A 57671-nucleotide genomic window follows, 5' to 3' on the forward strand; every position below is an offset into this window, starting at 1 on the left:
ATGATAGGGCGTGGTCAGCATTTTTGGAAATAACGGCATTCCCGCCATCTGTGCGATCAGCACGACCACAGTCGCCAGCATGGCTGCGATATAAAGAGTATAAACTACCTTTGTATTCTGCAGAAGGAGCTGAGGGCCTGCGTTGATTCCATGGATGCTCATCGCCGTAATAAAATAGGCCATAGCGCCATTTCCCGGAATTCCCAACGCGATCATAGGGGTCATGGCCCCGCCGATCACCGCATTATTGGCAACTTCCGGGGCCATAACACCTCCGATTGCGCCCTTTCCCCACTGTTCCTTGTCTTTCGCCGCATTTTTTTCATTGGCGTAGGCCAGCACGCTGGCCGTTGCGGCTCCCAGCCCGGGCATAAAACCGATCACAGCCCCCAGGCCAAAGCAGCGCCCGATGAGAGGCAGATGTTCCTTAATATCTTTGGCAGGCCACCTAAACCGGTCCACTTTAATATTGACCGCCTCTTTTTTCTTAGTATCCCTGGCATATTCCATTAAAATGATCCTGGCCGCGAAAAGTCCCATCAGCAGATTGACCATGTTCATTCCGTTCAGCAGATACATATTTCCAAATGTGAACCGTGTTACTCCCCCTACCGGGTCAGTTCCCACACATCCCAGCAGAAGGGCCAGCCCCATGGAGATAAATCCCTTTACCAAATCGTCCTTAGATAAGGCGATGACCAGGGTAATGGCGCAGAAGCAAAGGGAAAAATATTCCCACGGCCCCAGTTTAACCGCCCATTTGGCAATCACCGGACATAAAAACATGGCCAGGATTAAGGACGGCATGGTGCCGATAAAATTGCTGACTACCGCCGCGCTGAGGGCGCGGACCGGATCCCCTCTTTTCGTAAACTCGTATCCGTCCCAGCAGGTGGGAATGGACGAACTGGTTCCCGGGATTCCAAGCAAAATGGAACCGATGCAGCTTCCCGAGGTGCTGCCGATATAAATTGCCATCAAAAGTCCCAGAGCCAGGCCGGGATCCATTTTATAGGTCAGCGGAAGCAGAACCACGGTCAGCATTCCGCCTCCAAGGCCCGGAATCGCTCCCAACACCATTCCAGCCACTCCGCCCAGCAATATGTAAACCAGTCCGACGGGCGACGCCACATTTTTAAAGGCGCTGATCATTGTTTCAGCCATTGTTTCCTCCTTTCATCCTCTACAGCCTGAATTTTCCTGCCGGCAGATTCACTTCCAGCAGTTTCACATACAGCAGATACATGATGACAGCCACGGCCGCCACATAGAGCACTTTCTTCCAAACGGCCACTCCGCTTCCCTTAGAAAACAGGAAACAGGTCAGAAATACGGTCATCGGAACCGCAACCTTATATCCCAGCCAATACAGCGCTCCGTAATTCAACAGGTAAATCCCGAACAATAGCCAAAAACGTTTCCACTGCTCCAGAGATAAATAGGCTTTATAAGGCGTCCTGTTCTTGCGCACGATCAGCACCAGGCTGAAAATACCGATAATAAAACAGGACACATAGGGGAACAGCCGGGGGCCCGGATCTCCCACAATGTTGGTCTGTTTAATCCCGGTGGTATAGTATGCGAAAACCAGAGAGAGCGCCAGCATGATAAATCCCAGGATTCTGTCTTTATTCACTTCTTTCTGCATCATTTCCCCCATTTCTCCGGCCTTTATCTGACCGCATCATACATATCAAATACTTCGTCATACATCTTAATGCTGTCCTCATGGTTCAGCACTTCCAACTGGTTATTGGTAGTTTCTGCCCGGTCCGCAAATTCCTGGTCTTCCGGCAGTTTGAGTAAAAGGTCATTTAATTTTTGAACCACATCCGGGCTCATTCCCTTGGATGCGATGATAAACTGGCCTCCCGTAACAATTTTATCTCCCAGCCCGATATCCGTAAAAGACGGGACATCGGGATAATCCGCTTCCCGTTCCTTAGAAATAAATGCCAGCGGTATCAGGTCACCGGTTCCTTTATAGCCGTCCAGCGTATTGTAAGAGGCGATGAAAATGTCCGCCATGCCGCCCAAAACATTGGTCACCTGTTCACTGCTGGATGCCTGCAAAAGTTTTACATCCAAATCCAGCCCTTTACAGAGAATCGCCGTATAAGCTTCGCTGAGGGAACCGGATGATATAACGACCCTCACTTTACCTGGATTTTCATGGGCGTAATTCACAAATTCATCAAATGTTTTAAACGGCGCGTCTTTAGAACACACAATGGCGTTGGAATGGGCCCCGGTTATCACCCGGTTTACGATTGTAAACTGCCCCTCGTCCCTCACATCGTATTCATATTGTCCGTTCTGATACAGGTTCACGCCCTGACTTCCCACCATTGCGATATGATAATCCGGATTATCGGATGTTCTTATGCTTTCCAGCATAACCGCCCCGCTGCCGGTGGGCTCGTTCTGGATCACCACAGTGCCGCCGGCGGCCTTTTCCAGATAATCCCCCACGATCCTGGCTGCCGTATCCGTGGCTCCTCCGGCGCTTCCCGGCACATGAAGGGTTATATTCTCTTCCGGCCATTTGATCTCAGGGCCGGTTCCCTCTGTCTGGCTCTCTTTCGCTTCTGCTCCCTGATCTTTAGAAGCGGCAGTTTCTTCCTTTTTCTCCGCTGCCGCAGCAGTCGTTGACGCCGGTTCCTTTGCCGCCGAATTAGCCGCCTCAGCGCTGCATCCCGCCAGCGCCAGCCCCATAACCATAACTGTCCCCACAATTACTGCCAATCTCTTTTTCATAGTTTTTGTACTCCTTTATGTATTTTTATGTAACTTATTTTAACTGAATCCCCAATTCAATCTCATACCACTTATACTGTTCCGGGAAACAAAATCTGCTGTCAGCCCCCACTTTGTCCAGTTCCTGCCGGACTTTCTGCTCCGCTTCCTGAAAACTCATTTTCCATTTGTTTTCCACCTTTTCATGATGGTGGGGCAGCACAATGGCTGCGCCGAATTCAGCGCATTCCCGCGCATATTCCTCAGGGCTGTTAAACGCGGTCTGGCGGATCAGAATGTTAGGGCAAAATTCCCTGCCAATCCTGTAAATTTCCCGGTTCACCGCGTATCCGCTGACCATCATGATCCTCAAATTGTTGGACAAAGTCATTAAAATGTGATAGCTTTCCAGCCATCCAAACTGATCCGGTACTCCATGTCCATCGATTCCGAAATTCCGCATCGTCGTGCCAAGAGTGCTCTCCGGCCTGCCTCTTACCGGGTCCAATAGGCGGGTATGCTTCGCCCTGTAAAACTGAAACTTCACATTGCCGAAATCATAGTTTTCCCCATTGCCCACCGGGTAGAGATTGGCAAAGGAAAGATTGAAAAAACGGGCCAGCGGCATAGCTGACTGTTCTCCGATCATCAATTTGGGCTGAAATTTTTCAGACAGATATCCAATGTCCGACGTGTGGTCAAAATGAGTGTGGGTGCAGAGTATGTAATCCGCCCTTTCAAACTGTTCCGCCGAAAATTCAGGGAATTTGTGAACGGTGATATCCGGATCGGTAATGATGTGTTCCCCTCCCGGCAGGATCATTTCATAACAGGCTTCATAGATCCAGCGAATTGATAGTTTAGACATGGTTCCTCCTTTTTTAGTTGGTAATTTTTACTGCTATTTTTTAAATTTTTATAACAGTACCGTTGTTTTGTACAAAATGTATTATATTTACCAGCTTTTTTCAATCACTTTGACGCAGTTGGTCTTTTTTCAGACGTAGTTGGCTGAGTGGAGGGTGAATAATCTTCTGGCTTCCTATCCAGCTTGCCGGGAAATGGAATACCAGGAAATGGGATATCCGTGTGAATTTGCAGACAAGTGCAGATGTAAAAGATAAAATGGAATTGCACAGCTAAAATCAAGCGCCGGCCCCCATTTAATCAGCAGAAAACACAGAGCAGTTGAAACCGGGAATCAGGCTAATGTACGAATGGCTGAACAAAGCCTGATTCCCGGTAAGGATAATATCTGATTCTATGGCACAGGCATCACAATTTTCAGCACAAAATAGTGGTTGTCATCCACCTCCGCTGAATAACTCCCGTGGTATTTATCCAGCGCATATCCAATGCTGAGTATCCCGATTCCATGGAGTTTATCGTCTATTTTGCTTGAAACCAGCCTCTCCCCGTCCATGACCAGATCATTTTCAAAATAATTCATAAAACGGAATACCAGATATCCCTGGACGGTCCCGGCCTTGATATAGATCCTTCTTTTGTCCTCGTCCCTTACCTGAATGGACGCTTCAATGGCATTGTCCACGGCATTGGACACAATGGCGCAGAGATCAATTTCTTTGATAAAACCGGACTGTCTCAAATCCATGTTCACATTCATGCGGATTCCCTGTTCCTGAGCCCATTGCAGCTTTTCAGCCATCAGGCCGTCAATCACCCTATTTCCGGTTTCCGCGGCCAGAGTGGTCTCTTCTAACTCCTTCTGCATCTGTTTGATATAGGATTTTACCTGTGTGTTGTCATCCGCCATTTTTTGAATGGCCAGCAAATGGTTCTTCATGTCATGCTGCAGACAGCGGAGTTTTGTTTCTATTTTTTCCCGTTCCATCAGGGCCTGATAGCGGTAATTCTGGAGGGACAGCATCACCTCCAGCTCCCGCCGCTTTCCCTCGGTCTTGGAAAAACGCTCCATCACAACCACCGCTGCCAGCACCAGCACCACCAGGGCATAGTAATAAATGCTCATTTCCGACAGGGCATGGAACGTGTTCTGGTAATCATACCGGAACTTCATGGACTGTTTCATATAGATGATCACCAGGGAAATGAACAGGTAGATGCCGATAAAAAATGTATTGTTCTTTCTCTCCGAATTGAACTCACATTCCTTCCGCACAAGGCGCAGCATCAGGTAAAGAACTATAAATTGAACCAGATGGACAAAAATCACGTTAACAACGGAATTTGAAAAAACCGGCGTCTCTTCCGTCCTGAATTCAATAAAAGGTGACGCCATAAAAATATTGGTGAAATTGGTATAAATAATGGTGAGCAGCAGAACCAGATACAGTTTCTTTGCGATCTTTCCCTCCTTCAGCAGTACTAAATACAAAAAGGTGATGACACACCGGATCGCGAATCTGGCAGCCACGGTTTCGACCTGGAGATAAGGCCACATATGTTCCGGCCAAACGGTGACTATCATCCCCAGCAGCACAAAAAAACCGGCGCATTTTTGGATAGCTCCGGTCTTTTGGTCTTTCATAGGCCAGAAAAAATAGACCACGGAAAACATATCGTTAAACATTCTGAGCACAATCTTAACTACATCATGAGCCATCTATACAGTCCCCCCCAGATATTCCGCCATTCCCTTCAAAAACTCCTTTTTCCGGTTCCTGCTGACAGGGATCTGTTCCCCATTATGAAGTGTTAAACTTTCGGCCGATACGGAGGCCACATATCTGAAAGAAACTAAAAACGCCACATGGCACCGTCCAAATCCCCAGCCCTTCAGTTCTTCTTCCAGGCCGGAAATCTTTCCATGAAAACTTAACGCGCGGTCTTTCAGATGTAAAATCACTTTATGGTTCTGAACTTCTATATAATAAATGGACGCGGATCTGACCCGGTACACCTTCTGCCCTTCCCTGATGAGAAGCTCCTTCCCCCTGGCTTCTTTCAGTTTCTTTATGGCAGCGGTCACTTCAATTCTGAAATCCTCATACTGAACCGGCTTGGTCAGAAAGCTGAAGGCCCGCACCCGGTATCCTTCTATGGCGTACTGGGCCATGGAAGTGATAAAAATAATGCATACATCCTTTTTCTGCTCCCGGATTTTCTTCGCCGTCTCAATCCCGTCTAACTCTCCCATCTTTATGTCTAACAGCAGGATATCCAGCTTTTCAGGATAGTTTTCCAAAAGCTCCTCCCCGCTGTTAAAAACGAAAATCTGCGCCTCTTCCCCTAATGAGGCGCAGAGTGTATCTATATAGCCGTTCAGGACTTCTGCGGCATCCTTTTCATCTTCACAAACAGCAAAACGAATCCTCATTTCACCTTACCCCCTTTAGGGTTTATTTTAACGAAATTTTAACGGTTAAGCAACTGTTAATCGGAAGGACAAAAGATGGACGACGGAGCATGGTACAGGTTTGGATACTGCAATTAAACTGTTAATCTAATCCTTTTTGTGGTATGATACAAATAGTGAGTATCTGTTATTTGAGAGGAGGCGATTACGTGATTCAGAAGAAAAAATTGCCAATTGGTAATGATGAGTTCCGTGAGGTCCGGGAACTGGATTATTACTATGTAGATAAATCCCTGATGATTAAGGATTTCCTGGAAATGGGTGACAAGGTGGCTTTGATTGCCCGTCCGCGCCGGTTTGGAAAGTCCCTTAATATAACGATGCTGAAAGAATTTTTTGATATTATGGCTGACAGCCGGCGGCTGTTTGAAGGTCTTGCTATTATGGAAACCCCCTATGCAGCGCGGATTAATTCCCTGCCAGTCATATATTTTACTTTTAAAAACTGCAGGGGCGCAACCGTGGAGGAGCTGATTTTTACTTTAAAGCGGGAGCTGCTGCGGGAGTATTTACGATATGCTGATGTTGTGGCAAAGCTGCCTGCAGAATCATTTGACAGAGAGAATTTTTTTGATATTTTAGATACATTAAAAGATAAGAAATCTTCCTATATTTATCTGACAAACTGCCTGGTTGATTTAACGCGCACGGTAGAAGCCTGTTTTAGAGAAAAACCAATCCTCCTCATTGACGAATATGACCAGCCAATCATGAGCAGTTACGAATACGGCTATCACGATGAACTGGGGGCATTTTTCTCTACTTTTTACGGTGCAGCTATGAAGGGAAACCCATTCTTGAAGCAGGCACTGCTCACAGGTATTCAGCGAGTGGCAAAAGAGAGTATTTTTTCTCAGTTGAACAATCCACAGATTTATACTGTAATTGATCGTGAGTATGCACCATATTTTGGAATGACGCCATTGGAGGTGGATCAGCTCTTACAAGAATATGGATTGGAGCTAACCGATGAAGTACAGAAGATGTATAATGGCTATCAGATTGGCGGATTTGAAATGTACAATCCATGGTCCATTCTGAATTATGCAAAAAGGGGCTGCCTGGGAAACTATTGGGTAAGGACATCTTCGAACTTTCTTGTGCGCAAAGCTCTGTCACATGCAGATAAAAACTTTTGGGACCGGTTTGACGAACTGGCCGCGGGGAAGTCAACTACAGTCTGGCTGACATTGGATACTTCTTTTGTGGAGCGTGAGAGCAACTACAGCCTGTGGGGGCTTTTGGCTAATGCCGGATATATTACCATCGTTAAACGGATTGATTTTAATTCAGCAGTTGTACGCATACCGAATGAAGAGGTAATGGCAGAATTTCAGATGTTGGTTACAGAGATAGCAGGAATTGATGGGCAGGACTTGAGACAGATGCTGTCCTGCCTGCTGCAGGGAAAGATGGACACATTCTTTTCTTTGTATAAAGATATCGTTATTTCCTGCACCAGTTATATGGATGCCAGAGAGAACGCTTATCATATGCTGTTTTTGGGAATGTGTATAACACTCCGTGGTAATTACGAAGTGACCAGTAACCTTGAAGCCGGGTATGGCCGCAGCGATATCACTCTGCGTGCATTAATTCCGAAAAAGCCGAATATAATCGTTGAATTTAAACAGGGTCCGGATATTGAAAATTTGGCAGAACAGGCTTTAGAGCAGATTATTGAGCAGAAATACTACTGTGGATTGAAAGGAACAACAATCTGCGTCGGCCTGGCCCATGATAAGAAAAAGTGTCAGCTTACGTATAAGAAACTTGATCTTTAAAATAATTCATCTTCCCATAAATGCAGGAAATGCGAACACATTTTTAATGTGAACACATTTTAAATGTGCCCGCATTTCCTGCATCGACAACTTTTATATGCATTTCATGTAATTTACCTCAGGAATCAGTTCTATCAATCCACACAATCATTTCTCCAATTTCCAAACATCCCTGTTATACTCCTCAATCGTCCTGTCGGAAGAGAAGAATCCCGCCTTGCTGATATTAACCATCATTTTCCCAGCCCACTCCATCCGGTTTTCATAATCCCGGAAAGCAGTTTCCTTGGCTTCACAGTAGGCGTCGAAATCCGGGAATGTCATAAACCAGTCTTTTGTGAGCAGTTCATGATAGAGATTTTCCAGATTCTCCTTGCAGCCAACGGCCATCATTTCCTCTCCTACGATGAAGTCCACAGCTTCTTTAATCGCCGGATTCTTGTCATAATAATCCTTGGAGCAGTAAGTTTCCGCTTTATACCGTTCAATTACCGTCTCGCTGGAATCTCCGAAAATGTAGATATTATCATCTCCCACCAAACGATGGATTTCCATATTGGCTCCATCTTCCGTTCCCAGCGTCACCGCGCCGTTCAGCATGAATTTCATATTGCCTGTGCCGCTGGCTTCTTTGGAGGCCAGGGAAATCTGCTCCGAGATATCACAGGCCGGAATCAGTTTTTCCGCCAGGGTGACATTGTAATTGCTGACCATAACCACATTCAGATATGGTTTCACTTCCGGGTCCTGGTCGATGATCTGCTGTAAGCAGAGAATCATATGGATAATGTCTTTGGCAACCGTATAAGCAGGCGCCGCCTTAGCGCCAAATATGGCGGTAATCGGTGTTTTCGGCTTTTTCCCCGCCTTGATCTCCAGATATTTGTGCACCAGATACAGAGCGTTCATCTGCTGTCTCTTGTATTCATGAAGGCGTTTGATCTGGATGTCAAAAATGGAGGCAGGGTTGAGTTCCAGGTTTTGGGTCTGTTTCAGATATTCTGCCAGTTCCGCTTTCTTTCCGTCTTTTATCTCCAGAAGCCTGGTGAGAACCTGTTTGTTTTCCTTCAGTTCTTCGCTGCCCAATTTTTCCAGCTCTAAAGCATCCTTTTTATATCCGTCCCCGATCAGGGAGGTGATCAGTTCCGTTAATTCCGGGTTGCAGTGCATCAGCCATCTTCGGAAGGTGATTCCATTGGTTTTATTATTGAATTTCTCAGGATAAATGGCATAGAAATTATTCAGTTCCGTCTCTTTTAATATATCCGTATGAAGGGCGGCAACTCCATTTACGCTGAAACCGTAGTGGATATCAATATGGGCCATGTGAACCCGCTCGCTTTTATCAATGATATATACGGACGGATCATCGAATTTCCTGCGGACTTTATCGTCCAGTACTTCCATGATGGGAATCAGCTGGGGCACGGTTTCTTTGAAATAATCCATGGGCCATTTTTCCAGTGCCTCCGCCAGAATGGTGTGGTTGGTATATGCGCAGGTCTTGCTGACGATCTCAATGGCGTCGTCCATCTCCATTCCGTGTTCAGTGGTGAGGAGGCGGATCAATTCCGGAATGATCATGGTTGGATGGGTGTCGTTGATCTGGATCACGGCATAATCCGGCAGGTCGTAAAGATCAGATCCCTTGGCCCGGGCTTCGTCGAGAATCAGCCTGGCTCCATTGCTGACCATGAAATACTGCTGGTAAATGCGGAGGACCTGACCGGCCCTGTCGCTGTCGTCGGGATAGAGGAACAGGGTCAGATTCTTTTCGATATCCGTTTTGTCGAATTCGATGCCATTTTCCACCAGGGATTCATCCACTGTCTCCACATCGAACAAATGGAGCTTGTTGGTGCGGTTGTTATAGCCGGTCACTTCGATGTCGTACATTCTGGATGTGAGGGTGAAATTTTTATATGGAATCCGATAGGCAACATCTGTTTTCGTCAGCCAGGATGTATTGGTGATCCATGGATTGGGCTGTTCATCCTGCTTGTTGTCCTTAAAATACTGTTTGAACAGGCCGAAATGGTAATTCAGGCCCACACCGTCCCCATTGAGGCCCAAAGTCGCGATGGAATCCAGAAAGCAGGCGGCCAGACGGCCCAGGCCCCCGTTTCCAAGGGACGGCTCCGGCTCCACTTCCTCTACGGCGCTCAGGGATTTTCCATGGGCGGCCAGAAGTGATTTCACATCATCGTAAATTCCAAGATTGATCATGTTGTTGGAAAGCAGTTTTCCGATGAGGAATTCGGCAGAAATGTAGTAAAGCTTTTTCTTACCCGCATTGGTTTCTTTTTTTCCTGCCATATTCTGTACGATGGTGAGAAGTCCTGTGTACAGTTCTTCATTGGTGCAGGATTCCAGTTCTTTGCCGCAAATGTCTTTGAGCATCTTTTCTAATTCATTTCTATTCATAGTGTGATCTTCCTTTCATGATTGGAGCGGTTTGTGGCTGTCTGTCAGACAACGGCCTTGGCTGTTATTATAGATTACATTTTGTACTTTTATCTGTATTTTAAAATAATCACTCCATTTTTTCTTGCATAATCATGTTTTATTATTGTACAATACTATCAATTAATAGAAAGGCAGGAATGGACATGAAGATACCGGAACGGGAACATTACAGAGACTATCATGAGGTAAAGGAACACGCTGGGAAAGAGTTTCCTTTTAATATCTATCCCTGCTCCATTCCCCTGGACTTTCCCCAGGTGGGGGTGCACTGGCATGAGGAACTGGAAATCATTGCGGTGAAAAAGGGATGCGCCGCAATCACCGTGGATACGGTGTTCTATGAGGTTTGGGAGGGGGAGGCCATTGTGGTATTTCCGGGCCAGCTCCATGGAATCGGACAAAAGAACGCTCAAACGGTGGAGTATGAAAATATTATATTTCTCCCCCACATGCTTGAATCGGGAAACCAGGACCTCTGCACACAGGAATTTCTGATGCCGCTGATGGAAGAAACAGCCTGCCGCCCTCTCCATATAAAAAGGGATTTGACCGGATATAAGAAATTTTCAGAATTCATCAGCCAATTGGACGATCTGGGCAGGGACCGGCCTTTTGGATACCAACTGGCTGTAAAAGGGCTTTTGTTCCAGTTTTTATATCTGATATTCAGGGGAAATTATTGGAAACCGGCGGAAAAACCTAAGAAATCCCGGGAACGTATGAAACAGCTTTTGGGATATATCGAAGACCATTACGGAGAAAAGATCACCATAGAAGACGCGGCGGCCATGTGCTATTACAGCAATTCTCATTTCATGAAATACTTTAAACAGTATATGGGGATGCCTTTCACAGAATATCTAAATGACTACCGTATGATCCAGGCCGGACGCCTGCTTTTGGCATCGGAAGAACCGGTGACGGCGGTAGCGCAGAAATGCGGATTTGATAATATCTCTTATTTTAACAGGCTGTTCCGGCAGAAATATCAGACGGCGCCGGGGAAATACCGTAAAAATAATGGGGGGAGGTAGAAAAAATGCAGCGGAGGGCGGCAGAAGGACTTGCCCGGGCTTTGTTCCAGGCCCTGTCCCCTCATATAGCCTCCCATATTCCGGATTCGGACATAAGAAATTGTAAGCGTGCAGAATTTTTCTAAAAGCCTTCGGGAAAGACCGCAACTCACTTCGTTCAAACAAGCGGCTCTTTCCCTCAGAACGAAAAATCCTACGCGCTAACAGTTTCTAATGTCCTGCATAGTCATATGGGAGGCTATATGAGGGGACAGGGCCTGGAACAAAGCCCGGGCAAGTCCTTCTGCCGCCCTCCGCTGCACTTTTTCCCGCTACCCACGAAGTATTACCAATGGATTTTGTTTTTTAATTTCCTGGAACAGGCAGTCTTTGTCGTATACGGAACAGATCATTTCTTTTCCATTCCCTTTAATTACAATACGGTCCAGGGATGCGGCGCTGGAGGCGATTGGGTTGTGGGTTTGGCTGACTTCTGTAATATCTCTGATTTTGATTGAATCTTTGCCAAAACCAAAGGCAAGAGTAAGTACGCCGTCGTTGATTTCTACATAATTCCGGACAATAATCGGGAGAAAAACCACGTTAAAAACCAGGGCTCCGATCATTAAAGCAATGATGCTGTCACGGGAAAATAGAAGTTCGTAGAGCATTAACAGATTGCCTCCGATAAAGATCAGCCAGAACCAGGCTGCTATTTTACCTTTTAGTCTCATCTCTTACCTCCTGTCATAACTGCTGCTGTGGATTCTCCTGTTACCAGTTGGGCTTCAAATACGATCTGCTTATTTACACACCGTCCGTCCATCAGGTCAAACAGCAGTTCCACAGATTCCAGCGCCATTTGGTCGCAAGGCTGTTTCATGGTAGTGAGGGACGGGCAGTAATATTCTGCCATCTCGATCCCGTCAAATCCGGCTACGGAAATGTCTCCGGGGATCATTTTTCCCGCATCAGCCAGGGCCCGGCAGACGCCGAAAGCGGTGACGTCAGAAATGGCAAAAATCGCAGTGGCACCAGCTCCTGATTCCAAAAAGCGCTTGGCGGCGCTGTATCCGCCGGACATGGAATACGCGTCCGTTTCCGCATCCTGATGGATCACCAGCTCTTCGCGGTATGGAATATTGTGATCCGCCAAAGCTTTTTTATACCCGGCCAGCCTCATTTTGCCGACAGCAGTATCTTCTTTTCTGGCGGCAGCTATGGCGATCCGGCGGTGGCCCTGGCTGATTAAGTGGGAAACCATCTCATACGACGCGTTTACATCATCAATGGAAACAGAGGAATACAAAGTTTTATCGATATCCGGGTTCAGGCGGCAGGCGCACATGACAAACGGGGCTTTCAGACTTTTCAGCTTTTCTTCTTCATGATCCGCTTTCCCGCCTAAAAAGATCATGCCGCCGGGCTTTTTCTCCTTTTCCAGCCGGAGAGCCGCTGTCACCTCGTCTTCCTCCTCATCCACATGATGGATCAGAATGCTGTATTTATATCTCACGATCCTGTTTTCAAAAATTTTAATCATCCGGTTAAAAAATGGATTCGTAATCCCCTTCATCAAAACAACAATCATTTTCGATTCCACACGCTTTAAATTCCTGGCGCTGTTATTGGGGATGTAATTCTGTTCTTCGATCACCCGCATGATCTTTTTCTTGGTTTCCGCATTGATATCCGGGTGATTGTTGATGGCCCGGGACACGGTGCTGATTCCCACTCCGCAGAGTTTTGCCACTTCTTTGATTGTAATCTGATCCATGTTGAACCGCCTTCCCTGTTTTTCATTTGAAACCGCCGTCTTATGCGGCTACCTCAAATTATAACAGGCAGACAGTTCATACCGCAAGACCAATTAAGGACCGGTGAGCAGATTCCTCTCACGGTATAATTTCCACTGGTTTTCAAAGAAATAATCAGCTTCCGGGAGGGGCCGGACGGGCCGCCATCCGGCGCTGCATACGCCGTCCTGACAGACTATTTCCTGGATGATGCCGTCATGGGCCCCATGATCCGGCCTGCACCGGTACAGATCAGGAAACCGTTCATCCGGTTTCTCCCCTCTGCTGTCCGTATACAGCGCGGACCCTCTGCTGCCGGCCCCGCTTTTGGCATAATCCAGCATGGCGCTGAGATAAACTTTTTGGGATAAAAGCATGTCACGAAGCCGGTAAAACATGGGAAGCTGACGGACATCCGGTTTCCCGGCCAGTTTTAGAAAGTCCCCAAACTCCCTGTCTGCGGCCTCCAAAGCCTCGTTAAGCCCTTCTTTGCTCCTGATCATCCCGCCGGACGCGCTCATCCGTCTGGTTCCCCTGTTCCACAGTTCTGAGAGAGTGCAGGTCCCGGATGCCCGTTCCGGCAGTTCCATAAAACGGGCCGCTTCTTTTCTCAATTCCGCTTCCATTCCAAGCTCCGCCTCTTTTCTAAGCTCTGCTTCCCCCATTTCCGGGCAGCTTCCCCGCTGTTCTCCATGAAGTTTCCTGTAATGGATGCGCCCGGCAGCCCGCAGCGCCCCAACCTGTCCCGCATTTAAAGCAGTGCCTCCCGGCCGGGTCACCCCATGGCTTCCGCAGGCTTCCCCCACGGCAAACAGGCCCAGAATGTCCGTCTCCCAGAAAGCGTCCGTGGCGATTCCACCGTTATTGTGCTGGGCGCATACAGCGATTTCCAGCTTATCCCGGTATAAATCCACATGATGATCCCGGTAAAACCCGATTGCAGTCTCATTCATCTGTCTCAGCCTCTCAACCGGCGTTCCGAACAAGGCCCCGGCCTGTTTCAGATAATCATAGGCTTCTGGCAGCAGCTTTTCGAAAGGGATTTCCTGATCTTTCGTATTCCGTGTGAAATCCAGGAATACCCTTCTGCCTTTCAGTATGGTTTCCTGATATACCAATAAGTCAATCACTGACGAACCGCCGTAAATCTTGTTCACATCAAACGGCCACTGATAACCTTTCAGGAAGACCAGGGAAAGCATTTCCTCTGGTTTTTCAAAATAATCCGTTAAAAATTCCCTCTCATCATTTCCCTCCTGATCCGTGGACAGAAATGTGGGAAGCACCTGCATATAGGTTCCGCTGACATTCCACCTGGGATTTAAAGAGGCCATTCCAAACTGCCATTCCGTCAGGTTTTTCCCTTTCACCCCCGCTTCAAAAGCAAGGCCTCCCGCCCCCAGCTGGGAAACGGGATAGACGCTGTCATGGTACATGCCCGCCGGACCGCCGGTTGCCAGAATCAGGTTTTTACACCAGACCAGAACGTAAGACGCCTCTTTTGAAGAACTTTTATCCAGACACAATACGCCATACAAAATCCCGTCTTTCACCAGCAGGCGGACTGCCTGCATCTGATCCAGAATCCGAATGTCCTTTTCTTTTACCTGTTTTTCCAGGCATTCCGTCATGATCCTGGACGTGTATGGCCCGGCGCTGGCCGCACGCCGTCCCCGGTCGTGATCTGTTTTATATCCCATAAACTCATCATATTCCGTACAGGGAAAGGGAACCCCGGATTCCACCAGGCTGAAAAAACACCGGGGAGACAAGGACGCCTCACACAGAGCCTGGTCGCCGTCGACGCACCCGCCGGCAAACAGATCTTCAGCCATGGAGCGGACCGAATCGAAGTCCCGGCCTGCCAGGGACAGTTTATAGTAGGTCTGTTTATCCGATCCCGTGTTTCTGGACGTTCCGGCATTGATGTGTTCCGTGATCACCGCCAGGTCCGTTTCCCCGAATTGGTGCAGGCGGAGAGCTGCCTGAAATCCTGCTGCCCCGGATCCTATTACCACATGTTCGATTCTAAGTTCATGTACTCTCATATTTCCTCCGTTTTATGGATCTTACAGCCGTTTAATATGGAATCCTCCGTCCACATCCACATGATTGCCGGTGGTGTAGAGAACCCTGTCCGAGCAAAACAGGCTGACCATGTCCGCCACGTCTTCCGGCCGTCCCCAACGGGCGATGGGAAATACTCCGTCCTCAATCATCCGGTCGTATTTTTCCGTGACTACGCTGGTCATGTCTGTTGCGATCACACCGGGGCGCACTTCATTTACCACAATTCCCTCGGAGGCCAGGCGGTCGGCGAACAGTGTGGTCATCATGGATACCGCTGCCTTTGAAATGCAGTATTCGCCCCGGGATATGGATGAAACTTCCGCCGAGCAGGAACCCACATTTACGATATGGCCTTTATTGGCAAACACCTGCTCCTGGCCGATCATCTGCTTTGCCGCAAGCTGGGTTAAAAACAGGGTTCCTTTGGCGTTAATTCCCATCACCCGGTCAAAGCTCTCTTCCGTCATCTCCAACAGATCAGCTCTCTCCCTGGGGGCCACCCCTGCGTTGTTGACCAATATGTCGATTCTGCCGAAATGTTCCACCGTCTCTTTTACAACCCTTTCCCGGCTTTCCCTGTCATCGACGGACCCTCTCACATAATGCCAGTCAATTCCCAGACTGGTCAGATGCTCTAAGGCTTCCCGGTAGTTTTTCTGTTCCCCTGTAGCCATGACCACCACCTGGCAGCCGTCTAATCCAAGCTGTTTTGCTATGGCGTATCCGATTCCCCGGCTTCCGCCTGTTACGATTGCAGTCCTTTTCATGTTATTTTCTGTCCTCCATCCTGTTAATCTCCGATTTTCTGAACACGGTGGGAGAAAATCCCGTATTTTTCTTAAACTGTTTGGAAAAATAGGCAAAATCCGTATAACCGCATTTCTCCGCGATATCGGAAATGCTCTGGTTCGTCTCCATCAGGAGGGCCTTCGCATGGCTCATTCTCAGAGAAATCGTATAATCCATAGGGCTGTAACCCGTCTCATCTTTGAATACATGGGCGATATAATTCTTGTTTAAATACAGGGCCGCCGCCACGCTGTCCAGGGAAATGTCCTCCGTATAATGGTGTTCCAGATAGTTCATCACCCGGTAAGCAATCTCCGTGGACGAGTTCATTTTCTTCACCGACAGGGCCTTTTCGCACTCCCGGAAAATGGTGATGAACATTTTCCTGAGATCCGCTCCCACATACATGTCCCAATAAGGGCGTCTTCCCAGATATTCCCTCTCCATTTCCTGAACCAGACCGTAAATATCGTTCCAAACCGGCTCCTTGAATGTCAGCAGGTGGGAAAAATCTGCGGGACGGCGGATGAAAATGGATATGATTTCCGGATATTTCACCTCATTCCGGAAAAATGTCGGAGCGATTTGGATGATATAGCGCTCATATGGGTATTCCAGCACTTCAAGGGTGTGTTCCTCCAACGTGTTCAGCACGATCATGCCGCCCCGGGACACCTCATATTTCTTTTCTCCAACCTGATAAGAAATTCTCCCGGAAAGCAGAAACAGAATCTGATATGTATATTCATAATGATGCCTGAGCTGATAATTACATGAACTGTACCGATGTTCGATCCAGAAATCTTCCATAGCCTTTCCTCCGCAAAACCTGTTTCAAACTATTGTAACACAGATTCCCCCCATTTTCTTACAGCATGATGTTGAAAAATATGGTCGCCAGCAGTACATTTGCCAGTATAGCAAAGGGCTGCGCGGCTCCATAACCAGTTGTCGGTTCTTCCGACCCGGTGGAACTGATGGCTGCTCCAAGCCCTGGCGCAGAAGTACACCCTCCGGCAATGGCCCCGCTTAAAATGATCCAGTTTAAGCCGAATACCTTATGCCCGATGAAAAAGCTGGCCAGAACAGCCACAGCCTCAACGGCGATTGCCGATACCGCAATGGCAAGCCCGGAACCCATCAGGGAAGTCACCACCTCATATCCATAGCGCAGCCCTACCACCGCCATAAAAAAGGTCAGCCCCATCTGGTACATGATGCCCAGGGACTTGGAATCCATTCTGAAATTCACAGGCCCGATCTTTCCGATATAGCTTAAAATCAGGGCCGCAAGAAGCACTCCTCCAGCCGCTCCCAAAGAAAAACTGCCGAACCTGCCCAGGGGAATCGTAATGCTTCCCACAATGATGCCGATTACAGCCACCAGGGATATGACCATAAAATTAAGGGGCTGTTCTTTTCCGTTCCGGGACCCTTCCTCAACTGCTCCGATTTCATTTCTGTATGCCTCTTTCTCTTTCTCCATATCAATCCGGAACAGCTTTGGCAAAAGGGAAATCATCACCACGATCACCAGAACTCCCATGGGAAATGCCACCGTATACCCCAGGCTGACGGCAGACGACGCCTCTTCCTTATAGACAGCAGTCTGCTCCTCGCTGAGTTCTGCTGTATTCTCCTTTGTCAGAGCCCCGGCCGGGTCAATCTTTTGAAGCATCCGGTCCTTTTCCTCCGGCGAAGCTTCTTTATACAGCTTCCCGTAATCCACATTTCCCGCCGCATCCAGAGCGGTTCCGTAGCCCGGGGTGGTGGTCATAGCCCCAGCGTACATGCCGATGGTTTCAAACGGCGTGATGGCCGCGTTGGAAGAAAGCACGGTGCTGTAGAGCACACAGGCGGTAATCATGGATACAACTGGTATGGACACCCCTATGACAACGAATTTTATGCCGTATTTCTTGAAAATGGTTCCGATACTGTTTCCCACCTTCAATCCGATGGAAACCAAAAACAGCAGCAGAAAGAAGGTAAAAAACGCCTGCGCCACCACTCCTGTGGACAGGATTCTTTTCGCATTGGCATATCCTATGCCGCCTTCCTGAGCGGTGTGCGCCCACTTTGTAACGAAATACCCTATGAGAATCCCGGTAAAAATGCCGCCGGACACCCCCAGTGAAAAACTCTTTATTTTAATCTTTCCAATCATAAGCCCTGTTGCGATGGCTAAAAACATTAAGAAAAACTGGTTTGTGAAAATAGTATTGATAAATTTCAGCATTTGTTATCCCCCTGATCTGATTATACATGAAAAACCCGCTCTGCGTTGCCGTAAAGAATCTTCTGTTCCGTTTCTTCTGATAGATTCAGGCTCTCAACCGCCTTTAATGTCCGGTCGATATATCCTGGCCCCTTTTCAGGATCGAAAGGCATGTCGGAAGCGAACATGATATGGTCTTCTCCGAAGAAATCGATCCCGCACCGGATCGCTGAAGCCGAACCAAAAGAGGCGGTATCTGCATAGAATTTTCTGAACGTATCAATGGGTTCGCCCTTCATCCTTGTCTTTGTCAGTTTATCCTTTAATTCAGGCGCCGTCCTTCCCCCGTACATTTTAAGCCCATTTTCAATCCGGCCTTCCAGCATGGGGATCATGGCGCCCACATGGTGGGTCACAATCTTCAAATCCGGGAAATCTTCAAAAACACCTGCAAAAGCCAGCCTGCACATGGCAATCGTAGTCTGGTACGGCCATCCGATTAAAAACCACAGCTCATACTTGGAACACTCTTCCGCCGGAAATTCCGGGGTGGACTGGCCTCCCACCGGATGGATCAGAATGGGAAGTTCCAGTTTTTCACAAATCTCGTAGATCGGCCAGTATTTTTCCTGGTCAATGGCCTGGCCGTTCATGTGGGCGTAGATCTGAACGCCTTTTGCTCCCATGGATTTGCACCTTTTGATCTCTTCTACAGAGGCGGACACATTATTGAACGGGATTCCGGCGATAAATCCCTCGTAATACTCCGGGTATTTCTCTGTTATTTTCTTAATCTCGTCATTTCCAACCGCCGCGATTTTCGGAGATTTGTCCGGGCCCGCGAACAGCTCAACGGGCGGGGAAACAATATTGGGGATCTGCTTATACCCCGGGAACTGTTTCAGCACTTCCAGTCGGTAGTCCATGTCGGACATCGCCTGCATTTGTAACGCCCGGATGAACATATGGGACTTGTTCGGGGATTCGTTCATGGCCAGTTTGGCATATTTCTGCGGCATCAAGTGGCAGAATACATCGATTGATTTCATTTTGATACTCCTTCTCCTTCAGTTTGGCAAAGCCGGATAGAACCAGAGTGTGGTGCCGGCATCGCTTTCTGCTTTGATAATATCATTTCACGGATGGAGTTATCCTGTATAATCCTGTTGTAAATATGGAATATCTTGTTTTTTTACGGATGGGATTTGTGCAGGCAATGGGAGGATTGGCGGCATCAAAAAAGATGCCGCCCCGCAGTAAGCCTTGAGCAGCATCTATTTTAAATGACAATATATTAAATCTTGCACTCTTCTGCCATAATACAGCAGTTCTTCTTATAAAAAGCAATGCCATAATACCTAAGAGCCGAATAGCCGTCCCGGCTCAATTCGTTTCCGTAATGCTTTTCCTTCATCTGCTTCATGGCCGTTTGAGCTGCCATTTCCATATCATAGTAAGAATCCGCAGTTTTCAATTCAAAAATCATTACCGTCTTCCTGATATCCGGGCTTTTCAGCATGATATCATACCGTCCGTCTCCCGATTCCTGATTGGACGAGACAGCGTAACCTTCGATCCGATCCAAAAGGCCAAGAAGAAAACCGTGGTAAAAGGCTTCTTTATTATCATAAAAACTGATGGATTCTCTGAGGATCAATGTCAGCTCCTCCTGAAATACACCAATATCGGCAGATGCAATGCTGTCATAAAGCCTCTTCATATTTTTCTCTTTTAATTGATGTCTGAACCAATCCAGAATTTTTGTCTTGTATATATAAAGAACCTCAGCATTGGGAATTGCCATAGTCACATAGGGCGTACCACCCACCGCCTTGCGGCCGCACATCGTCAGATATCCGGTAAAGAACAGGAAGTTCCACAAATTATCTTCTGACTTTTCAATATCATCGTAGGTTATATCTTCATGAATTGGCTTTTCGATCGTTCCCCCGCCGATGAGCAGTTCCAGCTCTTCTTTTGTTGATAAATCCGCATGTTCCACCAAATTCCTGATAATCCGGTTGGAACTGGTGTTGGCCCAATGTGGCGACGGCCATGCATGAGCCGGGTCAACGTACATCGCTTCCATATGATTTATGACGCTCCAGGGATTATAAACCTGTTTGGTTCCAAATGTATAACCGTCATACCATTCTTTGAAAACTGCAATCCCTTTCTCATCGTCAATTCCATAAAACTCTGCCATTTGGTCCACTTCTGTCTGCAGAAATCCGAAATATTCATCGTAATTCGCGCTGAGAATCGAGTTCATTTTCAAATTATTAAGCCCGGTGAAAATGGATTCCCTAGTAATTCTCAAACATCCGGTAATGACCGCAAATTCCATAAATGGATTGGATTTCAGCCCTTCTTCGAAAAATGAACGGATGAAAATGGACATTTTATCATAATAGCCTGTAAAATACGCCTGTTCCAGAGGAACATCATATTCATCAATCAGAATGATAGCTTTTTTCCCGTAATACTGATTCAGGACTTCACTGAGAAATCTCAGCGCGGCCGTATAATCGCTGCGCTTTGCCTGGCCTCCCATAATTTGTATAAACCGGTCCTTCTGCGCCTCATCCAGCCTGGCACTGTCAAGCACAAACTTGTGCCTTCGGTATTCACCGGTTACCGCTTCAACAATCTTTGCGTAAGATGTTTCAAAATCTTCCTGCCCGGCCGATTTAAGCGAAAACGAAATCACCGGATAAGCTCTCATATGCGCCAGATACCCCTCTCCTGCCTCCATGATCTTCAGACCTGCAAAGAGTTCGTTATTAACTGCACCTGTCATTTCGAAGAAGCATTTGAGCATACTCATATTCAGGCTTTTTCCAAACCTGCGGGGCCGGGTAAACAGGTTCACTTCCCCCTTCTTATCGAGCAGTTCTTTTATTAACAACGTTTTATCCACATAGTAATAGCCGCTCATTCTCAATTTTTCAAAATCATCTACACCAATAGGCAGCGGTTTAAAAGCCATGTTAATTCCTCCATGCCGAAGCATTTTTTGCGCAAATACTGCGTTATGCAGGCAAGCGCTGAGAATTTCAGATTCCCAGCGCGATTCAAATCTGTGGCTCCGGCACAAATTTGGGTGTTGCCTGCCGTCCTGAATAAATATATAGAAATTATAACTTTTTCCTCAATGAATTACAAGGCTTAACCTTTCACCGCCCCGGCCACAACCCCTTCAATAATATATTTCTGGCAGAACAGGTAAAAAACAATGATCGGAATGATTGCCAGCACCAAGAGCGCCATCAGGGAACCATAATCCTTCGCCCCGTAAGACCCCATCAGATACTGCACCGCTACCGGGATCGTCTTATACGGCGTGGAAACGCCAATGACCAGATAAGGCAGCAGGTAGTCATTCCAGATCCACATGGCATTTAAAATCGCCACCGTAATGGCCGTAGGCTTTAAAATCGGCATGACGATCATAAAAAATGTCTCCAGCGGATTGCACCCGTCAATCATGGCCGCCTCTTCGATCTCGTAGGGGATGGCCTTGACGAATCCACAGAACATGAACACGGAAAGCCCCGCCCCGAATCCCAGGTACAAAACCACCATGCCCAGAGGATTGTTCAATCGCAGCATATCCGCCAGCTTTGACATGGTGAACATGATCATCTGGAACGGAACTACCATGGAAAACACGAATATATAATAGAGGGCGCTGGTTAACCTGGATTTCACCCTGGTAATATACCAGGCCGTCATGGAAGTGAATAGAATAATCGCTGCCACAGAAAATACCGTTATAAACGCCGACCACCCAAAAGCCGCGAAAAATCCTGTTTTTCTGATTCCCTCCGTATAATTCTCCATCCCCGCAAACATTTCACCGGACGGCCATGCGAAGGGGTTATCGCTGATATACAGCTTTCCTTTAAAGGAATTCATCAGGATAAAGAAAACCGGAACCAGAAATACCGCAACCAACGCGCACAGCACGATGAAAATAATCGGGTGCTCCATTTTTCTTTTACTCGTATTCATCAGCTCTCAACCTCCTTCTTTCTGGTAAATGCCAGTTGTGTCATGGCGATTCCCGCCACAATGATGAAAAATACCACCGCTTTCGCCTGGCCCACGCCTTCAAATCCTACTTTTCCATAAAACGTGTTGTAAATATCAAGGGCCAGCATGGCCGTCTTATTGGACGGTCCGCCTCCTGTCAAAGCCAGGTTCTGGTCAAACATCTTAAACGAGTTGGCAATGCTCAAAAACAGGCAGATGGTGATGGACGGCATGACCATGGGGATCGTTACCCTGGTGAGTGTCTGCAGCCCGCTGGCCCCGTCAATTTTAGCCGCCTCTAAAATGTCCGTCGACACATTCTGAAGGCCTGCGATATAGATAATCATAATATAGCCGATTAACTGCCAGTTCATGAGAATGACCATTCCCCAATATCCATAAGCCGGGTCCATCAGCATGGTAACGCCAATCTGGGATAACACCCCGTTTATCATGGACTGCCAGATATAACCCAGGACAATCCCACCGATCAGGTTCGGCATAAAAAATACGGTTCTGAAAATATTGGTCCCTCTGATTTTCTGTGTCAGCATCAGCGCCAGGATAAACCCGCATACGTTAATGGTAATGACCGCAACCACCGCGAATTTCACGGTAAACCACAGGGCATTTAAGAAATCCTGGTTGGTAAACGCTTTGATATAGTTGGAAAAGCCAACAAATGTGGCATTTGTGACCGTTGTGAAATCACAAAATGACAGATACAGCCCCATAACAAACGGTATGATAAACGCGATGAAAAATGCAGTTAATGTGGGCAGGACAAAAATTGCGAAATAGCGTTTCATAGTTTTACCCATAATTTTGCCTCCTTTTGGCCGGGATTAGTTAAATCCCATTTACTTCCCCGCAGCCTTTTCAACCTTCCACTGTTCAACCACAACGGCCTTCACCTCATCCCAGCTCATGGTCCCCTGCGCATATTCCAGAAGTGCACTTCCGAAATTATCCTTGAATGTCTGGCTCGGGAATGTGGTAAATACCCATGGAATATTGGTTTTTCCGCTGTCCATAGACGCTAACAAAAGCTGCGCCAGCGGATCGGTTGGTTTTTCCTCGTCGCCAAATGTAGAAAACGGCGCGATATTTCCCAGTTTATTTGTCATATAATCTTTGCCTGTTTCAGAGTTGACCAGCCAGTAAACGAAATCTAAAGATGCCTTCTGGCTGGCTTCGGATACCTGTTTATTGATGCAGAAATAGTTTTCCGTACCGGCGCAGAGCCCCTGGTTTTCTTCTCCCGGAAGTCCCATATAGACCGGCAGAACCCCGATATCTTCCGCCTTCACCACATTGCCGGACACATCGGCGATCTGGCCCCAGGCCCAGTTTCCGTTCTGCACCATGGCAGCCTGGCCTAAAGCGAATTCCGCCATGGAATCATTGACGCCTTTGCTTCCCAGCATTTTAGGGTCTGTGGTGGAATTGTTGATGTAGAGATCAAAGATATTTTTGAAGTTATCGCTGTATGTAAATTCGATTTCATCCAGATCATCCACATCTTTATCCTGATATTCCTGATAGATGGGGAGATTAGCCGTGTGTGTCTGCCATCTCCACTCTTCGCCCGGAAGCAGGGAGGTGGATGCGAACACGCCTTTTATGCCCAGTCCTTCTTTCTTAGACTGCATATCTTCCACCACCGCTTTTAACGTATCGAAGTTATTAATCTCGTCTGCGGATGTGACCACCGCTCCATCCATAGCGAAATATTTCTCCATAATGGCATTGTTATAAATGATTCCATATCCTTCTATGGCGAACGGAATTCCATAAACGCCGCCGTCTTCCCCTGTAATTGCCACGGATTTGTCAATCAGGGCCTTGTAAAAATCGCTGTCCTTTAAGTCCAGGCAGTAATCTTTCCAGGACTGATATCCAATCGGCCCGTTAATCTGGAACAGCGTGGGGGCGTCTGTCTTGGCAATCTCGGATTTCAAGGTGGATTCATAATTTCCTCCGGCCGCTGTCACGACTTTCACCTCAACTCCCGTTTCCTGGGTATAGACCTTTGCCAGCTCTTCCCATACATCCGTAACTTCCGGCTTAAAGTTCAGGTAATAAACCTTTCCCACACTGTCGTCCTTTTTGTTTCCTGACGCACAGCCGCTTAAAACCGCGGCCGCCATGGCTGCGCAAAGCATTCCTTTTACTGCATTCTTTCTCATAATTTTCTCCTCCCGGATTTTATTTTTATTGGAATTCACTTGATTCCGATATTTAGAATCGTTTCCGGAAACGTTACCGAAAACAGCATAAAACTATCAATAATATTTAAAACTTCCCTCACCGCAGATTATATCTGCCTGTCATTTCCGTGCTTCTTATCCATGTTTCCTATACGCGATCACAACCGCCTGACAGGGTTCCAGCGTAAACCGTCCCATCTCCGTCCTCAAAGCCGGACAGTTATTGATGAGCACCTCCATCTGATCTTCTCTGTCCCCGGTTTCTTCCAAAACCACCGTTCTCTCCCGGCTGTCGAAGTTCCCCAGAACCAGTATCTCCTGGGCCTCTCCCCGTCTGAAATAAGCCATGATGTCCGTCTCCTCTGTAAGAACCGGCTCTGTCCTTCCATAGACAATCGTTTCCTCATAAAGAGGGTTCTTTCTGAGCGCAATCAGCTCCCGATAAAGGGAATAAACGCTGTCCCGGCGATCCATCTGTTCTTTGGCGTTGATTTCTATGTAATCAGGATTGACAGTAATCCACGGCCTGCCTTTGGTAAACCCGGCATTTTCCCCGTCCGTCCACTGAAATGGGGTTCTGGCGTTGTCGCGGCTGTAATGGCTGATGATTTTCAGCGCTTCACTTTCGCTGTACCCCACCTCCAGGCATCGGCGGTATTCGTCCTTGGAACCGATATCATCCACTTCATCTATGGAGTGAAACACCGTGTTCTCCATCCCCAGTTCCTGTCCCTGATAGATGAAAGGAATCCCTTTCAGCATGAAATACAGGATGGCCAGAAGCTTTTTACCCCTCTCATTCTGGGCGTACTTTGGCAGGTAATGGCTGACGCCCCTGGGTTCATCGTGGTTTTCGATCACATTTGCCAGATATCCCACGCCTTCGCTCCGCCGCTGGCTTTCAAAACAGCACCGTTTATAGTCTTCCGGCGTCGGCTTTTTGCAGTCATACCAGCCTGAAGGCGATTTGCCTTCCACCGTCTCCCTGAAATCAAACATGGACGAAAAATATCCGTTCTCCCCTATGAACTCAGGTAGTTCCTCCTCTTTTTCATTGAACACTTCACCAACGGTGAATGCGTCATGGGGTTTAAATGTCCGGTCCCTCAGTTCGCCTAAAAATGTACCGATTCCCTCCGCATCCGCTAAAACCTGACCCATATCACAGAGCCCGTCTTCCCGGTCCGCCGGATAATCCTTAAATGGCAGAGGCTTTTTAATGTTGATGATCGCGTCGATCCTGAAACCGGCCAGCCCTTTTTCCAGCCACCAGTTCACCATACGGTAAATGGATTCCCTCAGTTTCGGATTCTCCCAATTGAGATCCGGCTGCTTTTTGTGAAACAGATGCAGGTAATAGTAATCCGTCCCGGGAACCCGCTCCCAAACCGGGCCTCCAAAGTATGACCTCCAGTTGCAGGGCATTTTCCCATCCTCTGCCTTTTCCATATAGAAAAACCGGCCGTACTCCCCTTCCGGGTCTTCACATGCTTTTTTAAACCACTCGTGTTCATCCGAACAATGATTCACCACCAAATCCATCAGCACATGGATCTGCCTTTTCTCCGCCTCCAAAAGCAGAGTATCCATATCCTCCATGGTTCCAAACTGGGGATCAATCTGGTAATAATCCGCGATATCATATCCCTGATCCGCACAGGGGGACAGATAGACGGGAGAAAGCCACAGAATTTCTATTCCCAATTCCTTCAAATAATCCAGTTTTTCAATAATCCCCCGTATATCCCCGGTTCCATCCCCGTTGGAATCGTAAAAACTTTTGGGGTACACCTGATATGCGGTCTTATTATGCCACCATTTTTGTTCCATATTTCCCTCCATTTTTAAGTCTGCCAGTTCCACCGTCCGTAGCGCAGCGTGACGGCGCCGATATTTTTAACCACTTTTTCCGAAAACTGTCCCGGCGTCAGACGCCATTTCCAGTTGGTTCCCACGGTGGAAGGCGTGTTGATCCTGGCTTTATTGTCCAGGCCCAGATAATCCTGGAGAGGAATGATGCACATTCTGGCCTGGCTGCGCATCACCAGACTGATAAATGACCGGTGCAGTTCCTTTTCCGGAGTATAGTGATCGTCCAGGTAATCCCGGGCCAGTTTCCGTTCTTCCGGCGTTATGGACTGATACCAGCCGGAAATGGTCTCGTTATCATGGGTTCCTGTATACACCACGCAGTTTTCAGGATAGTTATGGGGCAGATAGTCGCTGGCGCACCCCGAATCTCTGGAATCAAATGCGAATTCCAGCACCTTCATGCCCGGATAACCGCTGTCTTTCACCAGTTGTCTCACTGAATCGGTCACATATCCCAAATCCTCGGCGATGATCTCCTTTTCCCCCAGCGCAGACCTGACCGTGTTGAACAGCTCAATCCCCGGCCCCTGTTCCCAATGGCCCTCCACCGCTGTTTCGGCCCCGGCCGGAACGGAAAAATATTGGTCGAACCCGCGGAAATGATCGATCCGCACCACATCGTACAGACGGTAGCAGTAAGACAGCCGTTCCAGCCACCACCGGTATCCGGTATTCCTGTGATAATCCCAGCGGTACAGAGGATTTCCCCAAAGCTGGCCGATGGCTGAAAAACCGTCGGGCGGGCATCCTGCAACTGCAAACGGCGCATTTTCGCCGTCTAACTGGAACAGTTCCGGATGAGCCCAGGTATCGGCGCTGTCCATTGCCACATAGATGGGAATATCGCCGATGATGCGGATTCCCTGGCTGTTGGCATATGATTTCAGCTTTTTCCACTGCTTCATAAATGTGAACTGCAGATATTCGTGGAACTCGATATCAAAATAAAGTTCTTCCCTGTAATAATCCAGGGCGTTCTGCCACCTGAGCCGGATATCTTCCGCCCATTGGGTCCAGGCTTTTTCTTCAAACCTGGTCTTTACCGCCCGAAACAGGGCATAGTCCTGAAGCCACCATTTATTTTCCTCCTTAAACTGAAGGAATTCCGGATTCTTGCTGATACCGCTCCGCTCATAAGCCTTTCTCAGAAGCGGATATCGGGCCTCATAAATCTTTTTATAATTCACGCTTTTGGGCGTTCTGCCAAAATCGGCTTCTTCGCATTCCTCCCTGCTCAAAACCCCCTCTTCCATCAGCTCTTCCAGGCTGATATAATAAGGATTTCCTGCAAATGTGGAAAACGACTGGTAAGGCGAATCCCCATAGCTGGTCGGTCCCAGTGGCAGAATCTGCCAGTAGGACTGGCCGGCCGCCTTCAACTGATCCACAAACTCATAGGCTTCTTTCGAAAAACAGCCGATCCCGTATTTAGAAGGCAGGCTGGAAACCGATAATAAAATTCCGCTCTCTCGTTTCATGTTATTTTTCATCTCCATATATATTTTTTCGCCGGAGGAGCTGCGGCCGCTTTGGCCTCGGACATCGGAAGTCTTTCAACATCGGGAGCCTCTCTGCTATATTAGCTCTCTCTGATATCTCAGCCCTTTCTACTATCTCAGCCCTCTCTGCCATCTGCGGCCGCTCCTATCACCGCTAATACCCCATAATGATCCGACACCACTGGATAATTTTTCCCATTAAACAAAACCCGGGAACACATTACCTGCTGCTTCTTGCCGGTCCAGATATAGTCGATTCTCATACCCGGATCATTTTTCCGTTCCTTCCATCCGTCGATGGAATGATCCACTGTGATTCCATCATCCTTTTCGGCCGCCAGCTCGTAGGTATCCAGCCAGCCGGAACGTTTAACCAGATCATATCCCTGGCCGGATACACTGGCAGGAGAATTAAAATCCCCCATCAGCCATGTTGTCATGCATTTTCCGTTCTTTAACAGGGAATTGATCCGCTTCCACTGGGTTTCAAAAGGCTCTTCTTCATCCTCCCACCATCCCATATGAACGCTGTAAAATTCCATGGGCCCCTGCCCGGTTTCCGCCTGGATTCCCAAAATCTTCCGGGTCTTCCAGTTGTTGTAGTCATGGGTTCCCGTGATGAAAAACTGCCTTGTATCCAAAACGGGAAACCGGCTGAAAACCGCCAGCCCTTCGTCGTATTTGTCATAGCCAACCTTTGCCGCTGTCCAGGTCCAGGTATAACAAATCCCCCTCTCCCGCAGCATCCGTGCGGCCCGGTAACTGTGATTATCCACCCGTATTACCGCCTCTTCACAGTCCGCGCCGCCCATTCCGGGCTCGCACCTGATAAAACCGCACTGTTCCAGAAGTCCGGCCGGAACCGGGTCAGCCGTCCGTGTCTGGTTCACCTCCTGGAGAGCGATCACATCCGGCTTTTCCTGAAAAATCCCTTCCACAAACTGGTGTAATTTCTCCTCATAGTTTTCTTCTTCCAGGCTGTGGGTGTTCAAAGTTATAATTTTCATTTCCGCTCCTATAAAATGTCATTGATATCCGATTTCAGCACATCCGCCTTGGGCCCGTAAACCGCCTGGATTCCCTGATCCTTTTTAATCAGCCCCATGGCCCCTTCCGACTTCCATGCCGCCGTATCCGCCACCTTGGAAACATCCTTAACCGTCACTCTGAGCCGTGTCATACAGGCGTCCACCAGCACAATGTTCTCTCTTCCGCCCAGCAGGCCGATAATCCGCTCCGCCTGACTGCCGTTTCCGCCTGACTGGGCATTTGCACCGTTTCCTCCGGATTTGGAGCCATTTTCATCCGCTCCGCCGTCATCGGTATAATTGCCCAAACGCCCCGGGGTGGCAAAATGAAACTTTCCGATCATAAAATAGGCGATTCCATAACCCACGGCAAAAAACACCAGCACACAGATCACAAAGTTTATAATATCCCCGGTCAGCCCCGCTTTCACCGACATAGGAATCCTGGTTAAAAACTCCAGGTTACCGAAGGAATGCAGCCTCAGATCGATGATTCCAGACAATGCAAACGCACATCCCTGCAAAACCGCATAGACCAGATACAGCGGCAGCGCGCAGAACATGAACATGAATTCCAGCGGCTCCGTCACGCCTGTCAAAAATACCGCCAGCACCGTTGAAATGAACATGGAACGGTAATTATGCCTCTTATCAGCATCCACTCTCCGGTACATAGCCAGAGCGATTCCCAGAAGCAGCCCGGTAGCTCCGATCATCTGGCCCACTTTAAATCTGGCCGGAGTGATGGTGGTGAGCAGCTGCTGGTATCCCGCCATATCGCCCGCGTCTTTCAAGTTAATCAAATCCGTAGCCCATGCCAGCCACAGCGGGTCCTGTCCGAACACCTGTGATCCCGCGTTCACCCCGCTTAAAACCGTATAAGTTCCGCCGAAAGACGTATAGTTCATGGGTATGGTCAGCATATGATGAAGGCCGAATGGAAGCAGAAGCCGTTCCAGGGTTCCGTAGATAAATGGAGCCATAACCGGGGAGGTATCGGATGAGTTGGCAATCCAAACGCCGAAATCATTGATCCCCGTCTGAACCATAGGCCATACAACCGCCAGCACAAAGGAAATGATTACGGACCAGAGAATCACCACCATGGGAACAAACCGTTTACCATTGAAAAAAGCCAGCGCATCGGGAAGTTTTCTGTAATTATAGTATTTATTATAAATAACACCGCCTGCAAAACCAGCGATAATCCCCACAAATACACCCATATTTAACGCCGGAGCGCCGAGAACCGAAGTGAAATAACCGTTTACCAGTATTTCCTGTCCAAACAGCGTATGGGTCACCGCCTGGGGATTGGTAATATCCGCACTGCTCACCCCGAAAATCGCGCCCGTAATCACATTGATTAAAATAAACGCGATCACCGCCGCAAAGGCACCGCCAGCCTTTTCCTTGGCCCAGGAACCGCCGATTGCCACAGCAAACAGAATGTGCAGGTTGTTGATGATGGCCCAGCCGATATTTTCCATGGTGCTGCCAATGGTAAGCACCAGGTTCAAATCCCCACCGGACATCTGCACCAGTTTTCCCACGCTTATCATGAGACCGGCCGCAGGCATTACTGCAATTACCGTCATCAGGACTTTGCCCAATTTTTGAAGGAAATCGAAGTTGATGATGGATTTTTTCTTCGCAGGCTTAATGTCTTTATCCGCTAACTCATTCTCGCCCGTTTTCTTATCCGCACCGGCTTTCTCATCCGCACCGGCTTTCTTATCCGCCTCCATAATGGAAATCACCGGATCTTTCCCGGCCTTCACCTCACCGGTTCTGCTCTCCATGGTCCGGTTTTCAAGTCCGCCGCAGATGATGACCGGGGTTATGGGATTCACCTGCTTTTCCAGCAGGCCTTTTAAATCCGCCTCAGCAATCAAGTCTCCGGCCTTCACCTTGTCGCCCACTTTTACATGGCAGGTGAAAAACTCCCCTTTTAAAGAAACCGTCTCCAACCCAAAATGAACCAATACTTCAATTCCGTCCTCAGTGCGGAATCCATAGGCATGTAGTGTTTCCGCAACCGAAACCACTTCCCCGTCCACCGGGCTGACCAGTTTTCCGTCCTCAGGAATAACCGCAATCCCGTCTCCTATGATCTTCTGCGAAAACACCGGGTCCGGTACTTCTTCCATGGGAACCGCTTTTCCCGTCAACGGTGACAAAATATTGGTTAATGAAATTCCGGTTCCATTCACCCCATAGTTTTTCTCTTTCATCTTTTTCCTCTCCATCCTAATTCTCTGAAAATGTCTCTGAAAACATCGTTGCATTAGTTTGTGCAACCGCTTGCATTAAATATAAAATAGTTGCACTGTGATTTCAACTGTTATTTTTGATTTTTATCGTTTTCTACGTTTTACACAAATTATGCGTCCTGTTTTTGTGCAATTTTAAATGCAATTCCGCATTATTTTTGCGCATTTCAATGCAAATCCATTTGACAAAGTTTGCATAAAAATATAAAATAAAAAGAAATGGCGGGCGTTGGGTAAAATGCCCGGTCACGGATACACAATCCACTTACTATCAATAAGGAAATCATATAAGGAGATTACCATGCCTGTTACAATTAAAGATGTTGCCGCCCTTGCGGGCGTTTCCCCCTCTACCGTATCACGAACATGTAAAGATCACCCTTCCATCAGCAAACAGACAAAAGAAAAAGTCCGTTCAGCCATGGCAAAACTGGGTTATGAGCCTAATTTCCAGGCCAGCAGTTTAGCGACGCAGAACTCCCGCACCATCGGAATCATCCTGCCTCCCTCGGAAAAAGAGGCCTATCAGAATGCATTTTATCTGGAAGTGCTCCGGGGGATCAGCCAGTTCTGCAATCAGAAACAATATATCAATACGATCATTACAGGGCAGAATGAGGAAGAGATTTTACAGGCCATTAAAACCATGTCGAAAACCGGCCTGGCTGAAGGATATATCGTGTTATACTCCAAGGAACAGGACCCTGTTCTGGATTACCTCTATGAAGAAGGGCTCTTATACGTATTGATCGGCAAAGCCTACCGCAATGTAAACCAAACCATCTATGTGGACAATGACAACGTGCTGGCAGGGCGGGAGGCCGCCGCTTATCTTCTCGGCCTGGGACATAAAAAAATCGCCTATCTGTCCGGGGATCACTCCCTTTTGTTTAACAGCGACAGAAAGGCCGGTTATATTCTGGCGCTGACGGAAAAACAGATTCCATTTCTCCCGGATTTCTGCGTCGAGGTGCCGGAAGTTCCGGAAGCGCAGAACCAGACTTTGAACGAGCTGCTGACCCGGAAAGACCGGCCAACCGCGGTTTTAGTCAGTGACGATATTCTGGCAATGGCCCTGGAAAAAGTATGCATCCGGCTGGGCCTGGCTATACCGGAAGATTTGTCCATCATTTCCTTTAACAATTCCCTGTTCGCACGGCTCTCTTCACCGCCGCTGACTTCCATGGATATTAATTCCTGCCAGTTGGGAATTGAGGCGGCTTCGCAGATGATCAGCCATATTGAAAACCCGGATTTGATGGCAACTAAGATTATCGTGCCCCATCATATGGTGGAACGGGAGAGCTGCGCAAAAAACCTTTCCCGGGGTGATTTTTAATGATGAACAACAGGTTACGGGGTGGATACGGGACTTTGCAGGGGAGGCAGATATGAGTTTAACATTTGAAAAAATAAGCACATTTGACAAAGGAATCTTACACAGGCAATTGGTTGAGGGATATTCCTTTGATAACCGATGGAGAGCGCTTTTTGAAAAGGACTGGATTGAATACGATGACTTTTTCTTTGACAACTTATCCATCGCGGATAAATGCGGATTTGTTACGGTATTGGACGGCCTGCCGATTGGACATATTTCATGGGATCCGAGAAATGCACCCGGATATACAGCCGTCGGCCACAACTGCATAATACCCGAATATAAGGGAATGGGATATGGAAAAAAACAGCTTCAGGAGGCGGTCGGCAGAATCCGGCAGTATGATGGGCTCAAAAAGATAATTGTTACTACCAACAGCGCTTTAACCGCCCCGTATAATTATGAAAGTGTCGGTTTTAAGCTTTGCCAAAGAAGAAAAAATCAAACGGAATCTTCATTTTCAGGCGATTTTCTCGATTACGAAATGATTTTATAACAGATACCCGGTTATTGGTGAGCGCATAGGCTTCATCAATCAAAGTTGTTTATTAAACAGAATGGTACAGGAGGAATAAGATTGAAACAAATATGGAATGAGATGTATCAAATGGCAAAAAGCGTGCAGAATGAAAGAAAAATATCGGATTATGTCGAAGCAGGCGGCGTTGCCGCAGCCATATTATCTTCTTCCGGGAAAATTTATACCGGCGTCTGCGTAGACACCTGTTCTGCCTTAGGAATCTGCGCGGAAAGAAACGCCATTTTTAACATGATAACCAATGGAGAGCAGGAAATCACAAAAGTTCTTGCCGTCATGCCTGATGGAAAAACGGGCGCTCCATGCGGCGCCTGCCGGGAATTAATGGTTCAGCTCATGCCCGGGAGTTATCAGTCCATCGAAATACTTCTGGATTATGAGACAGAAAAAGTTATCACCCTTGGGGAACTCACTCCGGAATGGTGGATTTCATAACAGGGGATGGAACTTCTTTCCGTTTTGATCCTCCATGCCGGAGCCTTTTTTCCCTAATACTCATCACTCAGCAGAAAATCTGCAATGTGCATGGTCTTGATTCCTTCGTAATTACCACCTGCAAAAACATCTGTCCGCAATACATATTTGGGGTAGTTATCCCGAATATCCAGCAGTCTGCCATATTCTCGTTTTTCAGTTTCAGGAGAGCCAATCTCCTGAGACACTTGAATATAAAGTTTATTTTCCTGCTTTGAAGCAATGAAATCAATCTCTGCATTGTCCAGCTTTCCTACAAAAACATCATATCCGCGCCGCCGTAATTCCAGATAAATGATATTTTCCAGCATAGCAGCCACGCTGTCCGGCGAATATCCTAATACGCTGTACCGAAGCGCGGGATCGGCAAGGTAAAATTTTTCCTGCGTTTTCAGGATTTCTTTACCCTGCACGTCAAAACGAGTGCACCGATAGAGGATATAGGCGCTTTCCAGTTTACTGAGATAGTTGTAAACCGTTTCATTATCAATGGAACGGTTTTCACTTTTCAGATACTTGCAAATAGAAGCGGCCGAAAATGTCCGCCCAATATTGTCAAAGACAAATTTCACAATACGTTCCAATTGATCCACTTTACGAATTTGATTGCGCCTCACAATATCAGTGAATATCGTAGAATTATAAATATCTTTGACAATCGTGTAAACCTCATCAGGCGCATAATTTTGCAGATGAACCGCAGGAAACCCGCCAAGCCGCAGATAATTTGCAAGCTCTGTACGAGTATCCAGGACTTCCGTATATTCCTTCCGGAACATCATATACTCGGAAAAGGACAGCGGATAGATACAAAACGAAACATAGCGTCCGGTCAAATGGGTAGATATTTCAGATGACATCATCCGGGAATTTGAACCGGTCACATAAATGTCCACATCATAATCTGTCATAAGAGAGTTTACAACTTTTTCCCACGACCTTACCTCCTGAATCTCATCGAGGAAAAGATAGGTTTTTCCCCCCGGAAATAAATGCTGGGTCAAATGGCTAAACAAAGCTTTTGCCGTCTTGATATCTTCATATTCCAAAGAATCAAAACTATAGTGTAAAATCTGTTCTTCACAAATACCCCTTCTCTTTAGTTCACCTATCAGCATCTTCAATATAGTTGATTTTCCGCAGCGGCGTATTCCTGTCAGAATTTTCACAAACGGCGTATCCACAAAGGCCATAATTTTATTAACATAAGTTGGTCTGTAAATCATAGATACCACCTCCTATTTATAGTATTATACCGCATTTCGCGGAAAATACCAATAGTTTTTATGGTTATAACCGCAAAACTATGTTTAATAAACGAAAATGATCGGTCAACCTCTCTAGGCTGTGAGGCTGACCGACCTGATTCGCCGATAGGGCTGTAGATAACTGTAACAGTTCAGACCCGTCTGAACTGTTACGCATAGCTGCTTTTCCTAAGCAGTCCCAGACTTTCCCGCTTCAATATACAAATCTATATCTTCTACAATGTATTTTGCACCGGTCGTGTGTAAAGCTTCATAATAGGAATAGATATATTCCCATACCCGGTATCGGGTGAAAAGTTCCGCTAACTGTTTTCCTGTCAAGCTTTTCTCATTTTTATAAATTTCAGTACAGTAAATCAAGAACTTCCCTTCTTTGCTCATAGTCATGCCTCCTCCGGAAGTTGGAAATCTCCCGTCTGTCTTTCTTCATCGAACATATGAAATAAAGTCCGTGGACTAAAATGCCACAGCTTTGTATCCTCCTGTTCTAACAAATCCATAATACCCAACATTATCCCTAATATCAAGATCTCTCAACGCATATAATGTCTCAGCGTTCAGGAATCGTTACGCCGCCCAAAAGGTGGAATATTTTGACATAAAAAAGGGCCCTGGAACAAGATTTTCTCTTTTTAGTTAGGATATCGTTAAGCATCATTTGAAACTGTTTTCAAGCCTTTTTTCCTGTGCTACCATCGGTTTTGTAAAAGAAATTGCAACAGACAGTGTTATAAACAGGAGGGATTTATTCATGAGGAGAAGGATAACAAAAGCACTGGCCCTGGCATGCTGCGCTGCGCTCACATGCCTGTCGGTCAGCGGGTGTGCGAATACCCAGGAAAAAAGAACGATCCGGATTGGCCATAACCAATCCACCAACCATCCGACCCATATCGCTCTCACCGCTTTTCAGGACTTTATCAATGAAAAACTGGGGGACAAATATGTGGTCGAAGTGTATCCAAGCGAGCTGTTAGGTTCCCAGACCGACATGGTTCAGTTAACCCAGACCGGAGCCATTGATTTCTGCGTCGCCAGCAACGCCATTTTGGAAACATTCAGTAAAAACTACGAGATTTTTAATCTGCCTTATCTGTTTGCAAGTCCGGAGGCCTATCACCACGTTATGGACGACCCGGAAGTGACAGGGCCGATCTTCGATTCCACCAAAAAAGCCGGATTTACGGCCGTTACCTGGCTGGATGCGGGCACCAGGAATTTTTATACCATCAACAAGCCCATTGAAACTCCGGCGGATTTAAAGGGGCTTAAAATCCGCGTCCAGCAGTCCCCCACCAATATTGAGATGATGAAACTGTTAGGCGGTTCCGCCACCCCCATGGGATTCGGAGATGTGTATACAGCGCTCCAGTCGGGAATTATCGACGGGGCGGAGAACAACGAAATGGCGCTGACCGACAACGGCCACGGTGATATCTGTAAATATTACTCTTACGACATGCATCAGATGGTGCCTGACATTTTAATTGGCAACAACGCATTTATGGAGGGGTTATCCGATGAGGACCTGGCCATATTTGAAGAAGGCTTCCGCCTCATCAACCAGGTAGAACGGGAAGAATGGGTGAAAGCTGTGGACAGCGCCAAAGAACGGGCCGCAAACGATCAGAACGTGAATTTCGTCTACCCGGATCAGAAACCATTTGTGGATGCCTGTAAGCCGCTCCACGCCACGGTGCTTGGAAACAATCCGGGGCTGCAGCCAATCTACGATGCAATCCAGAAATATAACGCAGAATATCCTGCTGAAGCGGAATAGGGGGAAAGGAAATGAAGCAGTTAAGAAAAACATTAACTCATATATTAAACGGTCTTGCCGGAATCAGTTTCTTAGCCATGGTCATTCTGACCTGCTGGCAGGTGCTCACCAGATACGTACTGCAGAATCCATCGTCCTGGTCCGAAGAACTGGTTTCCTACTTATTTGCATGGATGTCCCTGCTGGGGGCCAGCCTGATCACCAGTGAACGGGGCCATATGAACATACCTGTTGTAGTGGAAAAAATGCCTGAAAATCTGAAAAAAGGATTCTCCATTTTCGCAGAACTGGTTGCATTTGTATTTTCCGCAGTCATCCTCCTGTATGGAGGCGTTCAGATTACCAGTCTGGCTATGGGACAAATGACCTCTTCCTTAGGCGTAGCGATCGGCGTTTTCTACATCGTACTCCCTCTCAGCGGTATTTTGAACATGGTCTATACAGCCATGAATATCTATGACATCGTAAAAGGAAATATACCTGTATTACCAACCAGCGAAGAAGACGCCCTGGTGGAGAACCTTGAAAAGGAGGAAGCATAAATTATGGCAATGCAGTCATTAGCAATCATCATTCTCGTTCTTGCAGTGTTCCTGATCGCCGGAGTCCCCATCTCCTATGCAATCGGCATCTCTGCCCTGGCCGCCATTCTCCAGATGGTGACCCTGGATGTATCCGTATTAACCGCAGCCCAAAGGACTTTTGTGGGCATGAGCAAATTCAGCCTGACAGCGATCCCATTCTTCGTCCTTGCAGGAAACCTGATGAACCAGGGCGGAATTGCCAAACGGCTGGTGGATTTCGTGCTGGCCATCCTTGGCAAACTCCCCGGAGCCCTTTTGGTGACAAATGTAGGCGCCAACGCCTTATTCGGCGCGATTTCCGGTTCTGCTTCCGCAGCGGCGGCCGCAGTGGGCAGCATGGTGCAGGAAGGGGAAGACAAACAGGGTTACGAACGGGCCGTCTGCGCTGCCACCAACGGAGCTTCCGCCCCATCCGGCCTTCTGATCCCTCCGTCCAATGCCCTCATCACCTATTCCCTGGTTTCCGGCGGCACATCGGTAGCCGCCCTGTTCCTGGCAGGTTATATCCCCGGCATCTTATGGGCAATCTGCTGTGTTGTGGTGGCCGTCATCATTGCCCGGAAAAAAGGCTACAAAGGAACACCTGGAAAATTTGACTGGAAAACCCTGGGAACCGCCACATTGAAGGCGATTCCGGCCCTGTCCTTGATTGTTGTGGTAATCGGCGGCATCATCGCAGGCGTATTTACCGCTACGGAAGGTTCTGCAATTGCCGTCGTATATGCGCTGGTCCTTGGCATCTGCTACCGGAATATCACCCTCAAGAGCTTCTGGAAAATCCTGGTGGACAGCGCCAAGATGAGCGGCATGATCGTATTTTTGATCGGCGTATCCAATATCCTGGGCTGGGTCATGGCATTTACCCAGATCCCCCAGGCCATCTCAGCCGGACTTTTAGGGCTCACAAACAGCCCGGTGATCATCCTGCTGATTATGAACGTAATCCTGCTGATCGCAGGCACATTTATGGACGTAACCCCGGCAATCCTGATCTTCACCCCATTGTTTTTACCGATTGTAAAGACCTTCGGAATGCACCCGGTCCATTTCGGCCTGATCCTGGTATACAACCTCTGCATCGGCAACATCACTCCGCCTGTGGGGAATACCCTGTTTGTGGCGATTAAAGTCGGAAAGACAACGCTGGCTAAGGTGATGCCTTATATGCTGATGTTCTATGTATCCATTTTAGTTGGTTTGATTTTGGTAACTTATATTCCGGCGGTCAGCATGGCGCTGCCAACCATGGCTGGGCTGATTAAATAAGGGATTCTGGCAGTGTAACGTTAGTAACAGTTCAGACAGGTCTGAACTGTTACTAACGTTTCCCTATGATATGCAGAGGGGCGAAAGCAATGGTTGCTTTCGCCCCTTGATTACTCCAACAGCAGGGAAAAACAGGCTTAATTAATTCCGTTAGTACACACTCATACTTAACTGAAATATAAAATGCTCCAAATTCTAATTCGCAATCTAACTCGTTATCGTCCCTTATTGGAACAACGCAGCCCATAGGCGGCTTTCCATTTATATAAATGCCTATCATTCCCATATGTTTTTCTCCTTGACAAGTCTGTTTTATTACATAATCTTTGCCAAAAGGGTACAAATCCCGATTTGCTGCTCTGCTCAACTGGCTAATAAATCGGAAGCTGTCTTCATAACTTCAGAATAGCGATCAGCTCTTCTTGGTCCATTTCTCCGGTTTCAACAAATCCAAACGAACGGTATAATCGACTGGCAATTTCGTTCTCAGGTTCATATGACAACCAGCAGTATTCCGCTTTACCACACGGAAATGTTTTTATGAATTCCAATGCAAGCCTGACTGCTTCCTTCCCGTACCCCTTATTCTGATAACTTTTATCTATCATCAACCGCCAGAGATTATAATTGCCTTTTGCTATTATCGGGGCATTGTCCCAGTAATCGTCTGTATCAAAACCAATCATTAAAAAGCCAACCGGCGTGTCATCCTCATATATTCCAAAAGGGAAAGCATATCCATTTCCAGTTATGGCGGTATAGGCTTCGATGATACTGATGTCATTGCTTGCCACAAAATTTTTCTGCTTTTCAGATACACTAAGTTTCAAAATATCCCATACATTTTTACCATTTATCTTCTCCAGTTTAAGCATATTCACATCCTCACAAATTCCGATTTCCAGTTTGATAAACTGGAAGTTAAAATATCCCGATTCCTTTACACTTGATACAATATAAGTTTGACAAATTTGTCTTTACTTCATTGCTAATTCTGATTTGCGTTTTGCTCTTTTGGAAAAAGCGGCCAATTTATTCCTTCAAATTTTCCAGAGCTTCAGGATTATTTGAGATAATCACTCCAACAGTCTGACATTTTTCCATATCTGGACATTCACCACATGTCGTCACACCTTTTTTAATTGCGCATTGACGAATACCGCAAAGACTATCACAAAATACAGTTTTAACCCCATGGACACGACAGCCCTGACAGTTGATGTGTTCAGGCAGAATGGGCGCATTATTTAACTCAGCCCATAGCTTCGCAGTTTTTTCACGCAATGCCTGATCGTCATTGATCGTCGCAAGATATGCTTCACATTTCTCACAATCCAGTCCGCAGTATGCAATCATATTTCTCATGATTATGTACCCCCTTAAATTTTTGTTTTTTATACAGCTACATTCTCACTATCTTCCTAACAGTATTCGCTGTTCTTATGGTTAGTTTGCTGCTGACATTTGTACTTGCCGTCTTAGACCACCAATTTGTTTTTTGATAATCTTTCCGGCTGAAGGACCAAAATATTACTTCTTTATATCCCTTTATTTTTTCTAAATCCTCTTTAGGTTCCCCAATCTCACAATACACCTCTGAGAATGTGGCAGGCGGCATAATAAAAATTAAATTGTCATAAATTTCTTTATTTTCATTCCCCCACCAGTCGGGGGCATTTTGCAAAATATCCTCAAGTTCTTCTCTGGATATGACAAAAATAGGAATATCTACAGCAAACTGTGTTTTAATCATTTCCTCAATTTGTTTTGTAAACTTTTTTATATTATCTTCATCACTGGAAAAGGTTACATTTCCGCTGTTCAGATATGTCTTAACTTCACCAAATCCAAGGTTTTCAAAACTTTTCTTCAATTCTGCCATTGGTATCTTATTTTTTCCGCTTATATTGATACCTCGTAATAAGGCAGCATACCTTTTCATATCCCTGATCTCCTCTGCAACTCACGATTTTTAACGCCATATCCAATTTTCCCACAAGCCGGAACTTAACATCTATCGAAAAAGCTTTGGAGCTTATCTACAAATTGTCCAATATGTATGCCGTCAACAAAAGAATGATGTACCTGAACTGATATTGGAATGAGGATTTTCCCATTGTTCTCATAAAACTTTCCCCAATCAAACAGGGGAGTTGCATTATCCTTCTTCCCGGAATTGGTATGGGAAATATGGGTGTAAGTGACCCACGGCATAGGAGAACACTGAAAAACATCATTTCCTAATGGACCTGTAAAATACTCTTTCTGCTCCTTTGCTATCGTTTCTGCCAACTCACAGTATTCTTTTAAATCATCTATCATGGGAACATTAACCACCTTAAACAATTCGGTGTCTTGATTCAGATAGGTAAACGCGGTATCTATCTTGTCAAACAAAACAATCTGTCCATCAACAAACCGATAACGAAATGCGTCTATCTCATTTGCACATTTACAAACTGCGTATACCATCGCCAATGTAAAAGAAACCCCCATTTCTTTAACCACACGTTTGAACCTTGTAATATCCGCTTCAAAGGTTACACAAAACGCTGGTTCTACACTATTTCTAAAAATCATACAGTGCATTGCTCTATTCCATGTTTTTTCATCAATTACTTTATACTTATTTGCCATGTGATTGTTCCTCCAAATTCTAATTCTCCAGTTATTATGGTCTGCTCATATATAAAAGAGGATAGGGATTTCCCTGTTCGTCATTTGCAGTTCTTTTGTAAACATTGAACCCCATATGCTCATAGAAACCTTTGGCAAGGGGATTTTGTTCATTCACCGCTAAATCGTTAATCATATATTTTTCTATTCCGTATTTGAATAATTTTTTGCCTAATCCTTTTCCCCTTTCTTCATGGGAGATAAACAGCATTTCAAGGTGTTGTTCTACGATTCCCATAAATCCCACAGGAACTTGATTCTCGTTTTCTACAATAATCAAATGCGGTATTTCTTTTAATGCTTGTGGTACATACTTCTTAATGTCCTCTATTTCACCCTCTGATAAAAATAGATGGGTTGCCTTTACAGAACTTTCCCACACTTCTAATAACTGTTCTATTAATGATGAATTTCTGTCTGTTACTTCAATAATTCTCATCGTATTAGTCCTCCAAATCCCGATTTCGCTAATAGCCCCCAGTGCAGCTCCGGTCAGATTATATAAAAATAGCGCCATCGCTTTCTGTCTTTTATCCTACCACACTTCCCCCTGTTTTTCCATTTCATTTCGCAATCCTCACAATGGATAGCGCTTCCAGAAATGATTCTGAAATATGGGAACGGAATAAAAAGAAAAATCCTGGCAAAAAAACGAGGTTTTAACCACGATTGGTTAAAACCTCGTTATCTGTATTTCATTCCCTAACAGCCTCCGGCGCTTTCGCCCCTCTTCCATCCGCCAGCATACCGACTGCCACGCCGCCTACCAGCGCCCAGAACGCGGAACCGATCCCCAAAATCGTAATTCCGCTCATTCCGATGATAAAAGCCGCAAACGCTCCGGTTTTATAAAGGCCTGTACCAAACGCGTCTTTCAGCGCATTGATGAGGATATTGATCATAGCCAATCCGGCCAGAAGGGATACCAACGCGCTTGGCAGTCCGGCCACGATGCCCAGGGCATAACCTGCCAGAACCCCAAATACAATCAGCCCGATTCCATTTAAAACCGCACCGCCGTAACGGTATTCTTTGGGTCCGTTGCCGTCGGCCGCTATCATTGCCGTCATGGGGCCTGCGATATTGGCGTTGTGGCCGCCGAAAAATGAGGTCACGATGCCGCCGATTCCCGAAGCGATTGTCATGCCGTTGATGGGGACCTGATAACCAGCCCCTTTTAAAACGCCTATGGCCTGGGCATTTTCAGCCCCGATCACCAGCACGGCCAAAGGGATGGACACCGACATGACCGTTCCGGGATTGAGAACGGGAACCACAAATGAAGGTCCTGCCAGACCGTAATCCGACAGCTCAAAATGAAACTGTCCCCGTACAACCGCCGCCAGGATTCCAAAAACCAGCGATCCCAGCACAGGCGGAATCTTTTTCGTAATCATCGGGGTGATCAAAAATGCACAGATACAAACTGCGCCAACCACAATATCGGCCTTCGCATTCAGCACGATTCCCGTGCCGTATTTCATAAACACGCCTGCAATCATTCCCATCACGATGGGCAGGGGAATCCAATCCATGATTTTCTTCACCCAGCCTGTGATTCCCAGCAGAAATACCAGGATTCCGGCCACCAGAAACGCCCCCGCCGCCTCATTAAAACTGTAGCCGGAAATGGCCATTCCCACCATTGCAACGCCCGGAATCGACCAGGCGCCCACTATCGGCATCTTATAATACAATCCCAGGAAAAAGCTCAATAACCCGCCAGCGATATACACGGTGGATACCCAGGACAAGGTCTGGGCCTGGGTAAAACCTGCGTTCTGCCCGGCCTGGAATGCCAGAATCGCAGGCCCGGTATAAGCGAAGGCCAAAGCCACCAGCGCCCCGCTGACCGTCCCGGCATTGACCGCCTTTTTAAAATCCCTGATCCCGGATTTAAATCCCGGCCCCGGCTCTATCATATTCATTTTTCTGCTTCCCAATGTAACCCCTCCTCTCTCAAATCAAAGATAATCTTCTCTGACCGGTGAAAATACATCCATGTTCACTACCTTTTGATTCCCAATTACCGCCAGATCATGATGGGCATTGGGCGGAATCCTGACCATATCCCCTGGCCTCATCACCATCTTTTCCTCTCCCAACGTCACCTCGCACTCCCCTTCCAGGATGCACAGAAGCTGTTCGTGGGGGTGGGAATGGGGAAATGGGGGGAATCCCGGCTCAATTGTGTTCAGCACCAGCATGACATTTTCTCCGGAAAATACCTGCCGGACTGCGGTTTCATGAAATGGTTTCTTTTCAATACTCTTCCAGTTTGCGATCTCCATCAATACGTTCTCCTCTCATCAGCTCATATTTCTCTGCGCCAGCCATTTGGGCATCAGCTCTTCATCCACCTTTTTCCTGACAGCGGGCACACGCTCCAGCAGATAAGCTTTCAGTTCCCTGCTCACATTGATCCCTCCCACAGCTCCGTCAAATGCCACCAGGTTCCGGCATCCGCTCATTTTCATGGTCAGATTCACTGCGGTGGGCAGGTCAGGCGCTATCAGGGAATCCTTCGTATATCCCGCGTTCTGCTCATCCATATCAAAGACTGCCTTCAGTTTTCCCCCCACAATGATGGATGGAATCTGGGCGGAAAAGAACCCTCCCGGGTATCCTTTACAGGAATAGTTGTTGATCATCGCTTTCAGGGCGCTGCTCACCTTAGGCACCTCTTCCATATTCGTCTTTCCATCCTCGTCGTAGCACTGTTCCGTATAGAAAGAATAAGGCGTTACCGGCTGATCCAGGTCAAAGGGGTCAATGCCGATCTGTAAAAATGCCGCGAAAATCAATCCGCCGGCGGAGACATAGGACAGGGGCGCATGGCAGTCCAGAACGGCAATGCATCCCACCTCCTCCAGCTCATTGAGAAGGGTGATCAGTTTTCCGTATTCTTCCAGCATCTTTTTGGTGGATCTTTCATTTAACAGAATCAGGTCATTGTCCGCATCCACACCCATAATTCCGTTGGGCGATACCTTTAACATGACGGAAAACAGCATCTTTTTCTGGACAAAATCCGATTCGTAGATGGAACGGGCCACGAAATTGCCTCCCCTTGGCCCCAGGTTGTAATGATAGGTGGAACGGGTTTCTATCCTGGCATAGGACATGCCGAAGGGCTTCATAATCCGGTCGATCACCCGGTGGAAATGCAGTTCCCTCACATCCGTGTTGTGTACGTGGATAATCCAGTCCGCGTCGTAAACATCGCTCAGGCCGTAAAGCGTTCCGATCTTGGTTTCTATGGGCACCCCCTTCATCAGAGGCGTAACATTCTTGGCTTTGCCGTTAAAATATGTATCCAGTCCGAATTTTTTAATAAACAGCTCGCTTTCCCTGTAGCGCAGCCCATTTCCGGCCCTCAGGCGGATATCCGACGTTCCGGTCCGTTTTTCCACCTCGTCCCTGATTGTGCGCAGAAGTTCCGCATAGGGTTCCCCTCCTGCCAGAGTGAAGCCATGGTGGGAGGCCAGGATATTGACGCTGTCCCCTGGTTTCACCTTTGAAAAATCAACTCCGGCCAAAGCGGTTTCAGCGGCGGCTCTGACCGATTCCCTTGTGAGGGGAATTGCGTCTTCCAATTCCGGAAACAGCTCCTTCATTTGAACGGATGTCATATCCGGCAGGTCTACAGCTCTCATGGCGATTTCTTCCGGAGCGATCGAATAAGGAGACCTGATCGGCGCCGCCGGAGTGATTGTACGGTTATTCATGTCCCTTCCCCCTTTCCAGCCCTTTTTCCACACATTTTTCGCAGAATTCTATATCATCTTTAAAATGATATTTTGAATCATATTTTTCTTTGACGCCTTCATCCATGGTCCACAATGTGGATGTCAGGCCATACCACTGGTATCCCGGCGCTTCGCCCGGGTCAATTCCTGCGGCGTTCAGCATACGGAGCGGTGTTTCCGCACAGCAGCATTTGCAGCCTGTGCGTATTCCCGTCATTCTTGCCAGGTCAATGGGAGTTTTGGCTCCTGCCAGTATAGCGGCCGCAACTTCTTCGGCCTTCGTCCTGGTGCAGACACAGATTTCCATCTTGGGATAAAAATGGGCCTTCAGGCAGAGCGCTTCTATCTCCCCCGCGTCAAACTCCGAAGGATCACAGAAAATGGTCCTTGGATGTTCCAGCGCCTCCATCGTCACGGCATCTTTTGGACAGTGTTCCACACAGGAAGAACAGCCCACACAGTATTCTTCTTCTAAAACAGGTTTTCTGTGCACAAAACATATGGCATCTGCCGGGCACACTTTGGAACACAGGGTGCACCCGATGCATTTATCTTCATCAAATACAGCTTTTGCCTTAATTACTTTCATGTCCTCCACCTCTCTTTTCATATTCAGATTTCATATTCGTGTTTCCATCCGCCCTTTATTTTCTGCCGGAGCACATTGGCGATTTCCTGAGCGGTTCTGTATTTATTAAATCCCCTGTCCAGATTGGACACCAGAACGTCCATGGCCATTCTCACCTCATCGTTTGGGCCCGGCAGGGATATAATCCTGGCGTTCCCGCATTCCCCGGCCGCGATTCGTATCCCTTCTTTTACATGCCGTCCCGTCCCTTTCTGATATTTCACCAGCCATGGGGTGGCCGCATAGGGATCTAACCGGGTAACCGCCTCAACTGTAAAGTCCTTATCTTCCGCCCCCACTCCTCCGGTGGTAATGATCAGGGAATATCCGTCGTCCATGGCCTCCTGAACCGCTTTGCATATCTCATCACAGTTATCTGATATCGGCGGCCTAATCACCGTGTCATATCCTTTTTCTTCCAGCACGCGGGCTATATAAGGGGAATTTGTATCCTTTATCATGCCGTTTTGAACCTCAAACCCCGTAGGAAATATGCACACCCTCTTCTCAAATGCTTCCCGCACCGTATTGCCCAGCTCATATGTATGATCCAGCACTTCGTCCACATCTTCCGGCTCCAGGGCAATCAGCCCGAGAACCCCGTTGGAATGGATGACGGACCGGCCGGTCAGCGTAAAACCGTCCACTTCTTTTAAGGCCTCCAGCACCGCCTTCTCCTTTCCCGCGATCTGTCTGGCATCCACCGTTTCTTTCAGGATATCCAGCGTTATATGATCCGGGCGCACATCGACCACCAGGACATTTTCCGTCTCCATGTCCAGAACCTGCGCCACTTTCCGGGCCACCTCGCCCAGGTCCACATGATCGATCACGATATTCTCAATCCAAAGCTCCTTTTTCTCCAGCAGATTCATGGTAAGGCCGGTTTCTTCTGCTTTTTTCTGGATGTGGATCACATCAAATTTCAAATCCAGCACAGGCGCGTCCACAATATCCCGGCCAATGCAGATCATATCAACGCCGGATTCAGAGAGGGCGGGAATCTGCTCAATTTTTACATTTCCCGCAAATGCAGTCTTCACTTTCCCCCTCATATTAAGGCGGTCCAGCGTTTTCAAAACCACCCCGATATCTTCTTTCTCGCCTGTATCGATCATCAGCACCGACGCCCCATGAGCGCAGGCGTCGGCCGTTTCCTGTTCCAGCATTCCCTGTTCATTCCTCAACTGGACGGCTATGGTGTGGCCTTCCAGTTTTTTTGCGGCATCCAGCGCGGCTTCTATGGATCCAAACATCCTGATATAATTTTTGTCCAGGTACACAAAAGGCAGTTCGGCAATCCTGGTTTTAACCCCCGCCTGACCGATCGCATGCCTCAGGGAATGTCTCAGCTCCACCGGCATCTTTTTAAAGGAACCGCAGACAATTTCAGCCCTGCCCCGGGCCAGGTCCACGGCGCGTTTCGCCGCGGTTGAAACCCCGGAAGCTTTGGAGATCAGGCCGATGATCCGGTCCTCCGCCATGGCGGTCTGTTTGGGCGTCCCGCGAAGCATCATGATCGTCTCATTGGCATGAACGAACATTCCGTCCCTGATATTGGACACCGCCTCCATACCCAGTTCCCGGGCCATATCTTCCGCCGCTTCAACCCCATATATGACGCCCTCCCTGGTATTGGATACTGCGGAAGTGACTGCCAGGTCCGTTATTTGTTCAAAAATGACATCGCGGATATCCGTTATGGCTTCTTTTTTATCCATCTGTCCCTCCTCGTCTAATTCCTGATTATCTCATCGCATTCCTGAAGGTGCTGCCTCATGCTGGCTCTTGCGGCATCGGCGTCTTTCTTCTTAACAGCGTTTACCACCTTCGCCAGTTGGGGGATGGCTGTATTTTCCGCAATTTCCAGGGTACAGCACCTGTGGTAAAATTTGACCATTACTGTGCTGATATCCCGGATCAACTGGTACAGCATCTGGTTGGAAGACGCCTTGGCGATCAGAAAGTGGAATTTCACATCCAGATCGATATACTCTTCAATCTGGATACCCGGTTTTTGCATCAGCCAGACAATATTCTCCAGCTCTTTCACCTGATCCGGTTCTGCGTTGACCGCCGCCTGTCCTGCCGCTTCTGTTTCCAACAGGATTCTGACTTCCATGATCTCAGTCTGCTTGATCGTATTCAACTGGATCATAATACAGAGCGGATCCACAAAACATCCCCGTACCTTTTCCACGATAAATGTGCCGCCGTTGCGTTTTTCGACAATTTTCGACGCTTCCAGCCCTTTTAAGGCCTCCCTCACCGTGGTTCTGCTGACGGCCAGCATTTCCGCCAGCTCCCCTTCTGCCGGAAGTTTATCTCCGGCATGCATTTTAGAAAAGATCATCTCTTCTATGGCGTCTTTCACCTTTTCGGAAACCTTCATTTTACCCGGTAAACCCACAATATTAATTTCCCTTCACTTCTTTTACAAGAGCTTTAAATGTCTTTATAAATTCCACCGCATCAATGCTCAGCGCCACCCCCGCGAATCCGTCCGCCAGGTTTTTCTTAGCCGCCGCCACATCCGGTGAAAAGCTGATGGCCGGTTTCCCCGCATCTCTGCATGCTTTCAGAATCCGGGAACGGGCCTCTAAAAAGTCAGGGTGGTTAAACTGTCCTGAAATGCCCATATCCGTGGAGAGATCATAAGGCCCCAGGAAAATGCCGTCGATATCGGGAACCTGCATAACTTCCTCAATATGGTTCAGCAGCCCTACCGTCTCACACTGGGGAATGATCAGCACGTCTTCATTCACCTCTTCGTAAAACTCATTCAGCCGGCCTGCGCTCTTTAACGCCCATCCTGAATTTCTGGCGTAAGGGAAACAATGCTTTCCTTTGGGCGACAGCCGCCCCTGCTCTACCAGAAGCCGGATTTCGTCCATGTTCTCCATACAAGGAACAATGATGCCTTTTGCTCCGCAGTTGATCATTCTATGTAAGGAAGGCCGGGTATAATCCGGCACCCGGACAACCGGAGTGATGCCCCCAGTTTCCGCCGCCCGGATATAATCCATGGTATCCTGAATGCTGAAAGGCCCGTGCTCCGTATCGATCACTACAAAGTCCAGACCGGCCAGGCCAAGACATTCAATGGATGTTCCTCCCCCCAGCTGCGCCACGGTTCCTACTACGGGTTCTCCCCTCTGAATCTTTTCTTTTAATTTGTTTGCCATCTCTCTTCCTCCTGAATACTATTGATAATATTGTTAGAACGTAACTGTTCAGTAGGTCTGCGCATTTACTGCGCTGATCGTACAAAAATGTGGAATTGCGAGCAAAAATCCCATCGCCAAAGGCGATTTCAAATGGATTTTTGCATGTAACTGTGAGGGTACTGAACAGTTACATTAGAACTTAATTGTCTCCCGGCCTCTTAAATGTTCCGGGGCCTTGTAACAGGTTTTCTAATACAGCTGCTCTTTTTGCTTTCTTTTTGTATTACAATTTATATTTTAATTATATAATTATAATACTTTATATGCGTATATTACAACATCGCGCTGATAATGTCAACATATTATGGGCATTTTTCCAACATAAATACTATTTTTATTATGTACATTTAATAATTGTATTATAATAGTGTTCGGATTTTCTATTTAATTGATACAAAAATACTATTGATATCATAAAAATCATATACTATAATGAATTAAGATCGAAACGCAAATCTGATTAACTATTTTTATCCTACCGCAATATCATAAAACATTTGATTGGCAAAAAATGGAAGCCGCAGCGGACCATCATTTGATTCTGCGCCGACGGCCCTTTTCATTTAAGCCCTTTCTCATAACAGAGTGGAAATTGGAGGTAATTATGGCATCGAAAGTTAAAGTGGCAGATAAATTGAAAAAAGAAATGCAGGATATGATTCTTAAAAATATGAAGCCGGGGGACAAACTTCCCACGGAGTCGGAACTTTGCATCCGGTTCAACGCCAGCCGCACATCTGTCCGGGAGGCGCTGCAGGCATTGAGATCTTCCGGGATACTGGAAAAAAAGGGCGGCGGCACCTATGTCACAGACACCTTTGACGAATGTCTGATCAGCCCGCTCATGGCCATGCTGCAGCTCAATCTGACAGAGGCCGGAGACCTGTTGGAGATAAGACGGATTTTAGAGACGGAAACAGCCGGTCTGGCTGCCAGACGGGCCACAGAAGAAGATATCCGCCAATTGGAGAACATCGTCTGGATGATGCAGAAACCGGATATCACGCTGGAAGAATTTATCGGCCTGGACGTAAAATTCCATATGGCGGTGGCCCAGGCCAGCGGCAATTCCGGGCTGCAAATCCTCATAAAGAACATCACGTCAGCGCTGGAAAAAGTCTACCCGCGGTACTGCACCCTGGAAATCGCGGAAAATTCCGCAATTCCGTTGGAACGGGAAATCGTCCAGGCCATTTGCCAACATGATTATGAAACCGCAAAGCAGAAAATGGCCCGGCACCTTTTGGAAAGCGGCCTGAATGCGGGGATTGACGGGCAGGAAGAGGATATCCAATCCGGGGCGGAATAGGAAGAGCGGCAGATAAAAACAGCAGTATTCCGAAGAATACTGCTGTTTTTATTGTCTTCTTTCTATTTATTGTCCTCATTCCATTGCCCCTCATCTGATCTCCCGTTCTTCCGCCACAATCTCAGCTTCCGTATTCTGCTCCACGAAATCAACGATTTCATCCATCACACTGTCGGCCTGGGCGCTGTGGGGTACAATGGCAGCCACGCCGATCACCAGGATCTGATGGACATCCTGCTCTTCTACTTCAGCGGCGGATACCTGGAATTTATTCCGTATCTTCGCAAGAAGGCTTTTTATAATCATCCTCTTTTCTTTCAGGGAGTGGACCCAGGGGGCGTACAGCCTGATTTTTAATACTGCTATTTTCATCTTCACCTCTTATTTTCCTCTTGTATTTCCGTCATCTATTTCTAAAAATCAAGGATGTTCCGGAAAAAAGAGTTCATCAACTGTCATATCCAGTTCCCGGGCCAGGCCAAACGCCAGCGCCAGCGTCGGATCGTACTTGTTATTCTCAATGGCATTGACTGTCTGCCGGGATACTCCGCATTTCTTAGCCAGATCTTCCTGCGACAATCCCTGCTGCTTCCTTTTTTCCCGAATATTGTTTTTCATGTCACTCCTCCGTCACGCCTCCATGCCGGAGCATTTCTTGCGCGAATACTGCGCTTCTAATCTCCGTACTTTTTCTTAAATCCAAACAGCAGGACACAGTAGATTATGGCAGTGGATGCCAGAATGATGAATGGATTTATCCCTTTATAGCCGCGGAAAAAGCTTTCAACGATGCAGACGACAAAATATCCCACCATCCCCAGCAAGGTATAGGTGCTGGTTTTCCCAACGATCATCCTTCTTCTCTCATCTCCCTGTTTTATCAGTGAAATGAGCATAACCAGATCCATAATGATTACTGCTGCCAAAAAGATACCGAATAAAATAAGACCTGTCATAATAACTGCTCCTTTCCAAATATTTCACCATATCATATGTCAAATACTTTTGACATTTTAAGTGTAACGGACGGAGGATAAAATGTCAATAGTTTTTGACATTTTTCCTCCGTCCCTTAAAAACTGTTGTTTGTATTTTTCTCATGAACCTGCTGGTCGATCTTATTGACCGCGTTGAGATACCGGATATGAATCCATTTTTGCAGCAATTCACAATCCCTTTTATCAAAGACATGATATAAAAGAGTAGAATTTTCAATAGTTTTATTCACATCATCCGGCCCGTCAAATGCCTTTGTGATCATCACATCAATATATTCCTTATACTTAGTCAGCATTTCCACCATGCGGTGATAAGGGCTGCAGGAATAGATCACGTCAAATGTGGCGCTGGTTTCCTTAAACGCCTCCCCTTTCAGGCCCGCCTTTAAAAATGCGATTTTACGCTGGGTAAAAAGTTTAACCTCTTCAATCTCTTCCTGGGACGCATTGATCAGGAAATCGCTGATGATCGCATTTTCCAACATTTCCCGGATTTTGGCGATCTCATACATATCGTTTTTATCGATGCCCACCACAAAATAGCCTTTCATATCCACATGCTTAACCAAATGATCCCGTTCCAGCATCTGCAAAGCTTTATTTACATGAAATTTGTTCACATTATATTTATTTGCCAACTGTGTCTCAACCAGCCGCTGGTCACGATGAAGTGTATTATTAATAATTTGTCTGCGCAAATCCTGATAGATAAAATCAGTCATAAAGAAGTTCTCCCCGAGTGTCTTTTTATCTTATTAATAGTATATCATGGCCTGGCCCTTGTCAACCAAAGGGAGGGTTCTCCCGCGCACAAGGGAGGATTCTCCCTCATACAAAGTCATTCAAAGAGCACCGGCAGTTAATCAGCAGTTTCAAATCCATAGAGCATATCATACATAACTGTTTTTTAGTAATTTTACACATTTTTCGTCAAAATATATTGATTTTATTATACATTTTATCTTGACTGTGCCCTTTCAGTATGTTAATCTGAAATTAAATAGTTAACTATTTTATAAAAGATAACTATATGTTTTTAGACCAGAGAATAGTTAACTGTTTAACCTATAAAATATCATTCTAATAAGGAGGGGCAGTTATGAGAATCACGGAAATTTACGCTGAAGTTGTCAACGCTTCGATTTACTCCAACTATGTTTTCGTCATCGCAAAAACCGACGAAGGGGTAACGGGCTTTGGCGACGCCACTTTAGACGGACTTGAATTTGAGGTCGTTGCCGCAGTACGTAATATGGGCAGCAAATTAATCGGAAAAGATGTGTTACATGACAATTTAGAAGTATCAGGCGACGGCGGCGGCCTGATAACGGCAGCGGCGGCATCGGGAATCGATATCGCCATGTGGGATTTAAAAGGCAAAGCCTTAAATGTTCCGGTATACCAGCTTCTTGGAGGCGCCAGGCGCAAAGAAATTCCGGTGTACGCCTCCTTTAACAGGGCCATCAAAGACCGGACGCCGCAAGGCTTTGGCGAATTTGCCAAAGAGCTGGTCAGCCGCGGAAACCGGGCGTTAAAATGCCATCCATTTGACGGCGTATCCTGGAAAACGCCTCTTGAAAACCAGAAGAAACTGGTAGATACCGGCTGCGAACGCTTCATCGCCATGCGGGAAGCCGTGGGGGACGAGATTGCCGTCGGCGTGGACGCCCATTGGAGATTTGACATGAAAACCGCCATGTATGTGGCCGACCGTTTACGGCCCTATCATCCATTCTGGATCGAGACGCCGATACCGGAGAAAAAACCTGAATTGTTACGGGAATTCCGCATGAAATGCGGCGTTCTGGTGGCAGGCGCAGAGATGCAGGCTGGCGGCGACGCCATTTTACCTCTGCTCAAAAACCAGGCTCTGGATGTGTATATGCCGGATATCCGCTACGTAGGCGGAATCACCGGAATGATGAAGATGAATTCCCTGCTGGAGGCATACGATGTTTTGGTTTCCCCCCATAATATGTGCAGCGTGATTACCTGCGCTTCCAGCCTGCATGTGTCCGCTGTTATGAAGAATTTTATGCATTTGGAATACCATCCGGCGGAAGCGCCCTGGCTCCGTGATTTCTCTGATACCTACTGGGATGTGAAGGACGGTAAATTTTCCATTCCTGAAGGCCCTGGTCTGGGCGTAAATCTGGACCTGAATCTGTTGAAAGAGCACCCGTATAAAAAAGCCCAGCCGTTAAGGCTTAATATGCTGGGCGCCTGATGATTTTATGAAACCCGGGGGCATTTTTCTAAATGCCCTGACCGTTTTGCGTTCGTTAACAGGAGGGATTTTTATGAGTAAGCGTATGATCAATATATTAATCGGGCCGTTTCTTTTCTTCGCCATGCTGGCAATTCCATTTCCGGGCCTTTCCTATGAGATGCACGGCGCAGTGGGCCTCCTTTTATGGATGCTCTACTGGTGGATCACACAGCCGGTGGGGCCGTCCGTCACATCACTTCTTCCTATTTTAATCGTCCAGTTTTTTAAGTTAACACCCACAGCTTCCATTTTGGGCAATTATTTCAGCGCGACCATCGTTCTCATCATGAGCGCCAATATTATCACCATCTGCTGGACCAAGTCCGGGTTCGACAGGCGGCTTGCGCTGAACATCATGCTGAGAGTGGGCAACAACCCCAAGGTGCTCGTTACCATGTGGTTCATACTCTCCGTCGCCCTTTCTTCCATGATTGCAAATGCAGCCATTGCCGCCGCATTTCTCCCCATCGTTTTAACAACCATCAAAGCAATCGGAATTGAAGATGATCAGATAAAAAATTCAAACTACGCCATGGCGGCTCTGTTTGCGGTGGCATGGGGTTCCAACATCGGCTTCGGCACGCCTCTTGGCGGCGCCATGAATCTGGTTGTCGTGGACCTCATCCAGAAGTACACCGGAACGGAATTCATGTACTCCGACTGGGTTGTGCGGTGTATCCCGCTGACCATCTGTGTCGCCGCACCCATGCTTTTCATGATCTTAAAGACTACTCACATCGAATACAAATCACTTCCCGGCACCAAAGAGATTTTCCAAAAAGAACTGGATAAACTTGGCCCCATGAAGAGAAGCGAACTCATCGGCGCATTGCTGTTTTTTGTATCATTCGGACTGTCGATGGCCCGCCCGCTCTTCTCCTCCCTGCTTCCCACATTTACACCTAACTACATATTCATGCTGGGCGCGCTGCTGACCTTCGTGATCCCGGGCGAAGACGGCGCTCCCATGTTAACCTGGGGATACGCCCAGCCCAAGATCAAATGGGGCGTTCTCTTCTTAATCGCAGGCGGGACTTCCCTCGGCAACATCATCACCCAAAGCGGCGTTGGCGGCATCATTTCCGATGCGCTGGTTCCAATCGCCGGTATCAGCCCATTTATCGCCATTGTGGTTTTCTCCATTATGGGCTGTTTCTTCTCCAACATCATGATGGTTACCGGATGTACTGCCCTGCTGGGCCCGATTATCATAGACACCATGTTAAAACTGGGCCAGAATCCGCTGCCGTATCTGTTCATCTGCTATGCGGCATTTAATATCTCCATCTGCCTGCCGTCCTCAGGCGCAGGGCCTGCTATGGTGGCGGGATATGGCGTTGATCTTAAAACTATGATCAAATGGGGGCTGAAAACCATTCCGTTATGTTTGGCTGTGACTATTGTCATAGGGTATTTGATCTATACTTTTATACCTGGTTTTTCTGCTATTGGTATATAAAGTTTCGGTTAAAAGGAAATTTCTTTGTTTTTTGTTGTTAGAAAACTCCGAAAGTCTGTCTTAACGGAAATTTCTATGTCGATTTTTGGGTTTTATTTCCGTTTCATTGGCTTTACGGAAATTCCGATGCTATAGTTGACCTTAAAATTTCCATTTTGTCAATAGACGCCAAAGAGAAGGAGTGAACTACATAAAAAAAGCCGGATGGTACGGTAAACGGCATAGCCGAAGCTATGCCGTTTACCGCCAATAATCGTTCCTTCACCGCCCGCCGCTTTCCAGCGCCTCTTTCCCGCCTCCTGTTACAAATGTTTCATCAAACCAGCCTGATCTTCACCCCGCCGAACAATTCCTTAACCATCTCCGGCTCCACATACCCCACCTTACTGAACTTCGCATTGCAGATTCCGCAGGCCATAGCCAGCCTCACGCAGTCCTCGGCGGAATACCCCCGCTTCACCCCGATGCAGAATCCAGCCACCGAGGCGTCGCCGCTGCCAATGGTTGAAACCACCTCTTCTTTGGGAATCACCGCCTGAAATATCCCTTTTTCATTCAAAAATATCCCGCCGGATTCTCCGGTGGAGATCAGAAGATTTTCCACGCCCAGTTCCAGCATCCGTTTCCCTGATTTAATGATATTCTTTGCATTTTCCTCCTGGGTTATGGAAAACAGTTCCGACAATTCGCTGAAATTCGGCTTAGAAAAATAATATCTGCCTGGAAAGGATTTTTCCAGATAAACTCCGGTGGCATCCAGGATGCATTTGCTTCCATGCATTTCACAGATCCCGCTGACTTTCCGGTAAATGTCCTCGCTCATCCCCTTCATGGGAATTCCTGAGCAGATCACCATGTCTCCCCCGCTTAAATCCCCTTCCAGGGCATTCAGAAACTGCCGCTCCTCATTTTCCCCCACTTCCGGGCCGGGTTCCGTGATCTCCGTTTCCTTCCGGTTTCTGTTGTCGATAATATTGATGGTCGTCCTGGTTTCCCCTGAGGTCTGAAATGCTTTAAATTCCACATCATACCGCTTCATGTCCTCTGAGACCAGCCGCCCGTTGCCTCCGCCTATAAATCCATAGAGGACGCAGTGTTCCCCCATCAAGCTCATAACCCTGGCGATGTTAATGCCCTTTCCCCCCACATAAACCTTAGGCGGAACTTCATAAAACTTGGTTGCTGCGCGGAAGTCATCGATGTAATACATGCGGTCAATCACTGGATTTAAACAAATTACCCGTATCATGCTTTTCCTCCTCACAGCAGTCAGTATCGGTTGGCGCTGTCCAGCACTTCTTTTATTTTATGTTCCACCTCTTTTTGAAACGCTTTTGTCCCCGGCCCCAGATATTTCCGCGGATCATAAATATCCGGTTTCTCGTTCAGGAACTTTCTGACCGCAGTGGTGAATACCAGAAAATTGTCCACGTCCATATTCACCTTCCGCACCCCCATTTTCACCGCTTTGGCAATGCTCTCTTCACAGCAGTTCCGCAGATATTCCACCTTTCCGCCCTGGTCGTTGCAGGCGGCAATCAGTTCCGGAGGCAGGGATGCGGCCCCGTGAAGCACATAGGGATAATCCGGTTTCTGTGAAATGATCCGTTCCAGCAGGTCGAAATCCAGAGGCAGATAATCATCTCCTGCCACCCCTCCGTGGGAAGTCCCTACGGCAACCGCCAGGGCGTCACATCCGGTTTCCGATATGAACCGCCGGGCCATTTCCGGATCGGTAAACACCGCTTTTTCCGCAAAAACCAGATCCTCAAATCCCGGAAGACATCCCAGTTCGGCCTCCACCCACACATCCCTCTCGTGGGCATATGCCACAACTTCCCTTGTTTTTGCTGCATTTTCTTCAAAGGGAAGGTGGGAGCCGTCGAACATCACCGCCTGCACTCCCGCGTCTATGGCCTCCTTGCAGGCTTCAACGGTGGAACAATGGTCATGCTGGATGAATACGGGAATGTCGTAGTTTCCGGCCATGCATTTGATCACATCCACGTAGGATTTTAAATGTTTCACATAGTTTCTGGCTCCCATGGATATCTGGATAATGGCCGGTGAGCGCTGTTCTTTGCAGGCTTCCAGAACCGCCAGAATCCCCTCTATGGAAAATGTGTTAAATGCCCCCAGCCCGTAATTATGCCGGACCGCATCCTGATATAATTCTTTTGGCGCTTTCAGTCCCATTTAATTAACCACCTCTTTGATTTCTTCTATATAATTTTTGATTTCCTTCAACACTTCGTACAGATTCCCCGGTTCGTTAAACCAGGCATGGCCCCTGCCTTCAAACAGGCGGATTTTCACACGGCCTTGTTCCTGTTCTGCCGCCCGTTTCATGGCCTCGCATTGCTGAAGCGGCACAATGGAATCTTCACTTCCGTGGAGCAAAAGCAGGTTCAGCCCTTCTTTTCTGCGGCATACAGGTGACGATTCCCGCCATAAATCCCTGTCATATCCGCTGTTTAAATAGGCCTCCACATGGTTTTGCTCTTCCTGATTCCGTTTATAAAAGTCTTCCAGGTCATAAATACCGTTTAAAAATATACCGTTCCTGGGCTGGAAACATAGTTCCGGTTCCAAGCCATACTGTTTCAGAAGCCATTTCTCAGCCATCATAGCCATTGCCCCGATGTTGGCGCCGGGAGAGCCGCCCGCCAGGCAGACCCATTCCGGGCAGATCCCGCAGGATTCCCTGTGATCCCAGATCCATCTGAGCACGCTCAGGCAGTCGATCACCGGGGCGGGATATACGTGTTGGGGAGCTGTCCGGTACTGCATGGTGACGCAAAGAGCTCCTGTGGCCATGGAAAGCCAGGAGGCGGCGGCGAAAAACTGATCTTTGTCGCCGCCCACAAATCCCCCTCCGTGGACAAACACCAGGGCCGGACGTTTCCCGTCTCCAATCCGGTTATTGAAAATGTCGC

The 57671-nt window shown here is 47.3% G+C and carries 56 protein-coding genes (2 of these 56 cut by a window edge); 11 read left to right on the forward strand and 45 right to left on the reverse strand.

Going from position 1 to position 57671, the window contains the following annotated elements:
• From GPL15_RS01465 to GPL15_RS01490, 6 genes are all read right to left on the reverse strand, one after another.
• Nucleotides 1-1164, reverse strand: partial view of a tripartite tricarboxylate transporter permease gene (locus GPL15_RS01465; protein ID WP_215695254.1) — the 5' portion only. Its footprint begins 333 nt before the window's first position; only the first 1164 of its 1497 coding nucleotides appear in the window; the start codon lies at nucleotides 1162-1164; its stop codon lies beyond the left edge, outside the window.
• A gap of 19 nt (nucleotides 1165-1183) precedes the next feature.
• A complete protein-coding gene (locus GPL15_RS01470) occupies nucleotides 1184-1651 on the reverse strand; it encodes a tripartite tricarboxylate transporter TctB family protein (RefSeq protein ID WP_215695255.1) in 468 nt (155 codons plus the stop codon).
• 20 nt (nucleotides 1652-1671) lie between these two features.
• Nucleotides 1672-2757, reverse strand: coding sequence for a tripartite tricarboxylate transporter substrate-binding protein (locus GPL15_RS01475; RefSeq protein ID WP_215695256.1), 1086 nt, complete (start codon nucleotides 2755-2757; stop codon nucleotides 1672-1674).
• Nucleotides 2758-2791: 34 nt separating this feature from the next.
• The gene (locus tag GPL15_RS01480; RefSeq protein WP_215695257.1) at nucleotides 2792-3604 is read right to left on the reverse strand and encodes an MBL fold metallo-hydrolase; all 813 of its coding nucleotides are present in this window, start codon (nucleotides 3602-3604) and stop codon (nucleotides 2792-2794) included.
• Nucleotides 3605-3997: 393 nt separating this feature from the next.
• Complete coding sequence (locus GPL15_RS01485) at nucleotides 3998-5323, reverse strand: sensor histidine kinase (protein WP_215695258.1); 1326 nt, start codon at nucleotides 5321-5323, stop codon at nucleotides 3998-4000.
• Nucleotides 5324-6037, reverse strand: a complete 714-nt coding sequence (locus GPL15_RS01490) for a LytTR family DNA-binding domain-containing protein (protein WP_215695259.1) — start codon at nucleotides 6035-6037, stop codon at nucleotides 5324-5326. It lies immediately after the preceding gene.
• A 188-nt stretch (nucleotides 6038-6225) separates the two neighbouring features.
• Between GPL15_RS01490 and GPL15_RS01495 the strand changes: the two genes are divergently transcribed.
• Nucleotides 6226-7860: an AAA family ATPase gene (locus GPL15_RS01495; protein ID WP_215695260.1), complete on the forward strand. Its 1635-nt coding sequence runs from the start codon at nucleotides 6226-6228 to the stop codon at nucleotides 7858-7860.
• A 147-nt stretch (nucleotides 7861-8007) separates the two neighbouring features.
• On the opposite strand, the gene GPL15_RS01500 is transcribed toward GPL15_RS01495, so the two are convergent.
• Nucleotides 8008-10284 carry a glycogen/starch/alpha-glucan phosphorylase gene (locus GPL15_RS01500; protein ID WP_215695261.1) on the reverse strand — a complete coding sequence of 759 codons (2277 nt, stop codon included), beginning with the start codon at nucleotides 10282-10284 and terminating at the stop codon, nucleotides 8008-8010.
• Between the two features lie 179 nt (nucleotides 10285-10463).
• Between GPL15_RS01500 and GPL15_RS01505 the strand changes: the two genes are divergently transcribed.
• Nucleotides 10464-11360 carry an AraC family transcriptional regulator gene (locus tag GPL15_RS01505; protein WP_346344877.1) on the forward strand — a complete coding sequence of 299 codons (897 nt, stop codon included), beginning with the start codon at nucleotides 10464-10466 and terminating at the stop codon, nucleotides 11358-11360.
• A gap of 311 nt (nucleotides 11361-11671) precedes the next feature.
• Here GPL15_RS01505 and GPL15_RS01510 read toward each other — a convergent pair whose 3' ends face one another.
• From GPL15_RS01510 to GPL15_RS01585, 16 genes are all read right to left on the reverse strand, one after another.
• Nucleotides 11672-12073, reverse strand: coding sequence for a PH domain-containing protein (locus GPL15_RS01510; RefSeq protein WP_215695262.1), 402 nt, complete (start codon nucleotides 12071-12073; stop codon nucleotides 11672-11674).
• A complete protein-coding gene (locus GPL15_RS01515; protein WP_215695263.1) occupies nucleotides 12070-13116 on the reverse strand; it encodes a LacI family DNA-binding transcriptional regulator in 1047 nt (348 codons plus the stop codon). Before GPL15_RS01515 ends, GPL15_RS01510 begins: the two co-directional genes overlap by 4 nt.
• A 93-nt stretch (nucleotides 13117-13209) precedes the next feature.
• Nucleotides 13210-15183: an FAD-binding protein gene (locus GPL15_RS01520; RefSeq protein WP_215695264.1), complete on the reverse strand. Its 1974-nt coding sequence runs from the start codon at nucleotides 15181-15183 to the stop codon at nucleotides 13210-13212.
• 21 nt (nucleotides 15184-15204) lie between these two features.
• Nucleotides 15205-15972, reverse strand: a complete 768-nt coding sequence (locus GPL15_RS01525) for a 3-ketoacyl-ACP reductase (RefSeq protein ID WP_215695265.1) — start codon at nucleotides 15970-15972, stop codon at nucleotides 15205-15207.
• A 1-nt stretch (nucleotide 15973) separates the two neighbouring features.
• Complete coding sequence (locus GPL15_RS01530) at nucleotides 15974-16804, reverse strand: helix-turn-helix domain-containing protein (RefSeq protein ID WP_215695266.1); 831 nt, start codon at nucleotides 16802-16804, stop codon at nucleotides 15974-15976.
• A 58-nt stretch (nucleotides 16805-16862) separates the two neighbouring features.
• Nucleotides 16863-18233, reverse strand: coding sequence for a hypothetical protein (locus GPL15_RS01535; protein WP_215695267.1), 1371 nt, complete (start codon nucleotides 18231-18233; stop codon nucleotides 16863-16865).
• A 20-nt stretch (nucleotides 18234-18253) separates the two neighbouring features.
• A complete protein-coding gene (locus tag GPL15_RS01540) occupies nucleotides 18254-19261 on the reverse strand; it encodes an amidohydrolase family protein (protein WP_215695268.1) in 1008 nt (335 codons plus the stop codon).
• A 245-nt stretch (nucleotides 19262-19506) separates the two neighbouring features.
• A complete protein-coding gene (locus GPL15_RS01545) occupies nucleotides 19507-21201 on the reverse strand; it encodes an AAA family ATPase (RefSeq protein ID WP_215695270.1) in 1695 nt (564 codons plus the stop codon).
• A gap of 179 nt (nucleotides 21202-21380) precedes the next feature.
• Nucleotides 21381-22226 carry a carbohydrate ABC transporter permease gene (locus GPL15_RS01550; RefSeq protein WP_215695272.1) on the reverse strand — a complete coding sequence of 282 codons (846 nt, stop codon included), beginning with the start codon at nucleotides 22224-22226 and terminating at the stop codon, nucleotides 21381-21383.
• A complete protein-coding gene (locus GPL15_RS01555; protein WP_215695274.1) occupies nucleotides 22226-23068 on the reverse strand; it encodes a sugar ABC transporter permease in 843 nt (280 codons plus the stop codon). Before GPL15_RS01555 ends, GPL15_RS01550 begins: the two co-directional genes overlap by 1 nt.
• Nucleotides 23069-23107: 39 nt before the next feature.
• Complete coding sequence (locus GPL15_RS01560; protein WP_215695276.1) at nucleotides 23108-24436, reverse strand: ABC transporter substrate-binding protein; 1329 nt, start codon at nucleotides 24434-24436, stop codon at nucleotides 23108-23110.
• Nucleotides 24437-24592: 156 nt separating this feature from the next.
• On the reverse strand, nucleotides 24593-26287 hold the full coding sequence (locus GPL15_RS01565; protein ID WP_215695278.1) for an alpha-glucosidase: 1695 nt from the start codon (nucleotides 26285-26287) through the stop codon (nucleotides 24593-24595).
• 14 nt (nucleotides 26288-26301) lie between these two features.
• Nucleotides 26302-27807 (reverse strand): 4-alpha-glucanotransferase, encoded by a 1506-nt coding sequence (gene malQ, locus GPL15_RS01570; RefSeq protein ID WP_215695280.1) that lies wholly within the window; start codon nucleotides 27805-27807, stop codon nucleotides 26302-26304.
• 1 nt (nucleotide 27808) lies between these two features.
• The gene (locus tag GPL15_RS01575) at nucleotides 27809-27961 is read right to left on the reverse strand and encodes a hypothetical protein (protein ID WP_215695282.1); all 153 of its coding nucleotides are present in this window, start codon (nucleotides 27959-27961) and stop codon (nucleotides 27809-27811) included.
• Complete coding sequence (locus GPL15_RS01580; RefSeq protein WP_215695284.1) at nucleotides 27945-28835, reverse strand: endonuclease/exonuclease/phosphatase family protein; 891 nt, start codon at nucleotides 28833-28835, stop codon at nucleotides 27945-27947. Before GPL15_RS01580 ends, GPL15_RS01575 begins: the two co-directional genes overlap by 17 nt.
• An 8-nt stretch (nucleotides 28836-28843) precedes the next feature.
• A complete protein-coding gene (locus tag GPL15_RS01585; protein WP_215695285.1) occupies nucleotides 28844-31090 on the reverse strand; it encodes a PTS transporter subunit IIBC in 2247 nt (748 codons plus the stop codon).
• 340 nt (nucleotides 31091-31430) lie between these two features.
• On the opposite strand from GPL15_RS01585, the gene GPL15_RS01590 reads away from it, so the two are divergent.
• The 3 genes from GPL15_RS01590 (at nucleotide 31431) to GPL15_RS01600 (ending at nucleotide 33483) form a co-directional block, all read left to right on the forward strand.
• Complete coding sequence (locus GPL15_RS01590; protein WP_215695287.1) at nucleotides 31431-32468, forward strand: LacI family DNA-binding transcriptional regulator; 1038 nt, start codon at nucleotides 31431-31433, stop codon at nucleotides 32466-32468.
• 52 nt (nucleotides 32469-32520) lie between these two features.
• Nucleotides 32521-33006, forward strand: coding sequence for a GNAT family N-acetyltransferase (locus GPL15_RS01595; RefSeq protein ID WP_215695290.1), 486 nt, complete (start codon nucleotides 32521-32523; stop codon nucleotides 33004-33006).
• A gap of 81 nt (nucleotides 33007-33087) precedes the next feature.
• The gene (locus GPL15_RS01600) at nucleotides 33088-33483 is read left to right on the forward strand and encodes a cytidine deaminase (protein ID WP_252198025.1); all 396 of its coding nucleotides are present in this window, start codon (nucleotides 33088-33090) and stop codon (nucleotides 33481-33483) included.
• A 53-nt stretch (nucleotides 33484-33536) separates the two neighbouring features.
• Here GPL15_RS01600 and GPL15_RS01605 read toward each other — a convergent pair whose 3' ends face one another.
• Both GPL15_RS01605 and GPL15_RS01610 read right to left on the reverse strand, forming a co-directional pair.
• Complete coding sequence (locus tag GPL15_RS01605; RefSeq protein ID WP_215695292.1) at nucleotides 33537-34748, reverse strand: ATP-binding protein; 1212 nt, start codon at nucleotides 34746-34748, stop codon at nucleotides 33537-33539.
• Between the two features lie 210 nt (nucleotides 34749-34958).
• Nucleotides 34959-35171, reverse strand: a complete 213-nt coding sequence (locus tag GPL15_RS01610; protein WP_215695294.1) for a DUF3791 domain-containing protein — start codon at nucleotides 35169-35171, stop codon at nucleotides 34959-34961.
• Between the two features lie 370 nt (nucleotides 35172-35541).
• On the opposite strand from GPL15_RS01610, the gene GPL15_RS01615 reads away from it, so the two are divergent.
• Genes GPL15_RS01615 through GPL15_RS01625 form a run of 3 tightly spaced genes read left to right on the forward strand, consistent with a single transcriptional unit; the run spans nucleotide 35542 to nucleotide 38420 of the window.
• Nucleotides 35542-36570, forward strand: a complete 1029-nt coding sequence (locus GPL15_RS01615; protein WP_215695296.1) for a TRAP transporter substrate-binding protein — start codon at nucleotides 35542-35544, stop codon at nucleotides 36568-36570.
• 11 nt (nucleotides 36571-36581) lie between these two features.
• On the forward strand, nucleotides 36582-37112 hold the full coding sequence (locus tag GPL15_RS01620; RefSeq protein WP_215695305.1) for a TRAP transporter small permease: 531 nt from the start codon (nucleotides 36582-36584) through the stop codon (nucleotides 37110-37112).
• Between the two features lie 3 nt (nucleotides 37113-37115).
• A complete protein-coding gene (locus GPL15_RS01625; protein ID WP_215695307.1) occupies nucleotides 37116-38420 on the forward strand; it encodes a TRAP transporter large permease in 1305 nt (434 codons plus the stop codon).
• Nucleotides 38421-38472: 52 nt separating this feature from the next.
• Here the strand turns inward: GPL15_RS01625 and GPL15_RS01630 are convergent, their stop codons facing one another.
• From GPL15_RS01630 to GPL15_RS01690, 13 genes are all read right to left on the reverse strand, one after another.
• On the reverse strand, nucleotides 38473-38706 hold the full coding sequence (locus tag GPL15_RS01630; protein WP_215695309.1) for a hypothetical protein: 234 nt from the start codon (nucleotides 38704-38706) through the stop codon (nucleotides 38473-38475).
• A 106-nt stretch (nucleotides 38707-38812) separates the two neighbouring features.
• Nucleotides 38813-39295, reverse strand: coding sequence for a GNAT family N-acetyltransferase (locus GPL15_RS01635; RefSeq protein WP_215695311.1), 483 nt, complete (start codon nucleotides 39293-39295; stop codon nucleotides 38813-38815).
• Between the two features lie 157 nt (nucleotides 39296-39452).
• Nucleotides 39453-39785: a DUF3795 domain-containing protein gene (locus GPL15_RS01640; protein WP_215695313.1), complete on the reverse strand. Its 333-nt coding sequence runs from the start codon at nucleotides 39783-39785 to the stop codon at nucleotides 39453-39455.
• 37 nt (nucleotides 39786-39822) lie between these two features.
• Nucleotides 39823-40362, reverse strand: a complete 540-nt coding sequence (locus tag GPL15_RS01645; RefSeq protein WP_215695315.1) for a DUF1697 domain-containing protein — start codon at nucleotides 40360-40362, stop codon at nucleotides 39823-39825.
• 65 nt (nucleotides 40363-40427) lie between these two features.
• Nucleotides 40428-41057, reverse strand: coding sequence for a CatA-like O-acetyltransferase (locus tag GPL15_RS01650; protein WP_215695316.1), 630 nt, complete (start codon nucleotides 41055-41057; stop codon nucleotides 40428-40430).
• A gap of 34 nt (nucleotides 41058-41091) precedes the next feature.
• Nucleotides 41092-41535 (reverse strand): GNAT family N-acetyltransferase, encoded by a 444-nt coding sequence (locus GPL15_RS01655; RefSeq protein ID WP_215695318.1) that lies wholly within the window; start codon nucleotides 41533-41535, stop codon nucleotides 41092-41094.
• A 256-nt stretch (nucleotides 41536-41791) separates the two neighbouring features.
• The gene (locus GPL15_RS01660) at nucleotides 41792-43039 is read right to left on the reverse strand and encodes a benzoate/H(+) symporter BenE family transporter (RefSeq protein WP_252198026.1); all 1248 of its coding nucleotides are present in this window, start codon (nucleotides 43037-43039) and stop codon (nucleotides 41792-41794) included.
• A gap of 21 nt (nucleotides 43040-43060) precedes the next feature.
• Nucleotides 43061-43387, reverse strand: a complete 327-nt coding sequence (locus GPL15_RS01665; protein ID WP_215695320.1) for a cupin domain-containing protein — start codon at nucleotides 43385-43387, stop codon at nucleotides 43061-43063.
• Nucleotides 43388-43405: 18 nt separating this feature from the next.
• The gene (locus GPL15_RS01670; protein WP_215695322.1) at nucleotides 43406-44824 is read right to left on the reverse strand and encodes a hypothetical protein; all 1419 of its coding nucleotides are present in this window, start codon (nucleotides 44822-44824) and stop codon (nucleotides 43406-43408) included.
• Nucleotides 44817-45434 (reverse strand): 4Fe-4S dicluster domain-containing protein, encoded by a 618-nt coding sequence (locus tag GPL15_RS01675; RefSeq protein WP_215695324.1) that lies wholly within the window; start codon nucleotides 45432-45434, stop codon nucleotides 44817-44819. Before GPL15_RS01675 ends, GPL15_RS01670 begins: the two co-directional genes overlap by 8 nt.
• A gap of 23 nt (nucleotides 45435-45457) precedes the next feature.
• Nucleotides 45458-47194, reverse strand: coding sequence for a molybdopterin-binding protein (locus tag GPL15_RS01680; protein ID WP_215695325.1), 1737 nt, complete (start codon nucleotides 47192-47194; stop codon nucleotides 45458-45460).
• Between the two features lie 14 nt (nucleotides 47195-47208).
• Complete coding sequence (locus GPL15_RS01685; RefSeq protein WP_215695326.1) at nucleotides 47209-47883, reverse strand: FadR/GntR family transcriptional regulator; 675 nt, start codon at nucleotides 47881-47883, stop codon at nucleotides 47209-47211.
• Nucleotides 47884-47887: 4 nt separating this feature from the next.
• Nucleotides 47888-48658, reverse strand: coding sequence for an aldolase/citrate lyase family protein (locus GPL15_RS01690; RefSeq protein WP_215695336.1), 771 nt, complete (start codon nucleotides 48656-48658; stop codon nucleotides 47888-47890).
• 646 nt (nucleotides 48659-49304) lie between these two features.
• Between GPL15_RS01690 and GPL15_RS01695 the strand changes: the two genes are divergently transcribed.
• A complete protein-coding gene (locus GPL15_RS01695; protein WP_215695337.1) occupies nucleotides 49305-50009 on the forward strand; it encodes a FadR/GntR family transcriptional regulator in 705 nt (234 codons plus the stop codon).
• A gap of 90 nt (nucleotides 50010-50099) precedes the next feature.
• On the opposite strand, the gene GPL15_RS01700 is transcribed toward GPL15_RS01695, so the two are convergent.
• The 4 genes from GPL15_RS01700 to GPL15_RS01715 form a co-directional block, all read right to left on the reverse strand.
• Entirely contained in the window at nucleotides 50100-50381 is a 282-nt protein-coding gene (locus GPL15_RS01700) for a DUF503 domain-containing protein (protein ID WP_215695339.1), read from the reverse strand.
• A 48-nt stretch (nucleotides 50382-50429) separates the two neighbouring features.
• Nucleotides 50430-50627: a helix-turn-helix transcriptional regulator gene (locus GPL15_RS01705; RefSeq protein ID WP_215695341.1), complete on the reverse strand. Its 198-nt coding sequence runs from the start codon at nucleotides 50625-50627 to the stop codon at nucleotides 50430-50432.
• 56 nt (nucleotides 50628-50683) lie between these two features.
• Complete coding sequence (locus GPL15_RS01710) at nucleotides 50684-50965, reverse strand: hypothetical protein (RefSeq protein ID WP_215695343.1); 282 nt, start codon at nucleotides 50963-50965, stop codon at nucleotides 50684-50686.
• A gap of 116 nt (nucleotides 50966-51081) precedes the next feature.
• Nucleotides 51082-51729: a GntR family transcriptional regulator gene (locus tag GPL15_RS01715; RefSeq protein ID WP_215695345.1), complete on the reverse strand. Its 648-nt coding sequence runs from the start codon at nucleotides 51727-51729 to the stop codon at nucleotides 51082-51084.
• A 377-nt stretch (nucleotides 51730-52106) separates the two neighbouring features.
• Here GPL15_RS01715 and GPL15_RS01720 point away from each other — a divergent pair, with 377 nt between their 5' ends.
• On the forward strand, nucleotides 52107-53234 hold the full coding sequence (locus tag GPL15_RS01720) for a mandelate racemase/muconate lactonizing enzyme family protein (RefSeq protein WP_215695347.1): 1128 nt from the start codon (nucleotides 52107-52109) through the stop codon (nucleotides 53232-53234).
• Between the two features lie 73 nt (nucleotides 53235-53307).
• A complete protein-coding gene (locus tag GPL15_RS01725; RefSeq protein ID WP_215695349.1) occupies nucleotides 53308-54735 on the forward strand; it encodes an SLC13 family permease in 1428 nt (475 codons plus the stop codon).
• Between the two features lie 316 nt (nucleotides 54736-55051).
• Here GPL15_RS01725 and GPL15_RS01730 read toward each other — a convergent pair whose 3' ends face one another.
• The 3 genes in view from GPL15_RS01730 to GPL15_RS01740 are tightly spaced (at most 20 nt apart) and all read right to left on the reverse strand, a layout consistent with a single transcriptional unit that may run on beyond the window.
• Nucleotides 55052-55984 (reverse strand): hexose kinase, encoded by a 933-nt coding sequence (locus tag GPL15_RS01730; protein ID WP_215695351.1) that lies wholly within the window; start codon nucleotides 55982-55984, stop codon nucleotides 55052-55054.
• 20 nt (nucleotides 55985-56004) lie between these two features.
• A complete protein-coding gene (locus GPL15_RS01735; RefSeq protein WP_215695353.1) occupies nucleotides 56005-56931 on the reverse strand; it encodes a class II fructose-bisphosphate aldolase in 927 nt (308 codons plus the stop codon).
• Nucleotides 56932-57671, reverse strand: partial view of an alpha/beta hydrolase gene (locus GPL15_RS01740; protein ID WP_252198033.1) — the 3' portion only. 70 nt of this gene lie beyond the right edge of the window; only the last 740 of its 810 coding nucleotides appear in the window; the start codon falls outside the window, past its right edge; it ends in the stop codon at nucleotides 56932-56934. It abuts the gene before it with no gap.

Origin of the sequence: Clostridium sp. MCC353 (assembly GCF_018785315.1) — a bacterium.
Taxonomy (GTDB): Bacteria; Bacillota; Clostridia; order Lachnospirales; family Lachnospiraceae; genus CHH4-2.

What these genes read in the sequence shown, in the direction of transcription:
- GPL15_RS01635 (WP_215695311.1), bottom strand. Translation starts at nt 39,295, where the DNA reads ATGCTTAAACTGGAGAAGATAAATGGTAAAAATGTATGGGATATTTTG.
- GPL15_RS01530 (WP_215695266.1), bottom strand. Translation starts at nt 16,804, where the DNA reads ATGGAAGATTTCTGGATCGAACATCGGTACAGTTCATGTAATTATCAG.
- GPL15_RS01540 (WP_215695268.1), bottom strand. Translation starts at nt 19,261, where the DNA reads ATGAAATCAATCGATGTATTCTGCCACTTGATGCCGCAGAAATATGCC.
- GPL15_RS01680 (WP_215695325.1), bottom strand. Translation starts at nt 47,194, where the DNA reads ATGGATAAAAAAGAAGCCATAACGGATATCCGCGATGTCATTTTTGAA.
- GPL15_RS01630 (WP_215695309.1), bottom strand. Translation starts at nt 38,706, where the DNA reads ATGGGAATGATAGGCATTTATATAAATGGAAAGCCGCCTATGGGCTGC.
- malQ (WP_215695280.1), bottom strand. Translation starts at nt 27,807, where the DNA reads ATGAAACGAGAGAGCGGAATTTTATTATCGGTTTCCAGCCTGCCTTCT.
- GPL15_RS01555 (WP_215695274.1), bottom strand. Translation starts at nt 23,068, where the DNA reads ATGGGTAAAACTATGAAACGCTATTTCGCAATTTTTGTCCTGCCCACA.
- GPL15_RS01695 (WP_215695337.1), top strand. Translation starts at nt 49,305, where the DNA reads ATGGCATCGAAAGTTAAAGTGGCAGATAAATTGAAAAAAGAAATGCAG.
- GPL15_RS01535 (WP_215695267.1), bottom strand. Translation starts at nt 18,233, where the DNA reads ATGCTGAAATTTATCAATACTATTTTCACAAACCAGTTTTTCTTAATG.
- GPL15_RS01565 (WP_215695278.1), bottom strand. Translation starts at nt 26,287, where the DNA reads ATGGAACAAAAATGGTGGCATAATAAGACCGCATATCAGGTGTACCCC.
- GPL15_RS01605 (WP_215695292.1), bottom strand. Translation starts at nt 34,748, where the DNA reads ATGATTTACAGACCAACTTATGTTAATAAAATTATGGCCTTTGTGGAT.
- GPL15_RS01730 (WP_215695351.1), bottom strand. Translation starts at nt 55,984, where the DNA reads ATGATACGGGTAATTTGTTTAAATCCAGTGATTGACCGCATGTATTAC.
- GPL15_RS01520 (WP_215695264.1), bottom strand. Translation starts at nt 15,183, where the DNA reads ATGAGAGTACATGAACTTAGAATCGAACATGTGGTAATAGGATCCGGG.
- GPL15_RS01580 (WP_215695284.1), bottom strand. Translation starts at nt 28,835, where the DNA reads ATGAAAATTATAACTTTGAACACCCACAGCCTGGAAGAAGAAAACTAT.
- GPL15_RS01485 (WP_215695258.1), bottom strand. Translation starts at nt 5,323, where the DNA reads ATGGCTCATGATGTAGTTAAGATTGTGCTCAGAATGTTTAACGATATG.
- GPL15_RS01545 (WP_215695270.1), bottom strand. Translation starts at nt 21,201, where the DNA reads ATGGCTTTTAAACCGCTGCCTATTGGTGTAGATGATTTTGAAAAATTG.
- GPL15_RS01690 (WP_215695336.1), bottom strand. Translation starts at nt 48,658, where the DNA reads ATGGCAAACAAATTAAAAGAAAAGATTCAGAGGGGAGAACCCGTAGTA.
- GPL15_RS01475 (WP_215695256.1), bottom strand. Translation starts at nt 2,757, where the DNA reads ATGAAAAAGAGATTGGCAGTAATTGTGGGGACAGTTATGGTTATGGGG.
- GPL15_RS01655 (WP_215695318.1), bottom strand. Translation starts at nt 41,535, where the DNA reads ATGAGAATTATTGAAGTAACAGACAGAAATTCATCATTAATAGAACAG.
- GPL15_RS01480 (WP_215695257.1), bottom strand. Translation starts at nt 3,604, where the DNA reads ATGTCTAAACTATCAATTCGCTGGATCTATGAAGCCTGTTATGAAATG.
- GPL15_RS01720 (WP_215695347.1), top strand. Translation starts at nt 52,107, where the DNA reads ATGAGAATCACGGAAATTTACGCTGAAGTTGTCAACGCTTCGATTTAC.
- GPL15_RS01470 (WP_215695255.1), bottom strand. Translation starts at nt 1,651, where the DNA reads ATGATGCAGAAAGAAGTGAATAAAGACAGAATCCTGGGATTTATCATG.
- GPL15_RS01510 (WP_215695262.1), bottom strand. Translation starts at nt 12,073, where the DNA reads ATGAGACTAAAAGGTAAAATAGCAGCCTGGTTCTGGCTGATCTTTATC.
- GPL15_RS01670 (WP_215695322.1), bottom strand. Translation starts at nt 44,824, where the DNA reads ATGAATAACCGTACAATCACTCCGGCGGCGCCGATCAGGTCTCCTTAT.
- GPL15_RS01665 (WP_215695320.1), bottom strand. Translation starts at nt 43,387, where the DNA reads ATGGAGATCGCAAACTGGAAGAGTATTGAAAAGAAACCATTTCATGAA.
- GPL15_RS01560 (WP_215695276.1), bottom strand. Translation starts at nt 24,436, where the DNA reads ATGAGAAAGAATGCAGTAAAAGGAATGCTTTGCGCAGCCATGGCGGCC.
- GPL15_RS01650 (WP_215695316.1), bottom strand. Translation starts at nt 41,057, where the DNA reads ATGGCAAATAAGTATAAAGTAATTGATGAAAAAACATGGAATAGAGCA.
- GPL15_RS01615 (WP_215695296.1), top strand. Translation starts at nt 35,542, where the DNA reads ATGAGGAGAAGGATAACAAAAGCACTGGCCCTGGCATGCTGCGCTGCG.
- GPL15_RS01590 (WP_215695287.1), top strand. Translation starts at nt 31,431, where the DNA reads ATGCCTGTTACAATTAAAGATGTTGCCGCCCTTGCGGGCGTTTCCCCC.
- GPL15_RS01620 (WP_215695305.1), top strand. Translation starts at nt 36,582, where the DNA reads ATGAAGCAGTTAAGAAAAACATTAACTCATATATTAAACGGTCTTGCC.
- GPL15_RS01625 (WP_215695307.1), top strand. Translation starts at nt 37,116, where the DNA reads ATGGCAATGCAGTCATTAGCAATCATCATTCTCGTTCTTGCAGTGTTC.
- GPL15_RS01505 (WP_346344877.1), top strand. Translation starts at nt 10,464, where the DNA reads ATGGACATGAAGATACCGGAACGGGAACATTACAGAGACTATCATGAG.
- GPL15_RS01700 (WP_215695339.1), bottom strand. Translation starts at nt 50,381, where the DNA reads ATGAAAATAGCAGTATTAAAAATCAGGCTGTACGCCCCCTGGGTCCAC.
- GPL15_RS01515 (WP_215695263.1), bottom strand. Translation starts at nt 13,116, where the DNA reads ATGGATCAGATTACAATCAAAGAAGTGGCAAAACTCTGCGGAGTGGGA.
- GPL15_RS01715 (WP_215695345.1), bottom strand. Translation starts at nt 51,729, where the DNA reads ATGACTGATTTTATCTATCAGGATTTGCGCAGACAAATTATTAATAAT.
- GPL15_RS01595 (WP_215695290.1), top strand. Translation starts at nt 32,521, where the DNA reads ATGAGTTTAACATTTGAAAAAATAAGCACATTTGACAAAGGAATCTTA.
- GPL15_RS01500 (WP_215695261.1), bottom strand. Translation starts at nt 10,284, where the DNA reads ATGAATAGAAATGAATTAGAAAAGATGCTCAAAGACATTTGCGGCAAA.
- GPL15_RS01645 (WP_215695315.1), bottom strand. Translation starts at nt 40,362, where the DNA reads ATGAAAAGGTATGCTGCCTTATTACGAGGTATCAATATAAGCGGAAAA.
- GPL15_RS01585 (WP_215695285.1), bottom strand. Translation starts at nt 31,090, where the DNA reads ATGAAAGAGAAAAACTATGGGGTGAATGGAACCGGAATTTCATTAACC.
- GPL15_RS01550 (WP_215695272.1), bottom strand. Translation starts at nt 22,226, where the DNA reads ATGAATACGAGTAAAAGAAAAATGGAGCACCCGATTATTTTCATCGTG.
- GPL15_RS01490 (WP_215695259.1), bottom strand. Translation starts at nt 6,037, where the DNA reads ATGAGGATTCGTTTTGCTGTTTGTGAAGATGAAAAGGATGCCGCAGAA.
- GPL15_RS01575 (WP_215695282.1), bottom strand. Translation starts at nt 27,961, where the DNA reads ATGGCAGAGAGGGCTGAGATAGTAGAAAGGGCTGAGATATCAGAGAGA.
- GPL15_RS01675 (WP_215695324.1), bottom strand. Translation starts at nt 45,434, where the DNA reads ATGAAAGTAATTAAGGCAAAAGCTGTATTTGATGAAGATAAATGCATC.
- GPL15_RS01710 (WP_215695343.1), bottom strand. Translation starts at nt 50,965, where the DNA reads ATGACAGGTCTTATTTTATTCGGTATCTTTTTGGCAGCAGTAATCATT.
- GPL15_RS01725 (WP_215695349.1), top strand. Translation starts at nt 53,308, where the DNA reads ATGAGTAAGCGTATGATCAATATATTAATCGGGCCGTTTCTTTTCTTC.
- GPL15_RS01525 (WP_215695265.1), bottom strand. Translation starts at nt 15,972, where the DNA reads ATGAAAAGGACTGCAATCGTAACAGGCGGAAGCCGGGGAATCGGATAC.
- GPL15_RS01640 (WP_215695313.1), bottom strand. Translation starts at nt 39,785, where the DNA reads ATGAGAAATATGATTGCATACTGCGGACTGGATTGTGAGAAATGTGAA.
- GPL15_RS01705 (WP_215695341.1), bottom strand. Translation starts at nt 50,627, where the DNA reads ATGAAAAACAATATTCGGGAAAAAAGGAAGCAGCAGGGATTGTCGCAG.
- GPL15_RS01735 (WP_215695353.1), bottom strand. Translation starts at nt 56,931, where the DNA reads ATGGGACTGAAAGCGCCAAAAGAATTATATCAGGATGCGGTCCGGCAT.
- GPL15_RS01610 (WP_215695294.1), bottom strand. Translation starts at nt 35,171, where the DNA reads ATGAGCAAAGAAGGGAAGTTCTTGATTTACTGTACTGAAATTTATAAA.